The 57,671-nt window shown below is 36.4% G+C and carries 60 protein-coding genes and 1 tRNA gene (1 of these 61 only partly in view); 26 read left to right on the top strand and 35 right to left on the bottom strand.

From position 1 onward, the window contains the following. The 6 genes from hflC to rho form a co-directional block, all read right to left on the bottom strand. Nucleotides 1-629, bottom strand: partial view of a protease modulator HflC gene (hflC, locus tag NSCAC_RS07990; RefSeq protein ID WP_197744281.1) — the 5' portion only. 298 nt of this gene lie to the left of the window's left edge; the window shows 629 of its 927 coding nt (coding positions 1-629); it begins with the start codon at nt 627-629; the stop codon falls past the left edge of the window. A gap of 2 nt (nt 630-631) precedes the next feature. Next, nucleotides 632-1,837, bottom strand: a complete 1,206-nt coding sequence (gene hflK, locus NSCAC_RS07985; RefSeq protein ID WP_197744280.1) for an FtsH protease activity modulator HflK — start codon at nt 1,835-1,837, stop codon at nt 632-634. A gap of 125 nt (nt 1,838-1,962) precedes the next feature. Beyond that, on the bottom strand, nt 1,963-3,114 hold the full coding sequence (gene hflX / locus NSCAC_RS07980) for a GTPase HflX (protein ID WP_197744279.1): 1,152 nt from the start codon (nt 3,112-3,114) through the stop codon (nt 1,963-1,965). 21 nt (nt 3,115-3,135) lie between these two features. After that, complete coding sequence (gene hfq / locus NSCAC_RS07975; RefSeq protein ID WP_197745359.1) at nt 3,136-3,411, bottom strand: RNA chaperone Hfq; 276 nt, start codon at nt 3,409-3,411, stop codon at nt 3,136-3,138. A gap of 194 nt (nt 3,412-3,605) precedes the next feature. Then, nucleotides 3,606-4,502, bottom strand: a complete 897-nt coding sequence (miaA, locus tag NSCAC_RS07970; protein WP_408609574.1) for a tRNA (adenosine(37)-N6)-dimethylallyltransferase MiaA — start codon at nt 4,500-4,502, stop codon at nt 3,606-3,608. Between the two features lie 73 nt (nt 4,503-4,575). Then, nucleotides 4,576-5,832 (bottom strand): transcription termination factor Rho, encoded by a 1,257-nt coding sequence (gene rho / locus NSCAC_RS07965; RefSeq protein WP_197744277.1) that lies wholly within the window; start codon nt 5,830-5,832, stop codon nt 4,576-4,578. A gap of 130 nt (nt 5,833-5,962) precedes the next feature. Here rho and NSCAC_RS07960 point away from each other — a divergent pair. Together NSCAC_RS07960 and NSCAC_RS07955 are read left to right on the top strand one after the other, a co-directional pair. Next, nucleotides 5,963-6,052 (top strand) — tRNA-Ser (locus NSCAC_RS07960). Nucleotides 6,053-6,549: 497 nt separating this feature from the next. Continuing rightward, nucleotides 6,550-7,566, top strand: a complete 1,017-nt coding sequence (locus tag NSCAC_RS07955) for a GNAT family N-acetyltransferase (protein WP_197744276.1) — start codon at nt 6,550-6,552, stop codon at nt 7,564-7,566. On the opposite strand, the gene NSCAC_RS07950 is transcribed toward NSCAC_RS07955, so the two are convergent. Continuing rightward, the gene (locus tag NSCAC_RS07950) at nt 7,553-8,755 is read right to left on the bottom strand and encodes a multifunctional CCA addition/repair protein (RefSeq protein ID WP_197744275.1); all 1,203 of its coding nucleotides are present in this window, start codon (nt 8,753-8,755) and stop codon (nt 7,553-7,555) included. The two genes, NSCAC_RS07955 and NSCAC_RS07950, sit on opposite strands and share 14 nt — an antisense overlap. 14 nt (nt 8,756-8,769) lie before the next feature. Continuing rightward, on the bottom strand, nt 8,770-9,735 hold the full coding sequence (locus NSCAC_RS07945) for a complex I NDUFA9 subunit family protein (RefSeq protein WP_197744274.1): 966 nt from the start codon (nt 9,733-9,735) through the stop codon (nt 8,770-8,772). 151 nt (nt 9,736-9,886) lie between these two features. On the opposite strand from NSCAC_RS07945, the gene prmC reads away from it, so the two are divergent. Genes prmC through NSCAC_RS07930 form a run of 3 tightly spaced genes read left to right on the top strand, consistent with a single transcriptional unit; the run spans nt 9,887 to nt 11,976 of the window. Then, nucleotides 9,887-10,753, top strand: coding sequence for a peptide chain release factor N(5)-glutamine methyltransferase (gene prmC, locus NSCAC_RS07940; protein WP_197744273.1), 867 nt, complete (start codon nt 9,887-9,889; stop codon nt 10,751-10,753). A 51-nt stretch (nt 10,754-10,804) separates the two neighbouring features. Then, nucleotides 10,805-11,548, top strand: a complete 744-nt coding sequence (locus NSCAC_RS07935) for a HesA/MoeB/ThiF family protein (protein WP_197744272.1) — start codon at nt 10,805-10,807, stop codon at nt 11,546-11,548. A gap of 23 nt (nt 11,549-11,571) precedes the next feature. Beyond that, nucleotides 11,572-11,976 (top strand): M67 family metallopeptidase, encoded by a 405-nt coding sequence (locus tag NSCAC_RS07930; RefSeq protein WP_197744271.1) that lies wholly within the window; start codon nt 11,572-11,574, stop codon nt 11,974-11,976. A gap of 27 nt (nt 11,977-12,003) precedes the next feature. Here NSCAC_RS07930 and NSCAC_RS07925 read toward each other — a convergent pair whose 3' ends face one another. Next, nucleotides 12,004-13,305 carry a hemolysin family protein gene (locus NSCAC_RS07925; protein WP_232085921.1) on the bottom strand — a complete coding sequence of 434 codons (1,302 nt, stop codon included), beginning with the start codon at nt 13,303-13,305 and terminating at the stop codon, nt 12,004-12,006. A gap of 18 nt (nt 13,306-13,323) precedes the next feature. Then, nucleotides 13,324-14,640, bottom strand: coding sequence for a hemolysin family protein (locus tag NSCAC_RS07920; protein WP_197744270.1), 1,317 nt, complete (start codon nt 14,638-14,640; stop codon nt 13,324-13,326). Nucleotides 14,641-14,832: 192 nt separating this feature from the next. On the opposite strand from NSCAC_RS07920, the gene NSCAC_RS07915 reads away from it, so the two are divergent. Next, nucleotides 14,833-15,453: a hypothetical protein gene (locus NSCAC_RS07915; RefSeq protein ID WP_197744269.1), complete on the top strand. Its 621-nt coding sequence runs from the start codon at nt 14,833-14,835 to the stop codon at nt 15,451-15,453. A 45-nt stretch (nt 15,454-15,498) separates the two neighbouring features. After that, complete coding sequence (locus NSCAC_RS07910; protein WP_197744268.1) at nt 15,499-15,948, top strand: glycine zipper family protein; 450 nt, start codon at nt 15,499-15,501, stop codon at nt 15,946-15,948. A gap of 7 nt (nt 15,949-15,955) precedes the next feature. Here the strand turns inward: NSCAC_RS07910 and NSCAC_RS07905 are convergent, their stop codons facing one another. Further along, nucleotides 15,956-16,690 carry a hypothetical protein gene (locus NSCAC_RS07905; protein ID WP_197744267.1) on the bottom strand — a complete coding sequence of 245 codons (735 nt, stop codon included), beginning with the start codon at nt 16,688-16,690 and terminating at the stop codon, nt 15,956-15,958. A gap of 111 nt (nt 16,691-16,801) precedes the next feature. Here NSCAC_RS07905 and NSCAC_RS07900 point away from each other — a divergent pair, with 111 nt between their 5' ends. Together NSCAC_RS07900 and NSCAC_RS07895 are read left to right on the top strand one after the other, a co-directional pair. Continuing rightward, on the top strand, nt 16,802-17,281 hold the full coding sequence (locus NSCAC_RS07900; RefSeq protein ID WP_197744266.1) for a DUF3617 domain-containing protein: 480 nt from the start codon (nt 16,802-16,804) through the stop codon (nt 17,279-17,281). 233 nt (nt 17,282-17,514) lie between these two features. Continuing rightward, nucleotides 17,515-18,648, top strand: a complete 1,134-nt coding sequence (locus NSCAC_RS07895) for a DNA adenine methylase (RefSeq protein ID WP_197744265.1) — start codon at nt 17,515-17,517, stop codon at nt 18,646-18,648. A 273-nt stretch (nt 18,649-18,921) separates the two neighbouring features. Here the strand turns inward: NSCAC_RS07895 and NSCAC_RS07890 are convergent, their stop codons facing one another. The 3 genes from NSCAC_RS07890 to NSCAC_RS07880 form a co-directional block, all read right to left on the bottom strand. Next, nucleotides 18,922-19,848, bottom strand: a complete 927-nt coding sequence (locus tag NSCAC_RS07890; protein WP_197744264.1) for a hypothetical protein — start codon at nt 19,846-19,848, stop codon at nt 18,922-18,924. Nucleotides 19,849-19,911: 63 nt separating this feature from the next. Further along, nucleotides 19,912-20,418, bottom strand: coding sequence for a single-stranded DNA-binding protein (gene ssb / locus NSCAC_RS07885; RefSeq protein ID WP_197744263.1), 507 nt, complete (start codon nt 20,416-20,418; stop codon nt 19,912-19,914). Between the two features lie 42 nt (nt 20,419-20,460). Then, entirely contained in the window at nt 20,461-21,855 is a 1,395-nt protein-coding gene (locus NSCAC_RS07880) for an MFS transporter (RefSeq protein ID WP_197744262.1), read from the bottom strand. 80 nt (nt 21,856-21,935) lie between these two features. Between NSCAC_RS07880 and uvrA the strand changes: the two genes are divergently transcribed. After that, nucleotides 21,936-24,410, top strand: coding sequence for an excinuclease ABC subunit UvrA (gene uvrA, locus NSCAC_RS07875; protein ID WP_197744261.1), 2,475 nt, complete (start codon nt 21,936-21,938; stop codon nt 24,408-24,410). A gap of 23 nt (nt 24,411-24,433) precedes the next feature. Here the strand turns inward: uvrA and trkA are convergent, their stop codons facing one another. The 4 genes from trkA to def all read right to left on the bottom strand — a co-directional run bounded on the left by trkA (nt 24,434) and on the right by def (nt 28,678). Next, a complete protein-coding gene (gene trkA / locus NSCAC_RS07870; RefSeq protein ID WP_197744260.1) occupies nt 24,434-25,807 on the bottom strand; it encodes a Trk system potassium transporter TrkA in 1,374 nt (457 codons plus the stop codon). A gap of 5 nt (nt 25,808-25,812) precedes the next feature. Then, nucleotides 25,813-27,129, bottom strand: a complete 1,317-nt coding sequence (gene rsmB / locus NSCAC_RS07865) for a 16S rRNA (cytosine(967)-C(5))-methyltransferase RsmB (protein WP_197744259.1) — start codon at nt 27,127-27,129, stop codon at nt 25,813-25,815. Nucleotides 27,130-27,138: 9 nt separating this feature from the next. Continuing rightward, complete coding sequence (fmt, locus tag NSCAC_RS07860; protein ID WP_197744258.1) at nt 27,139-28,086, bottom strand: methionyl-tRNA formyltransferase; 948 nt, start codon at nt 28,084-28,086, stop codon at nt 27,139-27,141. 88 nt (nt 28,087-28,174) lie between these two features. Beyond that, nucleotides 28,175-28,678: a peptide deformylase gene (def, locus tag NSCAC_RS07855; protein ID WP_197744257.1), complete on the bottom strand. Its 504-nt coding sequence runs from the start codon at nt 28,676-28,678 to the stop codon at nt 28,175-28,177. A gap of 73 nt (nt 28,679-28,751) precedes the next feature. Between def and NSCAC_RS07850 the strand changes: the two genes are divergently transcribed. The 6 genes from NSCAC_RS07850 to hemE are packed head-to-tail and all read left to right on the top strand — an operon-like array spanning nt 28,752 to nt 35,248. Further along, nucleotides 28,752-29,606, top strand: a complete 855-nt coding sequence (locus NSCAC_RS07850; protein ID WP_197744256.1) for a peptidoglycan-binding protein — start codon at nt 28,752-28,754, stop codon at nt 29,604-29,606. A 10-nt stretch (nt 29,607-29,616) separates the two neighbouring features. Then, nucleotides 29,617-30,747: a DNA-processing protein DprA gene (gene dprA / locus NSCAC_RS07845; RefSeq protein ID WP_197744255.1), complete on the top strand. Its 1,131-nt coding sequence runs from the start codon at nt 29,617-29,619 to the stop codon at nt 30,745-30,747. Beyond that, a complete protein-coding gene (locus NSCAC_RS07840) occupies nt 30,744-31,226 on the top strand; it encodes a Smg family protein (RefSeq protein ID WP_197744254.1) in 483 nt (160 codons plus the stop codon). Before dprA ends, NSCAC_RS07840 begins: the two co-directional genes overlap by 4 nt. A gap of 49 nt (nt 31,227-31,275) precedes the next feature. Further along, nucleotides 31,276-33,606 carry a DNA topoisomerase I gene (locus NSCAC_RS07835; protein ID WP_197744253.1) on the top strand — a complete coding sequence of 777 codons (2,331 nt, stop codon included), beginning with the start codon at nt 31,276-31,278 and terminating at the stop codon, nt 33,604-33,606. A gap of 31 nt (nt 33,607-33,637) precedes the next feature. Beyond that, complete coding sequence (gene purE / locus NSCAC_RS07830) at nt 33,638-34,126, top strand: 5-(carboxyamino)imidazole ribonucleotide mutase (RefSeq protein ID WP_197744252.1); 489 nt, start codon at nt 33,638-33,640, stop codon at nt 34,124-34,126. A gap of 54 nt (nt 34,127-34,180) precedes the next feature. Beyond that, a complete protein-coding gene (gene hemE, locus NSCAC_RS07825) occupies nt 34,181-35,248 on the top strand; it encodes a uroporphyrinogen decarboxylase (protein WP_197744251.1) in 1,068 nt (355 codons plus the stop codon). A 38-nt stretch (nt 35,249-35,286) separates the two neighbouring features. Here hemE and NSCAC_RS07820 read toward each other — a convergent pair whose 3' ends face one another. The 17 genes from NSCAC_RS07820 to NSCAC_RS07740 form a co-directional block, all read right to left on the bottom strand. Then, nucleotides 35,287-35,484, bottom strand: a complete 198-nt coding sequence (locus tag NSCAC_RS07820) for a hypothetical protein (RefSeq protein WP_197744250.1) — start codon at nt 35,482-35,484, stop codon at nt 35,287-35,289. Between the two features lie 93 nt (nt 35,485-35,577). Further along, entirely contained in the window at nt 35,578-36,651 is a 1,074-nt protein-coding gene (aroC, locus tag NSCAC_RS07815) for a chorismate synthase (protein ID WP_197744249.1), read from the bottom strand. Between the two features lie 24 nt (nt 36,652-36,675). Then, nucleotides 36,676-37,155, bottom strand: a complete 480-nt coding sequence (locus NSCAC_RS07810) for a CHRD domain-containing protein (RefSeq protein WP_197744248.1) — start codon at nt 37,153-37,155, stop codon at nt 36,676-36,678. A gap of 113 nt (nt 37,156-37,268) precedes the next feature. Next, on the bottom strand, nt 37,269-37,829 hold the full coding sequence (locus tag NSCAC_RS07805; RefSeq protein ID WP_197744247.1) for a hypothetical protein: 561 nt from the start codon (nt 37,827-37,829) through the stop codon (nt 37,269-37,271). 352 nt (nt 37,830-38,181) lie between these two features. Continuing rightward, nucleotides 38,182-39,942 carry a phosphoenolpyruvate--protein phosphotransferase gene (ptsP, locus tag NSCAC_RS07800; RefSeq protein ID WP_197744246.1) on the bottom strand — a complete coding sequence of 587 codons (1,761 nt, stop codon included), beginning with the start codon at nt 39,940-39,942 and terminating at the stop codon, nt 38,182-38,184. 45 nt (nt 39,943-39,987) lie between these two features. After that, complete coding sequence (locus NSCAC_RS07795; RefSeq protein WP_197744245.1) at nt 39,988-40,257, bottom strand: HPr family phosphocarrier protein; 270 nt, start codon at nt 40,255-40,257, stop codon at nt 39,988-39,990. 19 nt (nt 40,258-40,276) lie between these two features. Continuing rightward, a complete protein-coding gene (locus tag NSCAC_RS07790) occupies nt 40,277-40,663 on the bottom strand; it encodes a PTS sugar transporter subunit IIA (RefSeq protein ID WP_197744244.1) in 387 nt (128 codons plus the stop codon). Continuing rightward, complete coding sequence (gene rapZ, locus NSCAC_RS07785) at nt 40,660-41,505, bottom strand: RNase adapter RapZ (RefSeq protein ID WP_197744243.1); 846 nt, start codon at nt 41,503-41,505, stop codon at nt 40,660-40,662. Before rapZ ends, NSCAC_RS07790 begins: the two co-directional genes overlap by 4 nt. Before the next feature lie 43 nt (nt 41,506-41,548). After that, nucleotides 41,549-42,067, bottom strand: a complete 519-nt coding sequence (locus NSCAC_RS07780) for an HPr kinase/phosphorylase (protein WP_197744242.1) — start codon at nt 42,065-42,067, stop codon at nt 41,549-41,551. 32 nt (nt 42,068-42,099) lie between these two features. Next, the gene (locus tag NSCAC_RS07775; protein WP_197744241.1) at nt 42,100-42,573 is read right to left on the bottom strand and encodes a PTS sugar transporter subunit IIA; all 474 of its coding nucleotides are present in this window, start codon (nt 42,571-42,573) and stop codon (nt 42,100-42,102) included. A gap of 39 nt (nt 42,574-42,612) precedes the next feature. After that, the gene (locus NSCAC_RS07770; RefSeq protein ID WP_197744240.1) at nt 42,613-44,064 is read right to left on the bottom strand and encodes an RNA polymerase factor sigma-54; all 1,452 of its coding nucleotides are present in this window, start codon (nt 44,062-44,064) and stop codon (nt 42,613-42,615) included. 26 nt (nt 44,065-44,090) lie between these two features. Next, complete coding sequence (gene lptB, locus NSCAC_RS07765) at nt 44,091-44,843, bottom strand: LPS export ABC transporter ATP-binding protein (RefSeq protein WP_232085920.1); 753 nt, start codon at nt 44,841-44,843, stop codon at nt 44,091-44,093. Nucleotides 44,844-44,852: 9 nt separating this feature from the next. Next, entirely contained in the window at nt 44,853-46,154 is a 1,302-nt protein-coding gene (gene lptA / locus NSCAC_RS07760; RefSeq protein WP_197744239.1) for a lipopolysaccharide transport periplasmic protein LptA, read from the bottom strand. Next, on the bottom strand, nt 46,132-46,671 hold the full coding sequence (lptC, locus tag NSCAC_RS07755; RefSeq protein ID WP_197744238.1) for an LPS export ABC transporter periplasmic protein LptC: 540 nt from the start codon (nt 46,669-46,671) through the stop codon (nt 46,132-46,134). Before lptC ends, lptA begins: the two co-directional genes overlap by 23 nt. A 49-nt stretch (nt 46,672-46,720) precedes the next feature. Next, complete coding sequence (gene kdsC / locus NSCAC_RS07750; protein WP_197744237.1) at nt 46,721-47,242, bottom strand: 3-deoxy-manno-octulosonate-8-phosphatase KdsC; 522 nt, start codon at nt 47,240-47,242, stop codon at nt 46,721-46,723. A 21-nt stretch (nt 47,243-47,263) separates the two neighbouring features. Further along, complete coding sequence (locus NSCAC_RS07745) at nt 47,264-48,235, bottom strand: KpsF/GutQ family sugar-phosphate isomerase (protein ID WP_197744236.1); 972 nt, start codon at nt 48,233-48,235, stop codon at nt 47,264-47,266. 75 nt (nt 48,236-48,310) lie between these two features. Beyond that, on the bottom strand, nt 48,311-49,237 hold the full coding sequence (locus NSCAC_RS07740; protein WP_197744235.1) for an MlaA family lipoprotein: 927 nt from the start codon (nt 49,235-49,237) through the stop codon (nt 48,311-48,313). 299 nt (nt 49,238-49,536) lie between these two features. On the opposite strand from NSCAC_RS07740, the gene NSCAC_RS07735 reads away from it, so the two are divergent. From NSCAC_RS07735 to NSCAC_RS07690, 10 genes are all read left to right on the top strand, one after another. Then, nucleotides 49,537-50,370, top strand: a complete 834-nt coding sequence (locus NSCAC_RS07735; RefSeq protein ID WP_197744234.1) for an ABC transporter ATP-binding protein — start codon at nt 49,537-49,539, stop codon at nt 50,368-50,370. 48 nt (nt 50,371-50,418) lie between these two features. Continuing rightward, nucleotides 50,419-51,198, top strand: coding sequence for a lipid asymmetry maintenance ABC transporter permease subunit MlaE (mlaE, locus tag NSCAC_RS07730; protein ID WP_197745356.1), 780 nt, complete (start codon nt 50,419-50,421; stop codon nt 51,196-51,198). A gap of 10 nt (nt 51,199-51,208) precedes the next feature. Next, nucleotides 51,209-51,685 (top strand): outer membrane lipid asymmetry maintenance protein MlaD, encoded by a 477-nt coding sequence (gene mlaD, locus NSCAC_RS07725; protein ID WP_197744233.1) that lies wholly within the window; start codon nt 51,209-51,211, stop codon nt 51,683-51,685. Between the two features lie 59 nt (nt 51,686-51,744). Then, nucleotides 51,745-52,041, top strand: a complete 297-nt coding sequence (locus tag NSCAC_RS07720; RefSeq protein ID WP_197744232.1) for an STAS domain-containing protein — start codon at nt 51,745-51,747, stop codon at nt 52,039-52,041. Nucleotides 52,042-52,080: 39 nt separating this feature from the next. Further along, nucleotides 52,081-52,311, top strand: a complete 231-nt coding sequence (locus NSCAC_RS07715) for a BolA family protein (protein WP_197744231.1) — start codon at nt 52,081-52,083, stop codon at nt 52,309-52,311. Nucleotides 52,312-52,369: 58 nt separating this feature from the next. Further along, entirely contained in the window at nt 52,370-53,665 is a 1,296-nt protein-coding gene (gene murA, locus NSCAC_RS07710) for a UDP-N-acetylglucosamine 1-carboxyvinyltransferase (protein WP_197744230.1), read from the top strand. Continuing rightward, complete coding sequence (hisG, locus tag NSCAC_RS07705) at nt 53,658-54,299, top strand: ATP phosphoribosyltransferase (protein ID WP_197744229.1); 642 nt, start codon at nt 53,658-53,660, stop codon at nt 54,297-54,299. Before murA ends, hisG begins: the two co-directional genes overlap by 8 nt. Next, nucleotides 54,292-55,587, top strand: a complete 1,296-nt coding sequence (gene hisD, locus NSCAC_RS07700) for a histidinol dehydrogenase (protein ID WP_197744228.1) — start codon at nt 54,292-54,294, stop codon at nt 55,585-55,587. The genes hisG and hisD overlap by 8 nt, the downstream gene beginning before the upstream one ends. Continuing rightward, nucleotides 55,587-56,675: a histidinol-phosphate transaminase gene (gene hisC, locus NSCAC_RS07695; protein ID WP_197744227.1), complete on the top strand. Its 1,089-nt coding sequence runs from the start codon at nt 55,587-55,589 to the stop codon at nt 56,673-56,675. Before hisD ends, hisC begins: the two co-directional genes overlap by 1 nt. 389 nt (nt 56,676-57,064) lie before the next feature. After that, nucleotides 57,065-57,655 (top strand): hypothetical protein, encoded by a 591-nt coding sequence (locus NSCAC_RS07690; RefSeq protein ID WP_197744226.1) that lies wholly within the window; start codon nt 57,065-57,067, stop codon nt 57,653-57,655. Nucleotides 57,656-57,671: the final 16 nt, after the last annotated feature.

Here is a 57,671-nt window from a genome sequence, read left to right as displayed (position 1 = left end):
GCTTCTGATCGAATTCGCTCAGAGGTTTCTACCCCTTGAGATCTTAGTTCAGCCGCTACTCTCTCGCGCTCGGCTTCCATACGAGCATATACGGAACTACTTACATCTTTTGGTAAATCAATTCGTTTAAGACGTACATCTACAATAGTAATACCAAATTCTTTAGCCTGCTCGTTTGCTCGGCGAGCCATAGTTTTCATAATAAGTGTTCGTTCACCTGAAACTACTTCTTGAATAGAACGTCTCCCAAACTCACTACGTAATCCATCTTTAATAATTTGAGATAAACGTAAATCTGCATTAGACTCAGTACCAGCCATCGAGCGATAGTATTGAGCTACATCGCTAATTCGCCACATAATGAAAGAATCGACAATAACATTTTTCTTCTCGATCGTAAGATAGCGCTCAGATTCTACATCAAGGGATAAGGTACGACCATCAAATTTTTTTACTGAGTTGAAAAATGGAATCTTAAAATGGATTCCAGGCTCAAAATCTACCCTTTCAATTCTTCCTAATCTGAGTAAAATAGCTCTCTCTCTTTCATCAACAGTAAAAACGCTTTGAGATCCTATAATAATAAGTAAGGCAATGCTCCCAAATAAGACGCTAAAATTTTTACCCATTACTAACGCGTCCTCCGATTTCGGCTATTATTGTCTTGTAGACTATGATCTTGTTGGTTCATATTTTTACCTCGGATAATAGCAGGTAATTGATCTAAGGAGATTGTACGTCTCGTTTTATTACTCTCCTCACTCTCATTATTTCCAAGAGGTAGATAAAATACATTAGTACTTCCAGGTACATCAACAAGTACTTTACGGCTTCCTTTCATTACTGATTCCATAGCCTCAAGATAAAGACGTTTTTCAGTAATTTCTGGGGCTACTAAGTATTCTTCAAGAATCTGAGAAAATTTTGCAGTCTCACCTTGAGCATGGGCAATCACTTGGCTCTTATAAGCTTCTGCTTCTCTAATCTTACGAAAAGCCGCACCTCGTGCTTTAGGAATAATGTCATTTGCATAGGCTTCAGCTTCGTTACGAAGTCTTTGCTCATCCTCCCTAGCTTTAATAGCATCAGCAAAAGCTTCTTGTACCTGCTCTGGTGGTTGAGCATCTTGCATGTTTACGCTAGTGACAAGCATTCCTGCCTTATACTGATCTAAAACTTCTTGGGCTAGGGTTTGAGTTTGGATCATCGTCTCACTACGTCCTTCTGTAAGCACAAAATCCATAGTATTTTTACCTACTACTTCTCTTAATGCACTTTCAAGTACTTGCCGTAAATTAATATCTGCATGACGTACATTAAACAAATAATGAGCTGCATCTTTAATTCTATACTGAACTGCAATACGTACATCTACTATGTTTTCATCCTGCGTGAGCATTAAGGATTCACTAGGCACAGGAGATCCAGACTGTCCTCTACCCGTAGATCGATAACCAATTTCATAGCTTCTAATTTGTGCTACATCTATTAATTCTACTTTCTCAATAGGATAGGGAATATGCCAATGTGGTCCTGAATCAACCGTAGTTGTATATTTACCAAATCGAAGCACTACTCCTCGCTCTGCAGGTTTAACAATATAAATACCTGAGCCTACCCAGCCAGCTATAGCAATAAGTGCTAATAAAACAAGACCTCTACTACTCGGTCCTTGCTCTAAAAAACTTGGTCCTCCTCCATTTTTATTACCAAAGAATTTATTTAGTTTAGTTTTGAGGTTATGGATAATTTCATCTAGATCTGGTGGCCCTTGTTGATCACCATTTTTATTCCAAGAATCATTATCTTTGTTTCCATTAGGCTCATTCCAAGCCATCAGTCTAGGTACTCCAATGTCGATTCGATTACAAAATATGCGTTTATAACATGCATTACTAGCATACTATAAACCAGCCCATTTAAATTTAATGCTACTTAATTAAAACTTACTACTCTACCATTTTACAAGGATATAGTTCTAACTGGCAAATCCACATTACCATTTTCTATACTTTTACCCACTTTAAAAAACTCTATTAGTACCTGTTTTAGTAAAGCTAAACTCTTATATTGAAGGGCAGAAAGCCATACTTTATTAATATTTCCTGCTTCATTTCTTTCTATTTTTGGTTTTATATCAGCAATTTGATCAATCTTGTTATAGACTTCAATACGAGGTATATCGTCTGCACCAATTTCAGAGAGTACTTTATTGACTTGATCCACTAAATCCTTTCTATCTTCAGAAGAGTAATCGATAATATGAAGTAGCAGTGCAGATTCTTTAATTTCCTCTAGAGTTGCATAGAAAGCATCAATAAGGCTATGGGGTAAATCACGGATAAATCCAACAGTATCTGCTAATACTAAAGAAGTATTAGCCTCTAGTTGAAATTTTCTTAAAGTAGGATCTAGAGTTGCGAATAATTTATTATCCGCAAAAACTTGTGACTTAGTTAAGCAATTAAATAAAGTGGATTTACCCGCATTTGTATATCCTACTAGAGAAACAGTAACAACTCTTGCTTTATGCCGTGCATATCGACTTTGACTACGTTGTTTGCGCACTCGCTCTAAGCATTTACGTAATTGCTTAATTCGATTACCAATTAAGCGGCGATCTGTCTCTAATTGGGTTTCTCCAGGTCCTCGTAACCCAATACCACCCTTCTGTCGCTCTAAGTGCGTCCATCCTCGTACTAATCGGGTAGATAAATGTTGTAACTGAGCAAGCTCTACTTGCAATTTTCCTTCATAAGATCGTGCTCTTTGAGCAAAAATATGTAGAATAAGCTCAGTTCGATCCAAAACCTCACATTGTAGAAATTTTGCTAAGTTACGCTCTTGGCTTGGCGTTAAATTTTGATTAAAGATAACTAAGTTAGCTTCTTGGGTGCGGGTTTTATGATAGATTTCATCTAATTTTCCGCTACCAATAAAATACTTTGGATGAGGTGTTGCTCTCTTACTGACTAGCACCTCTAATACTTGTATATCTGCAGAGCGGACAAGTGATATAAGTTCTATTTGCTTTTGATCGCCTGTTGTTCTATAAAAAACAACCTCTACTAAAATAGCCCTATAAAAATAGGGCTGATTATTAGTGTACTCCACACTATTACATTAATTGACTATTTATTCATCATCATTAGGTAGTGATTTTTCAGTGTTTTGATCAATATTACCTAGCTCATTAGCAGGTAATTTAACATTACGTGCAGGAACAATCGTTGATATAGCATGCTTATATACCATTTGGCTTACTGTATTTTTTAATAAAATAACAAACTGATCAAAAGATTCAACTTGTCCCTGTAGCTTAATACCATTGACTAAATAAATAGATACAGAAACTCTCTCCTTACGTAAAATATTAAGAAAAGGATCTTGTAGTGATTGCCAGCGCGACATGAGTCTTTCTTTCTCCCCCATAAATTTTTTGTTTTTAACGATAGGTAGAGATTAAGACCTATTAATAGCCTTCTAGTTCTTTGTAAAGAACTATACTTTTACCAACTCGTTAATTATATTAATACCTCTATTACAGTGCCTAAAATATAGGTCTGTAGCCTTATATACTATACCTAAATTATAGTATATGTGTATTACAAATACTTATTTATTTTTTGGTGTAGTTCTTTTGCACAAGTTTCTTCAGATAAAATCTGTAAGCTATCTCTTTCTCGTCTAAGCCAAGTTAGTTGACGCTTTGCCATTTGCCGAGTAGCAATAATTGCCTGATCGGTCATTTCAGAAAGCGAGAGTTTATTTTGCATATAAAACCAAGCTTGACGGTAGCCTACCGCACGTATAGATGCTAGTTTTATATTTAAATCAGCACGTTGAAATAAATTTTTTACTTCCTCTAAGAATCCTTTCTTTAGCATAGCTAAAAATCGCTGTTTAATACGATGATGAAGTAGAGATCTCTCTTTTGGTAAAACTGAAACTCTAATTACATTGTATGGTAGGCTAGGATAGATAGAGTTAATTAATGAACTTAAAGGTTTGCCTGTTAGTCGATAAACTTCTAAAGCTCTTTGGATTCTCTGTGGATCGTTAGGATTAATATGATTAGCAGAGAGGGGATCGATAATTGCTAATCGATCGTGTAAAGCTTTCCATCCTATTATTTCTGCTTCTCTTTCAATTTCAGTCCTAATAGCCAAATCTCTAGCAGGTAGAGAAGAAATTCCGTATTTTAAAGTATGGAAATACAACATAGTTCCCCCCACCAATAAAGGAATACGATTACGTTTAGTGATTGCATTCATTAAATAAAGTGCATCTTCATAAAATTGCCCTGCTGAATAAGATTGGGCGGGATCGAGAATATCAATGAGATGATGAGGGTAAGTTTGACGTATATCTATATTGGGTTTTGCAGTACCAATATCCATTCCTCGGTAAACCTGTGCTGAATCAACACTAATAATCTCACAGGGTAAATACTCACAAAGTGCTAAAGCAAGATCTGTTTTTCCTGATGCTGTAGGCCCCATAAGAAATATAGCAGGGGGGAGATAGGGCACAATGGATTAAACTTTTGAGATTGTAGAAACTGAAACGTCAACTTTAACGCTTCATGGAATCAAAGAATGATGCATTTGTCTTAGTTTCTTTTAATTTATTTAGTAAGAATTCCATGGCTTCAGCCTCATCCATAGGGGCAAGTAATTTATGCAAAATCCATGTTTTTTGTAGGTTATCTGGTGCGGTAAGCAATTCTTCTCGGCGAGTACCCGATCGGCTAATATTGATTGCAGGATAAATCCTTTTTTCTGCTAACTTTCTTTCAAGATGAATTTCCATATTGCCTGTACCTTTGAATTCTTCATAAATCACATCATCCATACGTGATCCAGTATCAATAAGTGCAGTTGCAATAATAGTTAAACTTCCTCCTTCTTCTAAATTACGTGCAGCCCCGAAAAAGCGTTTAGGTCTTTGCAAAGCATTTGCATCTACTCCACCTGTAAGCACTTTTCCAGAGGATGGAGCCACCGTGTTGTAAGCACGAGCTAATCGAGTAATTGAATCTAAGAGGATTACTACATCTCGCTTATGCTCTACAAGGCGTTTTGCTTTTTCAATTACCATTTCAGAGACTTGCACATGACGGCTTGCAGGTTCGTCGAAAGTACTGGAAATTACTTCACCTTTTACAGAACGCATCACTTCAGTAACTTCTTCTGGACGCTCATCAATAAGTAAGACAATGATATAACACTCTGGGTGATTTGCTGCAATGGACTGAGCAATGTTTTGCAGCATGACTGTTTTACCAGATTTAGGTGCAGAAACAATTAATCCCCGTTGTCCCTTACCAATAGGTGCAATTAAATCGATTACTCTAGGGGTAAGATCTTCTGTACTACCGTTACCTCTTTCTAGTATTAATCGCTCATTAGCGAAGAGAGGAGTTAGATTCTCAAATAAAATTTTATCTTGAGATTGCTCTGGTGGAGCAAAATCAATGTCATTGATTTTCAGTAGGGCAAAATAACGTTCTCCCTCTTTTGGAGGTCGTATCTTTCCCTCAATAGTGTGACCAGTGCGAAGCCCAAATCGCCTAATTTGGCTTGGGGAAACATAAATATCATCAGGCCCTGCAAGATAGGAAGAACTTGATGAACGTAAAAATCCAAACCCATCTTGAAGAAGCTCTAACACACCACTGCCGTAAATATCATCTCCATTTTTAGCATGGGCTTTAAGCAAAGCGAAAATAAGATCTTGGCGGCGTAACCTAGACATACCCTCTAACCCCATAGATTGGGCAATTCCTAATATTTCAGGGGTACTTTTTGTTTTAAGCTCAGTTAGATTCATGGGAATTATTTAGATTTTTAAAAATTGTTTAAGAAAATATGAATAAATAGGTAACAAATATATAAGTAATAAATTGCACCATTGGCAATTCTAGGTTATGCTTTTAGGTTTAAGTGCGATCATCATATTGGGAGAGGTGGCCGAGCGGTCGAAGGCGCACGCCTGGAAAGTGTGTATACGCTAACACGTATCGAGGGTTCGAACCCCTCCCTCTCCGCCATACAGGTTACTAAGGTTTGTTAGCACCATCTCTAATCCTCAATTTAATTATAGTTTATTATTAAATAATAAAAATGTAAAAATAATATATCTTTTAATTGGTAGATGCCTTAATTCTAATAAAGATATATTATCGATCTGTATAAGATCCTAAGGAAATCTATTATTTTTAGCTAGGTATAGGTAGGATATTTATAGGAATTTACTTAAATCACGTAGCTATGCTGACTAGCAGATTAAAGCAAATTTCAGCTGTAACTTATCTATGTGGTACCTTAAACAGAGATATTGGAGATTCTAATAGTAAAACTTCTACTTAAATATAGAGTTAGCTATTATTTATATATATATGCAATTGCAAATTCTGATAAATCTGTAGAAACCTTTAAATTCTATCCTTTGATAACACTAGCCATTATAGCTATATAGATAGTTTTGTAAATAAGTAATATCTACTATCTATTTTCTTGTTCTAACGTATTATAGAGTAAGCAGAAAATGAATTCTAAGAAAATAAATAGCTCTGATCTGCAGCATTTACCCAGAAGTGAAAAGGAAGTTTTACTTTCATTCCGTTTAGGGGATTTAATCCTTTATCGTAAAAAGCTTTTACTATTGACTTATCACTATCATTCTTCTTGGATTATTTTTCATAAAAATGGGTTTACCCTCAATGAAGTTATTACATTGGTTAAAAGTGATGGTAATCGTCCATCTCTATTACGATCTTTACCTGTTCAGCAAATATCGACTAAGCTAACTAAAATCTCAAACTATCTTATATATACTGCAGATAGCTATCAGCGCTGTTTTGTAGATTTAAAACTCGGTGCAGATAAATACATAAATCATTTCTCAAATAAAACTCGCTCTACTCTTCGGCGTAAAGAGCGGAAATTTGCCGATGCTTGTGGGGGGCAAATAAATTGGCGTGAGTATCGTACTGTAGCAGAATTAACCGAGTTCTATCCTATTGCACGAACTATTTCTAAAAAGACTTATCAAGAAAATTTATTTGATGCCGGACTACCTGAGGATAAACAATTTTATGACACCATGCTAAAAGATGGTGCACAAGGTGCTGCTCTTGGTTATATTATTTTTGATGATAAAAATAATCCACTTGCTTATCTTTATTGCCCTATTATTGATGGGGTAGTTCTATATCAATATCTAGGATATATTAATAATCACCCACTTAACTCTTTCTCTCCAGGCACTGTATTATTATGGCTTGTACTGTTACACCTTCAAGAACAGAGTCATTATCAGTGGTTTGATTTTACAGAAGGAGGAGGGGATAAATCAACAGGGCAAAAAGCTAGATTTGCAACCCATCAAATAAACTGCGCTAACCTTTGGGTTATGGAAAAAACACTTGCGAATCAATTACTATTTTTTACCCATCGATTGATTGATAATCTATCTAAACTCATCGGAGATACGCTAGAGAAAATAGGAGTAAAACAGAAAATAAAACAATGGATTCGGCAAAAATCTATCAAATCTGATTAGTAATATCTTGTAATTTTAGTTGATCAATAGCATTAATACGCCGGCAATATAATTGCTCCCCAATTGCTTTTCCTTTAAATCCATCCGCTATAATTTGTTGTATATTTACTTTTACCGCTGCCTGATAAGCAGGTTTTAATATTTGTGTATTACAGCAATAATTATTTTTTTGCTTTTCATATATAGTTTTACAAACTAATAGAAATTTCTCAAACCGATCTGAACGGCGAAAGGCGTCTAAATTCTGTAGCAAGATAAGTAGCTCTTTAGCAGATAAACGCTGGGATTGGTTAAGCTGAGGGTAATAACGAGCGACTAAAACCGCAAACTCTTGATAGATGTTCGGAATTCGCAACCGATTACAAAAGGTAGAAATAAGTAGCTCCTCTCGATTAGCAGCTGATTTAGCATACAAATTACTTTTACCAAAAGCGTGCACTAAAAGCCCAAATTGGATTTGGGTATCTAAAGCTAAAATAGCAGCAGCTTTTAAAAGAGATAGAGTGTATTCTCCCATATTATCTTCTGTACTTGTATTCCTCTCAATAGGGATATGAAATAGAGACTCAATTTCTGGAAATATTTTCGCCAAAGCATCGCACGCCCTTAAAGTTTTAAAAAAGTTTTGAGGGTATTTTTCTTGAAGAGCTCGTTCAAGTTCTTTCCAAACTCGTTCAGGGGTCAGGTGATCTACTTCTCTATTGGTTACCATTTGCCTCATAAGATCTAAAGTTTCAGAAGCAATAGAAAAATTAAATCGAGCAGCAAATCGTGCAATACGCAAAATCCGTACCGGATCTTCAACAAACGCTAAAGATATATGACGTAATATTTTATTTTTTAAATCTCTTTGTCCACCGAAAGGATCAATTAATGTGCCATTTTCATCTTGAGCAATAGCATTAATGGTTAAATCACGGCGTTGTAAATCTTCTTCTAAAGTAATTTCAGGAGAAGCATAAACTTGAAACCCTTTATAGCCAGGCTTTGTTTTACGCTCAGTACGAGCTAGAGCATATTCTTCTTTAGTCTCTGGGTGGAGAAATACAGGAAAATCCTTTCCTACAGAGGTAAATCCTTGAGCTATAAGCTCTTCAGAAGTAGTACCAACTATTACGTAATCACGCTCCTTTATAGGATACCCAAGTAGCTTATCCCGTATTGCACCACCTACTAGATAAATTTTCAAAAATTTATTTATGATTAACCACGTTGTGCTCGCTGACGAAATCTAAAGTAATTCTCTCTTTGATCGTTGCGTATCAAATATTTAGGAACTATTGCCTCAACTAGAGTAGGGGTAATTTCTAATTCAGCTAGCCTATTTTGATGGCAAACGCTAGGTACCTGCAGAGTAGCATAATTATCCTTAGAAAAGAGTTTTTTAGGGAATCGCTCTAAAATTGCTGCTTGCTTTAAACTCCACGCATCGGAAAGAGGAATAATTTTTCTTTTTATACCCATAACTTGAGCAGTATACTCTACAAGTTGCTGTAAGGTATAAGTGTTAGGACCACATAATTCGTAGGGTGATTCTAGAGCTGGTTTTTCTGTAAGTACAAAATAAATGGCTTGTATTACATCTCCAACATAGATAGGAGAAAAAGTGGCATTAGGGCAAGCTAGAGGAAAAACGAAGGGAATATAAGTCAATAGGGAGGCAAATTGGTTAAAAAAATAATCACCAGGGCCAAAGATCACTGAGGGGCGAAAAATAGCTACTTGTAATCCTTGTCTGGCTAAATGTTGAAGTTGAGCTTCCCCTTCACCTTTACTCCGCAAGTAATAACTTGCTCCTTTATTGCTATCTGCATTCAGGGCACTCATATGGAATAAGCGTTTAATCCCAGAGTCAAGGCACGCTTGGCCAATCTTTTCTGGCAAAGTGACATGTACATGATTATATCCGTAACCTGACTGCAAACCATCGTTTAAAATACCTGCAAGGTTAATCACAGTGTGACAATCATAAAATTGATTACTTAGAGCCGAAATATCATATACATCTATTTCTCTAAGTTGTACGCCAGGTAGTAGAAGCATATTTCGGTGACGTTGCCAATGTCGAGTTAAAATACGAACTTTATAGCCCTGCTCTACCAAGTAGGAAGTGAGATGATAACCGACAAACCCTGTACCTCCTACAATACAGATAGTATTATTATTCATTTAAGTTATTACTCTCCAAACTATTTTACGGATGTTTCTCAATATAAGTAGTAAGACACTATTTTAAGGAACTTTTTGAAATTTTCACTAAGTATAACGAATCCTAAGTTTGTTATTAACTTAACTGTAGCATCTAGGAAAATAAAAGATATTGGATCAAAAAAATTTATTAACTGCATCTCATCTTTCTATCTCTGCTGCAATTGCTGAAACTAAAAAATATTTTACCCATTTAGAGTGCGGCTATTGGGAAGCTGAAAGATTAGTTAGCTGGGTATTACAGACGAATCATAGTTATCTCCACACTTGGCCCAATCAGTTACTTACTTCAACACAACAAAAGCTTCTATTGCAGGCGATACAGCGACGCTTATCCCATGAACCTCTAGCTTATATCCTAGAAGAGCAAGGGTTCTGGGCTTTCACTTTGAAAGTAAACCGAGCTACCCTCATCCCACGTCCAGAAACAGAGCTTTTAGTAAGCCTTGCACTGGAAAAAGTATCTAACAGATTGTTAAAAATTGCTGATTTAGGCACAGGAAGTGGGGCAATTGCCTTAGCAATTGCTAGCGAATGCCCGCAAACACAAATTATTGCTACAGACATTTCGGTGTCAGCGCTAAAAATAGCGCAAATAAATAAAGAAAATTTGAAATTAAGCAATATTACTTTTAGACAAGGAGATTGGTTCAACCCTCTTCAGGGAGAAATATTTGAAGTGATTGTTAGCAATCCTCCTTATATTGATAAAGAAGATCCACATCTGATTCAAGATGGATTGTGGTATGAGCCCTATCAAGCTTTAGTAGCAGATAATAAAGGACTAGAAATAATTTACCATATTGCAGATAAGGCAAGAGAATATCTCGCTTCAGAAGGATGGTTACTTATTGAACATGGTTACAATCAAGGTATAGAGTTAGTAAAACTTTTTATAGAATTAGGTTACCGGCAAGTAGTAGATTTTCTGGACTTAGCAGGACAACCTAGAGTCATTGTCGGACAGTGGCATCCATGAACCATCAGAGGATGACTATCCTATGAAGACATAGGATAAATTTAGAAAAATATGAATGATCAGCAGTTACTTCGCTATAGTCGGCATATTCTACTGCCTCAAATTGATATTGAAGGCCAAGAAAGGCTGTTAAAATCAAAAGTCTTATTGGTGGGTGTAGGTGGTTTAGGATCGCCCATTGCTTTATATCTTGCTGGATCTGGTATTGGGAAAATTATTTTAGTTGATCCGGATCAAGTAGAGCTCTCTAATTTACAGCGGCAAATTATTCATAACACCCAAACTATTGGAACAAATAAAGTAGATTCAGCAAAAAATCGTATGCTAGCACTTAACCCTGAGATACAGATAGAAGCAATTCCAGCTTATTTTACAGATAAAGAGCATAAAAGAATTGTTGATCAGGTGGATATTGTTATTGATGGAAGCGATAATTTTGCAACCCGATTTGATTTAAATGCTTCTTGTGCACATTTAGGTAAACCATTTATATCCGGATCAGCCATTCGTACTCAAGGGCAAGTGGCTATTTTTGACAATCGCCAGCAAGATAGTGCTTGCTATCACTGTTTATATAACGAGATCGCTCAAGAGGAAGAAGAAACCTGTACTCAAAGTGGTGTATTTAGCCCTTTATTAGGTATTATTGGTAGTATTCAAGCAGCAGAAGCACTTAGGCTATTACTTAATTTAGGAAGAAAACAATATAATCGGCTACTTCTTGTTGATGCTGTGAATATGGGCTGGCAAGAAATGACTATTGCTAAAGATCCAAAATGTCCGATCTGTAGTTAAGACTGTTTTATCATTTATACTTTATGGAAAGGATTATAATTCCTAGAACTATTGCTAACCAGCTACTAGCTCAAGCACAAGCCAGTTCTCAACAAGAGATTTGTGGATTAATTAGTGCTTTAGATGGTATACCTACTCGATGCCATCCAGTTGAGAATATTGCTTCTTATCCTGATACCCAATTTTTGCTAAATCCAGAAACTCAGATTAGAGTTATGAATCAGATTCGGGAGCAAGGAGAGTCTTTATTTGGTATTTATCACTCTCATCCTCACTCTCCACCGATTCCATCTAAAAGCGATACTATTCAAGCAGCTTATCCTGAAGCATTTTATTTTATTATTTCCTTGAATATCAAAGGTGTACTTGAAATGCGATGTTTTAAATTTCAACAAGGAGCTTATAGAGAATTGGAGTTAGAGCTATGAGAAAAATTCTTTATCTAAAAGGATAGCTTAACTCTCATCATCTTGTTTTGGGGTAAGTACACACCATTTTACTCCATGACCCTCTAATGCACTTACTTTAATATGAATACCCCTATAAATTACGGTATCATTGATGATAGGTTCACGACCCAATAAATGAAGTACAAGCCCACCTAAGGTGTCCACCTCTTCATGATCAAGAGCTTCATCATCTAACCCTAAAGCTTCACTTACCTTATCAAGTCGCCAAATGCCAGGAATAAGCAAACTATCTTGAGAATAAGGAATAGCCTCGTCTTCTTCTTTCTCAATATCTCCTACAATTTCTTCACAAAGATCCTCAATAGTAACAAGCCCTGAAGTGCCCCCGTATTCATCAATAATCACTACCATATGGGTATGAGCACGACGCATAGCAGCTAAAATACTATCTACAGTAGCTGTCTCTGGGATAAAGGATAAAGGATGAATATTTTGCCGTTCAATAACAGTATTAGTACATAGTAAATGAAGTACATCTTTAATATGAATAAAACCAAGAATTTGATCTAAGGCTTCCTCATATACTGGATAACGAGTATGTTGAGATTGATGAACAATAGCTGCTAATTCCTCTACAGTAGCATCAAGAGGGATTCCAGTAATATGTACCCTAGGAGTCATTACTTCTTGGGCAGTAAATTCACCAAGCTCAAGTAGTTCATGCACTATCTGTCCTGCTTCTTCGTTTATAGTGCCACTTTTCTGACTCTCCTCTACAATAAGTTGAATTTCCTCAGGTGTATAGTAGTGACTATTTGCAAGATGACGATTAACACCTATCCTCTTTAAAATTAGACTACCTAGCCTATTGAGTATAACCACAAGGGGATAGAAGATAAATTGAGCTGTTCTCATTGGTCGAATAATCCAAAGTGCAATTGCCTCTGAATTAATCAGGGTAAGTGTTTTAGGGATAATTTCCCCTAAAACGATATGGAAATAAGTAAGAATAGCAATTGCTAGAGCACTTGCAACGGTATGGGGTGTTATCCAGTAAAAGACATCAAAGTGCTCAAACCATATAATAAGACCATGAGCAATTTTATGCTCGCCATACATACCTAACCCTAAACTTGCTAAGGTTATTCCTAATTGGGCAGTCGCAAAATAATAATCTTGTTGAATAGGGTCTTTGAGTATATTTTGTATTTGTAAGGCATGGGGGTTATTTGCTGCAGACTGATTCTCTATTGCTGCTCGTGGCACACTAATAATTGCAAATTCAGCAGCTACAAAAAGCCCATTTAGGAGAATAAGAAATAGGATACTAAGAATTGAAATAAACAAATGAATTTAATTATAAAATTATGTTTTTTTCTTTTCTGATAGGGGTAACACTTTAACTAAAATAGATTGAATGACAGGTCCTTCTAGCGCTTCAATTTCAACTTCAACCCCTTCAACTATAATACGTTCATTAGGCTTAGGAATTCTCTCTAGAATAGAAATGATATGACCAGCGACTGTATTGGCTTGGCTGCTACTCCAAGAGATACCTACCCAAAGCATCATCTCTTCTATACCCAGTGTACCAGGTAGGCGTATCCATCCATTTGGAAGATATTCTGGTTGCGTGTATTTCTCTTTAGATTTTCTCCTCGTTCCTTTAGTTAAGGTAATCAAGATATCATCCAGGGTGACTAACCCTTGCATAACCCCATATTCGTCTATCACAATAAGTTTACGCACACTTTGCTGACGCATAATCGTTAGTAGTCGATCGCCAGTAATTTTATCAAGCACATTGACAGCTGGTCTCATTACCCTATGCACTGTAGGTAATTCTTGATGAGCTATGTAGTGGGCAGCAATATCTTTAATATAGATAAGGCCGATCACATTATCTGATTCGCTGCTATGGACAGGTAAACTAGAAAATGGAGATTGCGTAACAAGCTGACACAGCTGATCTGGAGGGGTTTGCTCATCTATGGTAGCCACGAAACGCCGGTGAATCATTAATTGTTTTGCAGTCTTCTGGCTTAAAGAAAGAGCTTGATGTAACCTTTGTTGTTCATGGAGTTTAAATAGACCAGCCTCTCTACTTTCTGTAATCAGTAGATCAATCTCTTTAGAAGAATGAATATGCTGCTGCCGTAAATACTTAAGCCCCAAAAATCTAAGTAGTATCACCCCGCTATTATTGAGTAGTGTGATAAAAGCCCCATAAGTCTTTAATGACCAGCGCATAGGTATGTAAGTGTAAAGTGCAAGCTGCACAGGATACTGTAATGCAAGGGATTTGGGTAATAACTCTCCAACTACTACCTGTAACCCAGTTAAAAGAATGAGAATGGTAATTGCCGATACCGATTGGGCAACTAATGGATCAATACTAAATTTTATAAGTAAATCAGTAAAATCCCTGCCTACGGTTGCTTGACTATAAGCACCTAGAATAAGGCTGGATAAGGTAATACCTACTTGGCTAGCAGCAATATAACGATCGAGATATTCAGGATTATTAACAACAGGCAATAGCTCTTTTGCCAGCTGCGTTCCTTTTTCTGCAAGGTGTATAATTTGACTACGACGAACCCCTACGATAGCAAATTCGGCTGCAACATAAAGTGCATTAATAGTAATAAGCAAGAAAAAAATGACAAAAACAGTCAAATTCATCTAGTAATCTATTTATTACCCCTACGATATATAGGTATAAAACCTTACCATAAATTATTAATGTGCTATATATAGTTTTATACGCTTTTTATCACAAAATAAGCAACTAGATTAATTTAGAATATAAAACTCATTTATTTATAAAAAGATATTTCTCTACAAAAATATTTATTTTTCTGGAAAAAAACATACATGGTGCTCTCTTTTCTTTTTCAAAGTATAAAAAAAACTTTTTTTATCTTTATTTTTAGTTTTTGTATATTCATTACTATTGTTTATGGTGAGGATTATCCTAATCCCCCATCACCTACTTTAGATCAGCTCAACACACTTAACACTGAGCAAATGAAAGAGTATCAAAAACTACAATTAAAAATATATGCGGTTGAAATGCAGCTTGATAAGATTCGAGAAAATGCAATTACGATAAATCCCCAACTAAAAAAAGAAATGGATCAATACCAAGCACTTGTGTTAGAAACCATGGCTAAACAAGGTCACGATCCTCAGCCTATTCTCGCAAGAATCAGAGCGATTCAAGACGCTTTACAAGATCCAGAATTGGAAGAAGAAAAACGAATTGATCTCACTCGTGAATATGAAAAGAAAAATATTGAGCTTCAAAAAATAAGTCAAGAAGCGATGAAAGATGAACAAGTAAGAAAAGATGCTGATAACCTTTCTACAGAAACAATTACTGCCATGCGTAAGCAAGACCCTATAACTGAAGAACTATTACAACAAATGAAACAGGCAAGCGAATCATTAAGCTCATTTATGGCGAAGGTAAAATTAAACAACCAGAAAAAATAATATTAATACTCAATACCTATTACAATATAAAATCACACAAAGGTAATGATTATCAGTTTCTCAAAAACAATTTATATTTTTCTTTTACTAAGTAGTATTTTAATTATTACTAGCTGTGCAAGACCAAGACCCGTCTTATATCCCAATGATCATTTTAATGAGGTAGGAGCAAAACAGTCTCTACAAGATATTCAAAAATGTCGTGAAATGGCAGAAACTGCAGGTGCAAATTCTAGCACTAAAAGTAATGCTGTTAGGACGGTAGAAAATTCAGTAGCTAATGCAGGAATGGGAGCAGTTTCAGGCGTAGTCGGAGGAGCGATTATAGGAGATGCACTAAAAGGTGCTACGGTAGGTGCAGCCAGTGGAGCAGCCTATGGATTAATGCGAGAATTTATTAATGGTACGGGAAGACAAGTAACCAATTCCACTTATATTAACTTTGTCAATCGCTGCTTAAAAGAAGCAGGCTACGATGTAGAAGGGTGGGAATAATTTTTATTTATTCCCATTTTCTTTGCCACGAAATTTTAATTTGATTAAAGACATTAAGTATTTTTGGGGCAATTCCTAATGCTACCGCATCCACCAAACAATACCAAGCAGCAACACCACTTGGTGGATTTCCCTGAGAAAGTTGAAAAATTGGCTCACTGGCTACCCAACGCCAAGTGCCATAGGATACACCGATTAGTTCTAGCCAAGTCGTTACAAAAAACGCACCTAGATACACTTTAGGAGATCGGCCAGAGTAAACCGAAAATATAAAAATAGCGAATAGCATAGCGCCTAGCGCATCTCTTTGAGATGCTCCAGTAAAACCCCAAATAGACCAAGCGATTCCTGCAGTAAATACAAAAATTTTAACTTTATTAAAATGCTGATCAAAAAACTTTGAGCGAGCAAAAGCAACTGCGGTTAAATAAACAAACCCATGGCCTGGAGGTACATAAGCAGGTACATTATGAAATCGGTAAATATACCCTTGCATATACACAGAAGCAAAATGCTCTCCTACAGTTGCAAAGGCTACCGCTACTAATACCTGAGTGCGAACCAGCGGGCTTTCCCAATATAAAGCAACTAATAAGCAAGTCCAAGCAAACATCCCAATCCGATTTTGTAGCTCTAAAGTAGAATCAGAGTCTAAATATAAAGTTGCAGCGATGGAAATGAATGTAAATGCTGCAATAATGTAATTATGAAGATCCTTTTTAGTTTCAGTATTATTTTTCATAACGTACAAAGGTAAGTCATATTGCTATGGTGGGTATTATACAGACCATACTAAAAACCTAAATGCCGTTTGGCTTAATAATTTTTTGCTTCAAAGTAGATAAATCAGTTTATGTATCTAAAGAAATTTTTTCTACTCTATTTAAGTAGTATTATTCCCTTAGTGACAGTAGCTACACAAGATTCACCAATATCTGATAATGGTAACTTAATTGACTGGACAGTAAGTGTAAAACAAAAAACCAGTACAATATCCGCATTTAAACCACAAACCTTACACTTTCAAACCTGCCAGCTTCCAGGGGCTTTTGAGCCAGAGACGTTTATCCAGCAAGTATTGCCCCCTGAAGCAAAGCAGCAATGTAAAATTACTGATCGAAGTAAGCCTAAAAAAACAGTGACTTTTAAATTTGCCTGCGAAGGAGTGATTCCCAAAGGAGCCATTACTGGCAGCGGAAAATTTAAATCCGTAAATGGAAAAGAGTATACGGGAACAATACAAGCTGAAGTGAAAATCAATAAATATTTTTCATTACATGTAGATGCAGATCATGCAGGTAAGCAAGTGGATACTTGCTATTATGCACCTTGAAGGCCAAAAATTTATGATAAATGCTATTGCTATAAAAAAGTCGATAGAATGGGGAGAAAACACCCAGTTTACAATTTTTTAGAACTACATATGTGAAGTAAGGTGCGAGAATGTAGCAGCTAATGCTTTAAGCTATTTTCTTATATGCTTATATTCCGAAGCTCAGGCCAAGAAGCCGCCCTTAGAAAAAATCAAGGAGAATATAGCCAATCTAAAATAAGAAAAAAAGATTGATGTATAACCCAACCTTATCACTCTTTAGAAATAGCTTAAATATACCCAATACCCAAGGCATTAAATACGCTGGTTCAAAGCTAAAGCTTATTTCCTATCTCCTGCCCTTAATTAATCAATTAAGCATTAAAACCGTATTTGATGGATTTTCTGGAACTACTCGTGTTTCCCAAGCCTTTGCGAAAACTGGGTTTAAAGTAATTAGTAATGATATTTCAGAGTGGTCTTATATTTTTGGTACGTGTTATTTAAAAAATAAAAAAAAGCTATCTGAATACCAAGAACTGATTGATTATTTAAACCCTATAAAAGGGTATGATGGCTGGTTTACTCAACATTATGGGGGTTATGATTTTACAGGAAAGGCGATACAGCCAGATGGTAGCAAAAAACCTTGGCAGATACATAACACAAGAAAGCTCGATGGGATTAGAGATGAAATAGATAGATTGAGCCTATCTGAAGTAGATAGAGCAGTGGTATTAACTAGTCTTATCCTTGCTATGGATGAAGTAGATAATACCCTAGGGCATTTCTCTTCTTATTTGAAAGAGTGGTCTCCTCGATCCTATAAAACAATGAACTTAAAAGTACCAAAGATATTTGAAAATACTCAAGATCACACTGTTTTAAAAGGAGATATTTTTGAAGCGATCAAAAACATTAAAGTAGACTTTGCTTATTTAGATCCCCCTTATGGTTCTAACAATGAGAAAATGCCTCCTTCAAGAGTACGTTATGCTGCTTATTATCATATTTGGTCTACTATTTGTAAAAATGATAAGCCTGAGCTATTTGGTAAAGCGTTAAGAAGAAAAGATAGTTCAGATACTACCGCAGGTTCTATTTTTGAAGAGTTTCGTAAAGATAAACAGGGCAATTTTATTGCGGTAAAAGCCATTGAAGATTTGATACAAGGTATTGATGCCAAATATATTGCCTTATCTTATAGCTCTGGAGGAAAAGCAACGGCTGAAGAGTTAAATTCCATCTTAAATCGCCATGGCAGTTTAATAAAAATACTGAAAATAGACTATAAAAAGAATGTGATGGCAAATATGCGATGGTCAAACAAATGGATACCAGAAGCAGAAAAACCTAATCAAGAATTTATTTTTTTAATTGAAAAATGAAGTTGAATCTAATCTAGAGAGTTTACTTAAATTCTCCATTACCACTTCTCTCGGAGTAATTGCAAGTTGCATTAAAGTGAGTATTTATAGTTTAGATTCAAGGCTTAGGCTTTGATATTCCATTAATAGCAATTATTACCTATTAACAAATCTGGACTACCCTGAAAGATCTTTAATTACTCGTCAAAGAATTTCAGCTTAATTAACTCAACCAAAAAATTACTACAGTAGTTCCATGTTACTCAACTTAATGAAACTAAAATTCAAGTTTCATTACCATTCAAGTTTGCCTGTTTTCTTGTCTATTTTAGCTACTGCTGTAGTATTGGGTTCATAAAATTCATAGCCAAAGTGTTTCTCAATCAATACGTCACAAACAAATTGGTGCTCTAATTTATAGTCCACAGCTTTTGGAGTTAAAGCAACTACTGGCTCACCTTTAGCTTGAACTGATGAATACAACAATCCATCAGTCTTATCCTTATCTCCTATGAAGATGGAACTAAGATGCGATGTGACCTGATACAACGCATCACTTCCTTCACGAGACAAAATATCGTTAAAGAATCGATCAGTTAGCTCATAGGCTAATAACAGTTTAGGATCAAATTTTTGAGCCATATACTTTTTAGCTTCTTTGCAATAATTAAAGCTATTTTCGCTCAAGTAATATGGTTTTTCATCCTGCCTAACTAGATCCCATATTCCAATAATCCGTAAGTTTAAGTCACTTCCAGTTTTTTGATGAGAGCGAAGTACATTAAGGCGATCGAGCTCTTTAGCAGCAACTTCAGATAACACAACCCTCAATGCAGTATCATCTTTTTTAACAATTAAGGATGCGTAGAACAACGCTTGACCTGCTTTGTTTAATCTGCCAGCTTTAGGAAAAGAGTCAGTCGGTTGATTGATATACGACAAATCATTAACCCTATAAAATTTTTGCTCTCTATCAATTTGCCCTTCACAAAGGCGAGCTCTTAAAAACTTTAACTCCTGCATTGGATAATTGAGGGTAATCGTTAAACAGCCAGCTAAATAACCAATTTTTGTTTTAATTTCATGAGCAGTAAGCTTACAAGTGCCATTTATATGTTCATTTAATTGTCGAATATATACAGAAGAGTAGCGTAAACTAGTAATACCACACTCTGCTGCCGCTTTATCATCAATAAGTTTAACGAGATCTGGTGCTAACACCTTATGTTACTCAGCAACTACCAGCACAACACTATTAGAAATACTCTCTAATATTTATCAGGGCTAAAAAGGAATATCATCATCTGGATCTTCCATGGAATGAGGGAATGGATTTGTTTTATGTTTTTCTGAAGAAGGCCCTGAGGGATCGCTCCAAGGTCCGTTATGATGAAAATTATCTGTTGGACTAGATTGGCTATAATTATCTCCATAAGAAGATTCGCTACTACTGCCCACTCGATCCAGCATCTGTAAATCTCCTGCGATAATTTCAGTGGTGTAACGATCTTGTCCATCTTGACCTTGCCATTTTCGAGTTTGGAGTCGTCCTTCAATATAGACTTTCATTCCTTTTTTTAAATATTGACCGGCAATTTCTCCTAGACGATTAAAGCAGACCACCCGATGCCATTCCGTACGCTCTTGTGTTTCTCCGGTATTTTTATCTTTCCAGCCTTCTGAAGTTGCAAGAGTAAGGTTGGCTATCGCTGCCCCATTTGGGGTATAGCGTACTTCTGGATCTCGACCTAAATTACCAATTAAGATGACTTTGTTAATTCCTCTTGCCATATTGATATACTCTCTATTTTTTTTAAATTAAAGTTATGCAGATTATGAGATAACAGGATGAATACTATCTAGTGCCGCCTGATCTAAATGCTCATCGTCGATTTTCAGATAAGCTACTCCTTCATCAGGAACTACAACTGCATCATCTACCCCGGCAATTTCTGAAAGACGTTTTGCTAAGGCATCGGCTTCATTCGGATTGAGATTACCTACAGATAGAATATGGCTTCTCAAGTGTTTAGGTGGAATCATGGTAAAGGCAAAATAAAGCCAAAGTAGTACAACAATAGCACCAAAAATAAAAGCACCTGTAAAACTAAACTGACCGTATACAGTACCGCCACTCCAACCCCCAATAAAAGCACCTAAAAATTGACAGGTAGAGTATACCCCCATGGCAGTACCTTTACTTCCTGCCGGGCTTCTTTTAGAGACCAATGAAGGAAGGGTAGCTTCAAGTAAGTTAAAAGCGCTGAAAAATAGCCAAAGAGCCACTATTGTTAAGGCTAAAGAAGTATGGAAAAACACCCAAATCAGCTCTGCAATCCCAAGGGTGATGACTGCCCCTACAAATACTTCTTTCATTCGGCGTTTTTTTTCTGCCAAAATGATAAAAGGTACCATGGTTAAGATAGAAAGAATGAGAATTGGTAAGTAAACATAACCATGACTTGCTGAAGCCAGTCCACTTTCATCTCGCAGACTAATAGGCAGTACCACAAAGGTAGCCGTGAGTAGCACATGGAGCATAAAAATGCCCAAAGCTAGACGCATGATTTGCCCATCTTTTAAAATTCGTAAAAACTGCTTAGGAGCAGGCTCCACATCTGAGTGATGGCGAGGGGCAGTGACTTTAGGTACGCCAAAATTAAGTACACCAATTGCAAGAATTGCTAAAATTGCTGTCATCCAAAATAAGCCTGGCACCCCAATCCAACGGTTGAGCACAGGCCCAACCCCAAGGGCAAAGGCAAATGCCACGCCGATAGATAGGCCAATCATAGCCATAGCTTTAGTGCGTTGTTCTTCCCGAGTTAAATCAGCGACTAATGCCATAATGGCAGCAGCAATAGCACCGCTTCCTTGTAAAGCACGACCAATAATTACCCCGGTAATAGTCGTTGCCATAGCTGCTACTGCGCTACCAATTGCAAATAGAATTAATCCACCAGTAATCACTGGTTTTCGACCAATTCTGTCGGATAATAAGCCAAAGGGGATTTGTAATATAGCTTGGGTAATACCATAGGCACCTAGTGCTAGCCCGATCAAAGAAGGAGTAGCACCTTCGAGATCATGAGCATAGAGGGAGAATACAGGTAGGATAAGGAATAACCCTAACATCCGCAGGGCATAAATTCCGATTAAAGAGAATAGGCCACGACGCTCAACAGGGGTCATTCCAAGGGTGAAGTGTTTTTCTTTATTTTGACTCATATTTCCTCAGGGTAATTGTGATTAACTGATGTGCAAGAAAGATATATTTTATCAAGATGTTTTAAGTATAAATTAAAAAAATGACGGATTATATTTCAATTCGAGGCGTTCGCACTCATAACTTAAAGGGAATTAATTTAGATTTACCTCGCAATAAATTAATTGTAATTACTGGACCTTCTGGATCTGGAAAATCATCTCTAGCATTTAATACTCTTCATGCTGAAGGGCAACGTCGATATATGGAATCTTTATCTGCCTATGCGCGCCAATTTTTGCCCATGATGATACCTCCAGAAGTAGATCATATCGAAGGACTCTCTCCTACCATTGCGATTGGTCAAAGAGGATCTAGTTATAATCCTCGATCTACTGTAGGCACCATCACTGAAATTTATGATTATTTACGGCTTCTCTATGCCAGAGTAGGAACGCCACATTGTCCAGATCATGGTGTTATTCCGCAGGCTAAAACTATTTCTCAGATAACTGAGGAAATACTCAAACTTTCTATAGGGGCAACTTATATGATTCTTGCCCCTATTACGAGTAAGGTAAAAAATGGAGGTAGAAGAATACTGGAATATTTAGCTCAGCAAGGATTTCTTCGAATTCGAATAGATGGACAGGTACATGAATTAGAGCAACAATTAGATTTTGATTGCGCTCAAACAAAAACTATAGAAGTAGTGGTGGATCGATTTAAAATCCGCCCAGAAATTAGATTACGATTGGCTGAATCTTTAGAAAGTGCTTTAAAGCTATCTGGAGGAATGATAAGTGTAGCGGCAATGAATAATTCCTTAGAAGAGATAAAAATATTTTCTACTCGATTTTCCTGCTTAATCTGCGATTATTCCCTAACAGAACTAACACCTCATTTATTTTCTTTTAACCATCCTAAAGGAATCTGTCTCCAATGCAGCGGATTAGGATTAATAAAAGAAAGTGAGATATGTCCTCAATGTTTAGGGGAATGTTTAAACCAACAGGGAAGAAATGTATTTATTAATGAGTATAGTTTACCTATGCTTACTGCCGTGCCCCTAGTAGAGCTAAATAAATTCTTTTCTCAACTTAAATTTACGGGGCAAAAAAAATTAATTAGCGATAAGGTAATTAGAGAAATTCAAGCTCGCCTTAATTTTTTGATTAATATGAGATTAGGCTATCTAAGCTTAAATCGAAGAGCAGATACCCTATCTGGGGGAGAATTTCAAAGAACCCACCTAGCTAACCAATTAGGAGCTGGGTTATCTGGAGTGATTTACATTCTTGATGAACCTTCCATTGGGTTACACCAACGAGATAATGAACGATTACTTACTGATCTAAGCTATATTCGGGATTTAGGAAATACCGTAGTAGTCATTGAACATGATAAAGATACAATGGCATCGGCTGATTATATTGTGGATATAGGACCGGGTGCTGGTATTCATGGAGGAGAAATTATTGCTCAAGGCACCGTAGCTGAGATTATAGCCAATCCCAACTCTTTAACAGGAAGGTATCTAGCAGGGATCTTAAATATTCCTATCCCTTCTCAGAGAGTAAAACCAAATCCAAACCAAATTCTTTCTTTATATGGTGCTAGGGGAAATAATTTGCAAAATATTAATGTAGATTTTCCCTTAGGGCTAATGATTTGTGTGACAGGAGTTTCTGGTTCCGGTAAATCAACTCTGGTTAACGATACCTTATTTCCTATCATAGCTCAAAAATTACACCGTGCCACAATAAAACCTGCTCCTTATGAGAGTATTAAGGGAATATCCCATATAGATAAAGTCATTAATATAGATCAATCACTAATTGGGCGTACCCCACGATCTAATCCGGCGAGTTATACCGATATATTCTCAACCATTCGACAATTATTTGCTGGAACCCATGAAGCCAGATCTCGAGGCTATAATTCAAATCGTTTCAGCTTTAATGTGAAAGGAGGGCGATGTGAACCATGTCAAGGAAATGGTTTAATTAAAGTGGAAATGAATTTCTTGCCGGATATATATGTACCCTGTGATGTCTGCCAAGGAAAGCAATATAATGCTGAAACTTTAGAGATCCTCTACAAAGGGAAAACTATCTATGAAATATTAGAAATGACAGTTGAAGAAGCACACGATTTTTTTCATGCTATTCCAGCGCTTACTCGAAAATTACAAACATTGATAGAGGTAGGACTTAGCTATATTAAGCTTGGACAAAATGGAGTTACCCTTTCTGGAGGTGAGGCACAACGAATAAAATTAGCTAAAGAATTAGCAAAGCGTGATACAGGTCGGACTTTATATATACTTGATGAACCTACTACTGGGCTACACTTCCATGATGTTGCTCAATTGCTGAAAATTTTGTTAGAGATTCGAGATAGGGGTAATACACTGATAATTATAGAGCATCATCTGGATGTAATTAAAACAGCTGATTGGCTCATTGATTTAGGGCCAGAAGAAGGAAAAATTATTAGCGTAGGTACTCCTGAAGAGATTGCAAAGAATAAAAATTCTTATACAGGTCATTATTTAGCTCAAGCACTTTTAAATTGAAAACAAGATATTCTTGAAGTAAGTTATAAGAATCCAAAGCCTACTTGAAATAGTCGCTCTACTTCAGAAATTCTTCTTTTATCTGTTAAAAATAGAATCACATGATCCCCAGATTTAATTACCGTATTATGATGAGCGATTAACACTTCATCACCACGTACCACAGCACCAATAGTAGTGCCTGAAGGAAGCTTAATTTCTTCAATACCCCTACCGACTACTTTAGAGGAGGATTTATCACCGTGGGCAACCGCTTCAAAAGCCTCTACCGCTCCGTGACGTAGAGAGTGGGCGGCTACCACATCTCCCCTGCGAATTCGGGCTAATAAAATACCGATGGTTGCCTGATGGGGAGAAATAGCAATATCTACTGTACCACTTTCTACTAAATCTGCATAAACACCTCGGTTAATCAAGGACATTACTTTTTTAGCACCTAATCGTTTGGCAAGCATAGCAGCTAGAATATTGACTGCATCATCATTAGTTAAAGCACAAAAAACATCGATATCCTCGATTCCTTCATCTACAAGAAGCTCTTCATTAATGATATCTCCTACTAGGATAAGACTCTTGTTTAAGGATTCAGAGAGATATTTTGCCCGAGATGGGTTAGCTTCAATGACTTTAACTTGATAACTTTTCTCTAGTACTCTGGCTAAGCGGTGCCCAACACTTCCACCACCACCTAACATAATCCGCTTATAAGGCTTATCTAGACTACGCAACTGGCGCATCATTTTAGAAATATCTTCTTGAGGGGCAGTAAAAAACACTTCATCGTCTACTTCAATGACTGTATCCCCTTGAGGAAAAATAGGTTTATTTTTCCGAAAAATAGCCGCTACCCGAGTTTTTACTCCAGGAATACGTTGAGGTAACTCTCTTAATTGATGACCTACTAACAAACCATCATGGTAGGCTTTCACTGCTACTAGTTGTACTTTTCCTTCAGCAAAATCCAAAACCTGTAAAGATCCAGGATTTTCAATAAGCCGCTTAATTGAATTAGTCACTAACTCTTCTGGGCTAATTAACATATCAATGGGGAAAAGCTTGTCAGAAAAAAGCTGAGGATGGGAAATGTAAGCCGATGATCTAATCCTAGCCACCTTAGTAGGAGTATTAAACAGGCTATAAGCTACTTGGCAAGCCACAATATTCACTTCATCGCTTCTAGTTACTGCAATAAGCATATCTGCTTCTTCAGCACCTGCCCGGGCAAGTACGTTCGGATGCGCTCCTGATCCTTCAATGGTACGGATATCTAATCGATCTCCAATATCCTTAAGCTGTTTTCCATCCACATCTACTAAAGTAATATCATTAGATTCACCAGCTAAATTTGTAGCAACAGAGCGACCGACTTGACCCGCGCCAAGAATAATAATTTTCATAATTTTTATTTACACTTTTCTAAACGGGCATAATAAAACCCATCAAAGTTTTCAGTTCCTGTCAGCAATTGTTGCCCAATTTTTTGAGGAATACCCCAAGGTACTGTAAACGAGCTTATTTTGGCATCAGAATGGGATATAAGAAATTTAAGGATCTGCTCATCATTTTCTGGGGGAAAAATAGAGCAAGTACAATACAGGAGTAATCCACCAGGTGCTAGTAATGACCATAGAGCATTTAATATACGCTCTTGTAGTACTGCCAATCGATGAATATCTTCTTTTTGCCGCAATACTTTAATATCAGGATGACGGCGAATCACACCACTGCTAGTACAAGGAGCATCAAGCAAAATACGATCAAATAGGATCCCATCCCACCAAGTATGGGGATCTGTAGCATCTCCTAAGATGAGATTTGCCTTAAGTTGTAGTCGAGTTAAATTTTCTTGAATTCGGCTAAGACGGATTTGATCAATATCTAATGCAACTAAGTTAGCAGTTGGATTTAGCTCTAAAATATGACAAGTTTTTCCTCCAGGAGCAGCACAAGCATCAAGAATTCTTTGATTTGACTGCACATCCAATAAGATTGCAGCCTGTTGTCCTGCACCATCTTGTACAGAAACTTTACCTTGATGAAATCCAGGCAGGGCGGCTACTGAGTAAGGTTTAGTTAAAGTAATACCTTGATGTGTGTAGGGTAATATTTGTGCTTCAATGCAGTAAGATTCTAGTTCTCTTAAATAATGCTCTTTTGTTCCTTCTAAGCTATTTACCCGTAGACTTAGAGGTGGATGGGTATTATTGGCAGTAATAATTTGTTGCCAATGATTAGGCCAATATTGTTGGATAGTCTGTAGAAGCCACTTGGGATGAGCTGTATAGGCTTCTTGATGATAAGTTATTTGTTTTTTTAGAGAATCTTCATTTCGTAGATAATTACGCAATACACCGTTAATTAACCCTTTTGCCCATGATTTTTTTAATGCTTGAGCCGCAGAAACTGTCTCAGAAAGTGCAGCATGAACTGGGGTGGCCAGATCTATAAGTTGGCATAAACCTAATAATAATAAACAATAAATATCCTTATCTTGAGTGCGCAATGGTCTAGTTAGCAATAACTGAATAAGGTAGCTTAATTTTGGAAACCAACGCAGGGTGGTATAGCATAGGGTTTGTACGAACGCACTATCCTGATCGGACAGTGGAGCAACAGCTTGGGGTAATACTGCAGTCAGTGAGCGTTTTTGGTTAATAACTTTTACCAATAAAGTAGCTGCAGTTGCCCGGGTATTAAATAAATTAGGCTTTTTACCCATAAAAAATTTTTATGCTGTTACAGCTAAAAGTTGCGTACCTACTGTTAAAGGGTGTGCATTAATGTAGTCTTGCGCAGCCATAACTCGTTTACCGGCAGGTTGTATTTTTAATAGCCTCAAAATTCCTTCTCCAGTAGCGATATCAATGCCTAACTTATCTGCCCTTAAAATGGTACCTGGTGGTGTTAATCGACTATTTTCCAATACCGTAGCTTCCCATACTTTTAGTACTTGATCTTGAATTTGGATCTTTGCAACAGGCCAAGGATTAAAAGCACGTACTTTTCGATCTAATAATACAGCGGATTGATTCCAGTTAAGAAAGGCTTCTTCTTTGGTAATTTTAGGAGCATAACATGCTTGAGCTTCATTTTGTGGCGTGTAAGAACATTTATTCTCTACCTGCATAGGCAAGCATGCTAGTAAAGATTCTGCTCCTAATTCAGCAAGATGATCGTGGATAGTTGCTGCCGTATCTGTTTTTTGAATAGCATAGGTATTCATCCTGATGACTGAACCCGTATCTAAACCTACGTCCATTTTCATAATACTTACTCCTGTTTCTTTATCCCCAGCAAGTAAAGCTCTTTGAATAGGGGCAGCTCCTCGCCAACGAGGAAGTAATGAAGCATGGACATTAATGCACCCAAGAAGAGGTGTATTTAGTATTGAAAGTGGAAGAATAAGACCATAGGCAGCTACGATTAAAATATCCGGAGTAAGTGCTTTAAATTGATCTTGTATAGATTTATCCTTTAAAGTCTTTGGCTGATATATAGGAATATTATGAGTTATTCCTACTTTTTTTACAGGGCTAGGTGTTAATCGTTGGCCGCGACCACTAGGTCGATCTGGCTGAGTATATATACCATAAACTCTATAATCACTCTCAATGATCCTTTGCAAAATAATTGCTGCAAATTCTGGTGTTCCTGCAAAGAAAATTTTTAATGCCATAAAACCCTAAAATATAGGAGATACTCTAGTTGAACTTAACCAGTTGAATCATGTTAAAGAGAAAAATAAAAATAGCTAATCTATTTACTTATATAGCTCGGCTATGTTGTTTTTCTATTTTCTTTCGAATGCGGCTAACTTTTAGTTTAGAGAGGTAATCAATAAATAATTTGCCACTTAAGTGATCTATTTCGTGTTGAATACAAGTGGCTAGTAAATTTTTTGCGTGGAGTTCTTGGGATTTCCCATATTGGTTTAAATAGCGTACCGTAATTTCTTCAGCACGTGTCACAGTTTCAAAAATATTAGGGATAGATAAACACCCCTCTTCATTTTCAGCAGATCCCTGGCGATCAATAATTTCTGGATTAATAAATATTAATGGATTGGATTTATCTTCAGTAATATCAATAACGATAATTTGTTTAGTTACATTTACTTGAGGTGCAGCAAGTCCAACACCTGGTGCTTCGTACATAGTATCTAACATGTCTTCTGCTAATTTTTGGATAGACTTATCTATAGTGGCAACAGGTTCAGCAATACGCCGTAGTCTTGAATCAGGGTAGTGTAGTATATTAAGCATTGCCATAAGTATTAATATAAAATGATATTAGCTAATAAATATTAAAGTACTACTAGTGCTTTATTAAATACAATAAATAATGAGAAAAAAATTACTTGTTACCTTGCTGTATATGTACGCCCTGGTATTTACAGTATGGAGAAATCCTACCTTAGCCGAAGAAACAACCTCAGAGCATCCACCCCTTCCAATACATAAAATTTCCCCGCAAAGCCGATCCCTTGAACTATATAGTAGTATTTCCACTGAATCACTGAAATCGCTTCGACAATCTTTATTACATCATAAAATAGTAAGTAAAAGCACCATTATTCATGCACCCTATATTATCTCTGGCAGTAGAGAACACTTAATATCAAGTACTGGCGATGAAATCTATGCTCAAAATGTACAAAGCACCAATATTAGAAATTACGGTATCTACCGAAAAGGAGAAATTTATTTAAATCCAGATGATCCTGATGAAATATTAGGCTATCAAGCAATATACATTGCAAGTGCACGAATAAAACAATTTGGTGATACTGCTATTCTCAGTGTTCTTAATACTAGGGAAGAGATTTTGGTAGGAGATTACCTGTTACCCATAAGCAATGAATTTAATGACTTATCTCCCCATCAACTATCAATTCCCTTGGAGGGAAAAATTATTGCAATTGTAGGGGGGATTTCTCAAGTTGATGAACATCAAGTGCTTGTACTTAATTTAGGGTTAAAAGACGGTATAGATCCTGGGACAGTACTTTCTGTATATCAAAGAGGAGATATAGTATATGATATCTACCATTCTCCACCTGAACAAAATAGAATTAAACTACCTAATAAATATGCAGGAGAAATGATAGTTTTTCGCACTTTTAATCATATTAGTTACGGATTAATACTTCGAACAGAGTTACCTATTAATATTTACGATATCGTGCGTACTTTATAATTTAACAATTTTGGCAGTTGATTTAACTCAAGAATTAGCTTATTGGCTAGCACTATACCGCACTCCAGGGATTGGTAATAAAAATTTCTCATATATATTAGAGAAATATAGTACGCCTGCTACAGTTTTTTCAAATTTAGATAAACTCTCTGACCTGAGTGCTAAAATACTACACTCCTTACATAAACCGGATTGGGAAGGAGTGACTAGAGACTTAGAATGGGTAGAGCAACAGCCTAATCGTTATATATTGACCCTAGCTGATAAAGATTATCCTCCTTTATTAAAGGAAATTGCTGATCCACCCCCTGTGTTATTTATTGAGGGCAATCCAGAATTACTTTCACTACCACAATTGGGAATTGTAGGTAGTCGTAACCCTTCACCAAATGGTAAAGAAACAGCACATCAGTTTGCCTATTCTTTATCAAGGTCGGGGTTGTTGATTAGTAGTGGATTAGCAGTTGGTATAGATACGGCAGCACACCAAGGCTCTCTTGCTAGTAACCTACCTACTATTGCTATAGTTGGTACTGGTTTAGATAGAGTATATCCTGCTCGTAATCGAGATTTAGCTCAAAAGATTAGAGAGAATGGAGCACTTATATCAGAGTTTTCTATTGGCACTCCACCCCTCGCTCAAAATTTTCCACGACGTAATCGAATTATTAGTGGATTAAGTTTAGGAATTTTAGTAATTGAAGCTGCCACCCAGAGCGGATCACTGATTACCGCCCGGCTTGCTGCTGAACAGGGCAGAGAAGTGTTTGCTATTCCTGGTTCTATTCATAATCCTTTATCTAAAGGATGTCATCAGCTAATTCGAGAAGGTGCTAAATTAGTAGAAACTGCTCAAGATATTATAGATGAAGTAAAATCCTTAGTAGGTTTTATTGCAGCTAATAATCAGTCATATTTAGATTCTTCTAATAATGAGAATCTACAAAATATAGAGTCAGAATATAGAAACGTCTTAAATAATTTAGGGTATGATCCTTTACCTATAGATGTTCTAGTTGAGCGATGCCAGTTAACTGTAGAGGAACTTTCCTCCATACTATTAATGCTAGAGTTACAGGGCTTTATTACTGCATTACCTGGAGGGTGTTATATTCGCTGCGATCGAGGAGATCAGTTATGAAAGAGAGTATATTTAATATCCTTGTGTATTTATTTCAACAACATATAGATAATGAAGCTGGACAGCAGCTTAATAAGGAATCCCTTTCTATAGAATTAGCTCAAGCTGGTTTTCACCATACTGAAATCGATAAGGCATTTAATTGGCTAGAGAGATTAGTAGTACCCCAGTACAATGAAGAATCTAAGCAACTTTTAGTAGAAAGTATTTCGATTCGGATTTTCACTCCAGAAGAGCAAAAAAAACTTAATTCTGAATGCCAAGGATTTTTATTACTACTTGAACAAGTGGGTATTTTAGATCCTATGACTCGAGAATTAGTTATTGATCGAGTGATGGAATTAGGATCAGAGGAATTTTCTTTAGATCAATTAAAGTGGGTTATTCTTATGGTACTTTCCCATCAGCCTAAAGGAGAATCTATCAATCCATGGATCGAAGATTTTATTTTTGATGGTATTGATTATCCACTGCATTAAACACTGAGTATAGTTATAAAAAAGTATTTTTGATTATAGTAGTTACATTTTGAGTAAGAATTTAATCATTGTAGAGTCGCCTGCTAAAGCTAAGACAATAAAAAAGTATCTAGGAAAAGATTTTGAAGTTATGGCTTCTTATGGTCATGTACGAGATCTTATTCCTAAGAAAGGTGCAGTAGATCCAGAGAATGGATTTATGATGAAATACCAAGAAATTGAAAAAAATAGCCGCTATGTCAATGCGATTGGTAAAGCCTTAGAAACTGCAGATACCCTTTTTCTTGCAACTGACCCGGATCGAGAGGGAGAAGCTATTTCTTGGCATTTACTTGAGCTGCTTAAAAATAAAAAATTACTGGCTAATAAAACGACTAAAAGGGTAGTATTTTATGAAATTACTAAAAACGCAGTCAAGGAAGCCATTGCTCATCCTCGGGATATTTCTATTGACTTAGTTAATGCGCAGCAAGCTCGCCGCGCTTTGGATTATTTAGTAGGATTTAATCTTTCTCCTTTACTTTGGAAAAAAATTCACCGGGGGCTATCTGCAGGGCGAGTACAGAGTCCTGCACTGAGGCTAGTTTGCGAACGAGAGCAAGAAATAGAAAATTTCAAGATTCGAGAGTACTGGACTCTTGAAGCAGACGTAGAATCAAATAAGGAAAAATTTATTGCTAAATTAGCTTATCTTAGTGGAAAGCGACTGAAGCAATTTGATATAGAAAATGATACTCAAGCTCAAGAAATAGTAAATCATCTTACTCAAATAGCTCAAGGAAAACTCTATGTAACAAAGGTTGAGAAAAAACAGCGTCGTCGCAACCCTACTGCTCCCTTTATTACCTCTACTTTACAGCAAGAATCCTCTCGTCAACTAGGATTTTCTGCAAAATATACTATGAGTATTGCCCAGCAACTTTACGAAGGAATTAACATCGAGGAAGGTGCTGTAGGGTTAATTACTTATATGCGTACAGATTCAGTGAATTTAGCCCAAGAAGCTATAGAAGAATTACGTAGTTTTATTACGCAACATTTCGGTAAAAATGATTTACCAAACCAACCAAGAGTATTTAAGACTCAAGCTAAAAATGCTCAAGAAGCCCATGAGGCTATCCGTCCTACTTCAGCATATCGAACCCCAGAATCTGTAAAAACTTATTTAAAGCCTGAACAATTTAAGCTCTATGAGCTTATTTGGAGGCGAACTATTGCCTGTCAGATGAATCCTGCTCTAATCGATATGGTAGCTATAAATCTTAGTACACAAACCATATCTAAAGACGGTGAAAACGAAAATATATTTCGTGCAACTGGTACTACGATTGCTTATCTTGGTTATATGATAGTTTATCAAGAAAAAAAAGATGATTTAAAAGAAGAAGGACAAAAAATTCTTCCTCCTTTAAAAGAGGGAGATAAAGTTAATTTAATACAAATTAGACCTGAACAGCATTTTACTGAACCGCCACCTCGATATTCTGAAGCAAGTTTAGTAAAAACCCTAGAAGAATACGGTATTGGAAGACCTTCTACTTATGCTACCATTATTTCTACGCTACAACAGCGAGAGTACACAATTCTAGAAAATAAACGCTTTCATCCTACTGATGTAGGAAAGGTAGTCAATCACTTCCTTACCGAGCATTTTAATCCTTATGTTGATTATGATTTTACTGCTCGTCTAGAGGATGACTTAGATGCGATTTCTCGAGCTGAAAAAGATTGGATTCCTATTTTAGAGAAATTTTGGGAACCATTTTATAACCAAATTCAGCAAAAAGAACAGAGTGTCAGCCGAGAGGAAGCTATCCAAGCCCGAGAATTAGGGATTGACCCAAAAAGCGGGAATCCAGTATCTGCTCGAATGGGACGCTATGGTCCTTATGTACAGATTGGATCTAAGGAAAGTGAGGAGAAACCAAAATTTGCAGGATTACGACCTAATCAAAAAATTGAAACGATTACTTTAGAGGAAGCTATAGAATTATTTAAATTACCTAGAGAGTTAGGTATGACCCCTGATGGAGATACAGTGATTGCTAGTATCGGTCGTTTTGGTCCTTATGTTAAATATGATTCAAAATATATCTCTATTGGTAGAGAGGATCCCTATACCATCACTTTAGATCAGGCTTTGGATTTGATAGAAGAGAAAAAATTGGCTGACGCTAAGAAAGTCATTAAATCTTTTCCAGAAGCAAGTATTCAAATTCTTAATGGGCGTTATGGTCCTTATGCTACTGACGGAAAGAATAATGCCAGAATTCCTAAAGATCAGAGTGCTGAAGAGCTTACCTTAGCTGCAATACAAGATCTCCTTGCACAAGCACTTGAAAAGCCAAAAACCAGCCGCTCTAAAAAAGCGAAAAAATAATCTACTATCATGTTCAAAGGAGAATAATTAAATGTCCCTTCCTTTTGTTGCTGTACTGATGGGGGCAGATTCTGATCTACCTGTTATGGAATCTACCTTAGATATACTAAAAACTTTAACTGTCCCTTTTGAGGTACGGATCACTTCTGCTCATCGGACTCCAGAAGCTACTGCTTCCTATGTAAAAGAAGCAGATAAGCGAGGATGTGGAGTGTTTATTGCGGCGGCAGGATTAGCAGCCCATCTTGCTGGTGCAGTAGCTGCAAATACCCTAAAACCTGTTATTGGTGTACCTATGGCGGGAGGCCCTCTCAATGGTATGGATGCCTTATTATCTACAGTGCAGATGCCCGGAGGTGTTCCTGTTGCTTGTGTTGCCATTGATAAAGCTGGAGCAAAAAATGCAGCTTATTTAGCGGCACAAATTTTAAGCCTTAATGATACAGATCTTGCTAAACGGTTAGCTACTGATCGGCAAGCAATGGCTCAATCTATATTAGATAAAGCAAATAGTTTATAACCCAATATATAGTTAGAAAACTATAGAATATTAATTTAGGAAAAAATTCTACCAATGACTGTGTTAAAAAATGATCGCTTACTACGTGCCTTACTGAGGCAACCTGTTGATAAAACTCCTATATGGATTATGAGACAAGCAGGGCGTTACCTTCCCGAGTATCGTGAAGTTAGAGCAAAAGCAGGCAATTTTTTAACTATGTGTACTACCCCAGAACTTGCTTGTGAAGTAACAGTACAACCTATTCGCCGCTTTAATTTAGATGGTGCAATTATTTTTTCTGATATTTTAACAATTCCAAATGCTATGGGATTGGGTTTATATTTTACTGAAGGTAAAGGTCCTTGTTTTGAACGACCTGTAAGAACAGAAAGTCAAATTCATGCTTTAAGTGTACCCGATCCAGAAACAGAACTTCGTTATGTAATGGATGCCATTAGACTTACTCGCCAAGAATTAGACGGTAAAGTACCGCTGATTGGTTTTTCTGGAAGTCCGTGGACTTTAGCGTGTTATATGGTAGAAGGAGAATCGAGCAGGGAGTTTACCTTAATTAAAAGTCTATTATTTGATCAATCTAAATTGCTCCATCATTTACTACATACCCTTGCTCAATCTGTTACTTCTTATCTTAATGCTCAAATAGCAGCAGGTGCTCAGGCTGTCATGATTTTTGATACTTGGGGGGGAACTTTAAGTAATAGAGATTATTTAGAATTCTCTTTATCTTATATGTCCCGAATTATTCAAGGACTAACCCGAGAGAATGAAGGGTGTAGGATACCGATTATTTTATTTACTAAAGGGGGTGGCTTGTGGATAGATCAAATGATAAATTCTGACTGTGACGCTTTAGGCCTAGATTGGACTATATCTTTAGCTAAAACAAGAGCTCAAGTAGGACAAAAAATAGCCTTGCAAGGCAATATGGATCCCTGTGTGCTATATGCTTCAAAGGAGCGAATTCATCAAGAAGTAGCAAGTATTTTAAAGGATTACGGATCTGGTAATGGTCATGTGTTTAACTTAGGCCATGGCATTCATCCTACTATTGATCCAGAAAAAGTTGCCTATCTTGTCGATACAGTTCATGAATTAAGTCAACCTTATCACTCGTTTTAGCTACCCCTCTCTTACGAGAGGGGATAATGTTTTATAAATTAAGCCCAAAATTTATTCTTAGCTAATTTTCTATAGGCTTCAGCAATATTCTTTGAAAATAGCTGGAAAAGTAGTGCAAGCGGACCAAAAAAAAGTCCTAAACCTGCCCAAAATATAGGATCTTGTCCTTTTCTCTTAGCTATGAAATACATAAGTACAGCAAAAAACAAATAAAAAAGTAAAAAATAGTACAGCATGATGGGTAATCTCCTAGAATTGAACTCTTAATAGAGAATCCTTAGTGGTGAAATATGTTAGTTGGAATTAAAGATGATGGTGGTGATGGATAGCTACCCTAATACCTTAGTGCTATTTTGCCCACGATGCCTTAACAGATGATCCATTAAAATAATGGCTACCATAGCTTCAGCAATTGGAGTGGCACGAATACCAACACAGGGATCATGGCGCCCTGTAGTAGCTACTTCTACTGGTTCATTATGGGTATTAATGCTTTGTTCAGGTAATCTAAGGCTAGAAGTAGGTTTTAAAGCAATACTAGCAATAATATCTTGGCCTGTAGAAATTCCACCTAAAATTCCTCCTGCATGGTTACTTAAAAAACCATTAGGTGTAATAGGATCCCGATGTTCCGTTCCTTTTTGAGTAACTACATCAAAGCCAGATCCAATTTCTACCCCTTTTACTGCATTAATACTCATTAATCCATGGGCAAGGTCTGCATCTAGCCGATCAAAGATAGGTTCCCCAAGACCTGAAGGAACACCCGTAGCTACAATATTTATTCGAGCACCAATGGAATTACCTTCTTTACGTAAGGAATCCATGTATGCTTCTAATTGAGAAATTTTCTCTGAATCTGGAAAAAAAAAGGAATTTTGTTCGATAACTTCCCAACTAATTTTCTCTGCCTTAATTGGACCTAATTGAGCTAAATAACCTCGAATTTGTATATTATGCTGGTTAGCCAAATACTTTTTAGCAATTGCTCCTGCAGCTACACGCATGACTGTTTCACGAGCTGAAGATCGCCCACCACCTCGATAATCTCGAATTCCATATTTATGCCAATAAGTGTAATCCGCATGCCCAGGGCGAATGAGATCTTTGATTTTTTCGTAATCCCTAGAGCGTTGATCGGTATTTTCTACCATAAGACCAATTGGAGTGCCAGTCGTTTTTCCTTCAAATACTCCTGAAAGAATTTTAACTTCGTCTAATTCACGACGCTGGGTAGTATGGCGAGATGTGCCAGGACGGCGACGATCCAGATCTATTTGTATATCTACTTCGCATAGATCAAGCTTGGGAGGGCAACCATCAACAATACACCCTAAAGCAAGACCATGACTTTCGCCAAAAGTAGTTACGGTAAAAAGCTTACCTATCGTATTGCCAGCCATTAATATCTAAGCACTACCAGTTTATTAGTTTTTAATCTGACCTCTAATTTCCCCATTTGGAAACTTTATTGAGTGTACATTAATATAAAGATTACCTGAAAGTAACTCATTGGTTATATTTTGAGTTAGGGTAAATGTTTGTTCTATAGGATTTTCAGCAGTCTCAAATGGCATTACTATAATGCTTCTATCTGTCTCCGGGGGAGATTTATGTATGTGAGCAACGGTTGGACTTGTAACATTATGATTACAGGTGACTGTAAAGGTAATTTGATTTTTCTTTAAAAGTGCTGTGCAATAAGCTACTTGACTATTATTTGTAGGTACTTCTTGATCGCTGCTCAAAAAGAATTTAAAAATTTTATCTCCTGGACTAGGGGTAAGATCTTTTTTAGTCGCTGACTGTGCTTGTGAAACTAAAGTTAAATTTATGCTCAGTATTAATAAAAATCCAATGAATGCAATATTAAAGATAGGTCCCAATAATACACATAACCCTTTCATATTATCTCCTATTATATTTTTTATATATTACGCAATATAATTTTTAATAAAAACTGTATAAGTGCATAATTGACAAAAAATATAATATAGATTAGCTAATAATATAAGCTGATCTACCATGCAGAATGGCTAGCTTTTTCAATCTCATCTTTAATAATTTGATTTATTTTATCTCTTAGATCTTGAATCTGGCTAAAAGCCAGCGCTACTAGCAATACTACTTTAACTAGTTCTATTATGATGTACATAATATGATGAGCGGGTAAAGTGATCATTCGAATAATTTGTCCCGCAATAACCATGTGCACAATATGATAAGGACTTGTCATGGCTTCTATGCCATGTACCATAGCCAAAGTTTTTGGATCTAACAAAAAAAACAAAAAAGCAGTTTGAATAGTTAGCAAAATAGCGATACTTATTGTTAGAGAAGTCGTTTTTTTAGATCCCTCTCCGCAATAAGCAGCTCCGATTACTACTGCTGCAAATATAATTTCAACTAAATTCAGTGCATGGAATAGAACATATTCAATCTGAATAGCAGCTGGTACAGTAAGCAGTAGAGCATAGAATTTTAATGGGGTTTCAAAAAAACTAATAGCTAGAATAAAGCCTATCCATAGGATAGTGATTATAAAAGCCCAGCTAAAAATAGGTAGAATACTGATTTTCATTGTTAGGCTAGATCTACTCTTATATTTCACCAAAGAATAAATCGGAGATTATATAATACTTACCACCTACACACACCAAAAATGGAAAGATCTTAAAATTAAAGCAATCAAAAGATAGCCTATTCATAGATTAAATTAAGCACCACACTTTTGGTAAACAGTAAATCGAGCAGTTGTAAGTTTTTTATTTAAAAAATATTTCATATAGATAGAATTAAAGACTAGGACTAGTAGAATTACAAATTTAAATTTTTACTTAAACAAATATTTTTTGCCTAAAAGGTATTATATAAAGTTTGATCTCTGTATAACTAAATGAATTATTCACATTTTTTTATAATTGCTAATTTATTTATGAAATAAGTGATTGAGCAATTAAATCTTTATTAAGATGTTCCAATAGCATTTGTATTTCAGAGTACTCATGGCAATTCAGGATTTGCTGAGTAACTTTTGACAGTTCCTGTTGGTTACTCTTTGCTATAATTTGTTTTACTTCCAGCAGAGAGGAAGGGTGCATACTAAAAGTTCTTAACCCCAGAGCAAGAAGTAGACGAGTATAATGCATATCACCTGCCATCTCTCCACACATAGAAACATTTATATTTCTCTTCTTCCCCGCAGAAATTGTACGATAAATAAGCTGTAGTACCGCTGGGTGTAAAGGCGTGTAGAGATAATTTACCTCATTGTCAATTCGATCAATTGCCAGTGTGTATTGAATAAGATCATTGGTACCAATAGAGAGAAAATCCAGATGCTCAGCAAAGATATCTGCACAAATAGCAGCAGAAGGAATCTCGATCATTGCGCCAATAGGTAAATTAGGATCATACTTTAATCCTTGCCGTTTTAGCTCTTGTTTGCATTCTCTAAGTAATGCTATGGTTTGCTTTACTTCTTGTAAAGTACATACCATAGGTAATAATAACTGTACGGGACCATAAGCTGAAGCTCGGAGAATAGCCCTAAGTTGAGGACGGAAAATACTGGGCTCTCGTAGACAAAGGCGAATAGCACGTAACCCTAAAGAACTAGTGGATATCGGAGCGGAAATAGCATGCTCATCTACTGTTTTATCTGCACCTAAATCAATGGTACGAATAGTAACTGGCGATCCATTTAAAGCATGAATGACCCGAGTATAAGCTTCTAATTGTTCTTCTTCATCGGGAAGTGAAGTACGGTTAATATATAAGAATTCTGTGCGATAAAGCCCTATACCTTCCGCTCCTGCTTGAGTCACTAAGGGTAGCTCTTCAGGTAGTTCAATGTTTGCCTGTAAATTAATGGTCGTCCCTTCTAGGGTGATAGCTCGCTGATTTCTAAGCTTATTAAGTGCAATAAGCCGCTTTTGGCAAGCAATTTTCCTTTCTTGAGATTTTTGAATAAGCAGATCTTGTGCACCTGCCAGTAATATACCTTGCTCACCATCAATGATAATTAATTCATTATCTTGTATATAATCCTGTGCACCTTGTAAACCAACAATAGCGGGAATACCTAAGCTACGGGCAAGAATACTTAAATGGGAGTTGTGGCCACCGTGCTCAGTGACAAACCCTGCAATTTCTTGCTGCTGCATCAAAATAACTTCAGATAGAGTTAAGTCATTAGCAAGTACAATACAATCTTTAAGTTGCCGGGTAAGATAATCATAACCATAATTATCTGGATTGATGAGAATATGCAAAATGCGGTTAATAATATGATTGATATCGCTTTTGCGATCTCTGAGATAAGCATCTTCCATCTCATTGAAGGCGTTCGTTAAAATATCACCCTGTAATTTTAATGCCCACTCGGCATTACAGTGCTCTGTTTGTATAATTTGAATTGGAGCAGTTGTAAACGCTTTATCCTCAAGCATAAGTAACCGCATGTGAATAAAGGCAGTAATATCAGTAGAGATACTCTCAGGGATTTTTTCTAAAATACTATGTAGTTGATTTTTAGCCGCAGCTAACGCAGTTTGATATCTTTGTACCTCTTGATCGAGAAGTGGAGGAGCAAGTGTGTATTTACTAACTTTAGGTTTATCTTGTACTAAAAGATAGGATTTTCCTATACTAATTCCTCGGGAAGCACCAATACCATGTAATTCAAGTGCCATAGTACTTGCCTAGATATAATCTATTTAGGTTAAATTTTTTATTTTTCATTCGCCCTCATCAAAGCGATTATTAATAAGATCTTTAATTTGGGTAAGGGCCTGTTCTTCATCAGTACCAGAGATACTAATTTGTAAGCAAACTCCTTGAGATGCAGCTAGCATCATAATCCCCATAATACTTTTACCATTTGCCTCTTTTTCATTGTATTTAATAGTGACTTTACTTTTAAATCGGGAAGCTAAAGTAACTAATTTAGCTGCAGCTCGTGCATGTAATCCTCTCTTATTAATAATAGTTATGTTATCCTTTAGCATTTTTATTTTTCCTGATTAGCTACATACGCAAAATTCCTTGCGCTCCACCACTGACTGCTTTATCTGTTAGCTCATCTAAGCTTAATTCAGGATAGTTAAGTACTCGAATGAGCATGGGTAGATTTAACCCAGATACGACTTGTATATGATTCTTTTTTACCAAACGGCAAGCAATATTACTAGGTGTAGATCCATACATGTCGGTTAAAATAAGTACTCCATCTCCCCTATTTAGTAAACTGTTTACTAAGGATTGAGCTTGTGCTTGTAATGTATCTAAATTGGATGCACGAGTAACACGTAACAACTCCAGTTGTTGTGGACGATGCTCTAATACATCACTCACGCTATCAAGTAAAGCTAAACCAATATTATCATGAGTGATTAGTAATATACTTACCATCATATTAAATCCCGATGATAGCAAATTACATGGCTATGAATGGGTTGAAAATGTATTTTAAGCTGTTCTACTAAGTAAACCGATCGATGCTGCCCTCCAGTACAACCAATACTTACTGTTAGATAGCTACGATTTGTTTTTTTAAATTCTACTAACCATTGTTGTAAAAAATAGATTAAGTGTTCTTTCATCTGAAGTACTGTTTTATGATTCTCAAGATAAGAAATCACACTTTTATCTTGTCCCGTTAAAGAGCGTAAATGTGGCTCCCAGTATGGGTTAGGTAGACAACGCACATCAAACATAAAATCTGCATCCAGCGGAACACCATGTTTATATCCAAAGGATTGAAATAATAGTGACATTTCCGTTGTTCGATCATTTGCTATATATATATTAATGAGGTGTTGAAGCTGGTATATATTTGTATTAGTCGTATCAATCTTAATATCTGCCCTTTGCGTAATTACTGTAAGTAAATTTCGCTCATGCTGAATAGCTTTGGTTAAAGGAATATCACTTAAGGGATGTTTACGACGAGTTTCGCTAAAACGCTTTAGTAAGGTCGCATCATCTGCATCAAGAAAGATAATGGAGTACTTTACTCCCATTTTTTTAATTTGTTCTAAAATATGAGGAAGATGTGCCAGTTCATGAGAAAAATTACGCACATCAATGCTAACAGCTCCATGAATGTGAGGATTATTCCAATCCATGTTTTCTACAAAGTGAGGGAGTAGATCAACCGGCAGATTATCTACGCAATAATAACCCTGATCCTCTAAGAAATGGAGAACAATACTTTTTCCTGATCCAGATACCCCGCTAATAATTTGTAATTTCATAAAAGCCTATACTTATTAGCGATGCTTAGTTTTTCAAAGTATGCTATATACACTGACGCTGCTCTAGTTCTAAAAGTGAATCATAGCCATTTTGACATAATTGATAATCTTGAACAGCAATTTCTATTATTGAAGCTAATGGTAATCGCTCTGTAATAGGTAGCGTAAGTTGGGTAACTGAAATACCAAGTTGCTCCCATTTTCCTAAATTACGGCTAAGGGGTTCTATCTCTTCGTCCATATCTAAATGGATTACAAAATCAAGAACGTGTTCAAAAATAATAGCTTGCTCCCCGTATATTTTTCTAATATTAACAACACCCAAACCTGGTATTTCAAGAAAATCTTGTAAAATGGGGGAACAGCTACCTATTAATTTTTGGTTATCGCTGTCTTTATGAAAAATAGGTACATCATCAGCAATTAAGTGATGACCTCGTTGAATTAATTCTAAGGCAACACTACTTTTACCTACTCGACTCTCTCCTGTAAGGAGTACTCCTAGGTTAAACATAACAAGCAACACGCCATGAGTCATAATACTATTAGTAGTTAGATTCATGAACCTAAATAATTTAGTACTATAGCACCGAATTATTTAGATACGCTTGATGTACTATCCCATTCTATTAGAGCCTGTAATAATTCTTGAGGATCTTTAACTTCTCGTAAGTATTGGCGTAGTTTAGAGTTGCGAAATAGTGTTGCTAACTGAGCAAGTAAATTTAAATGCTCATCCGTAGATTTTTCAGGTACTAATAGAGCAAAAAATAAACTTACGGGTTTATTATCAATCGCATTAAAATCGATTCCTTCCTTTAAACGGATAAATGCTGCAATAGTATATGGACTACCTTCTATTCGGGCATGGGGAATAGCAACGCCATTGCCAATACTAGTACTTCCAAGTCGTTCCCTGCTTAGTAAATGACTTAAGATATCTGTTACCTCCAACCCATAAGTACCATGGGAAAGTAATTTAGCAAGTTGCTCTAGTACTTGTTTACTACTGCTTGCTGAAAAATCAATAATAACTTGCTCTAGAGTGAGAATTTCAGTGATTTTCATAGTGATTTATATAGTGTTAATAACTATATTTATAAAAGTTTATGAAGATTTTTTTCGTTCGCTAGATGTGGGAATATTCAAAAACTCTCGATACTTTGTTACTGTACGGCGAGATATTTTGATACCTTGTTTTTCTAATACTAGTGCAATAGCATTATCGCTTAGAGGTTTATTTGCTGGTTCTTGTGCAATTAATTTTTTAACTGCAGCACGGATAGCAGTTGAGGAATAACCTTCTCCATTTTCTGTTTTTATACTACTAGAGAAAAAATATTTTAATTCAAAAATCCCCCAAGGGGTGTTCATATATTTATTCGTAGTAATACGAGATACCGTTGATTTATTCATAGCAATAGATTCTGCAACATCGTGTAATACTAATGGACATATATCTATTTCATTTCCATGCTCTAAAAATTTCTGTTGATATTTAACAATACAGGTAGCAGTTTTTAGTAAAGTTTCATTACGAACATGTATTCCCTTAATAAACCAACGAGCATCCTGAAGTTGATTTTTCAAATAACTCTGTGTAGCAGGTGCATTATTATTTTTGCGGGTTAAATCTTTATAGTAGCTATTAATTCTAAGCTGAGGAATAACCTCTAGGTTTAATTCAGTTTTCCAGCGACCATTAGACTTAGTGACATAAACATCGGGAATAATATACTCTATTTTATTAGATTGTACTTGATAGCCTGGATAGGGATTAAGAGAGCGGATCATTTTTAATATTGAATCTAATTTTTCTCTACTTAGCTCTTCCCATATTGGCAATAAGTTAATTTCCCTAATTATTTTTTCATAGTTATGTTCTGCTAAATCAGGCAAATAGCGTAGAACAAGCCACTTAGTAAGGTCTAATAATGGAGTATCAGTTGGATAGCGATTGAGCTGTAATAAAAGACACTCTTTTAAATCCCTTGCACCAATTCCTGGAGGATCAAAATTGTGTACCTTAGACAAAACTGCCTGAACTTCCTCGGATTCAACTACAATATCTGTTTCTATAGTTTCTATTATTTCTTTAAGCGAACTATCTAAATAGCCTTGTTCATTAATTGCATCAATAATTTTACTAGTAATAAAAAATTCTCTTTCACTCGTAGTGTTTAAATAAGCTTGCCAGAGTAGGCATTCTTGTAGCGTCTCTTGAGTGTTTTTAATACTATCTATATCAAAGGGAGACTCATCTTTAGATGGCTTTGGAGATAAAGAGTAATCATAAATATCGCTCCAATTTGCATCTATGGAAAGATCTTCAGGTATATTCTCTTCTAGTAAAGTAGATGTTGAATCTTTAGATTCTTCGTTTTTTACAATATGCTCTTCTTCATGTCCAACTTGTTCTAATAGTGGATTAGATTCCAGCATCTGTTGAACCTCATTTTGGAGATCAATAGAAGAAAGCTGCAATAGACGGATTGATTGTTGTAATTGAGGGGTTAATGCAAGCTGTTGTTTTAATCGTAATTGGAGTCCGGTTTTCATTTTTATTATGATTTTTTAAGTACTAATTATAGATTAAAGTTATGACCTAGATAGACCTCTTTGACTTGCTCGTTATTAAGAATTTCTTGAGGCTCGCCACTAGCAATTACCTCTCCTGCATTCACAATATAGGCATGTTGACAAATGCCTAAAGTTTCTCGAACATTATGATCAGTAATAAGCACGCCAATTCCTCTATTAGTAAGATGGCGAATAATGTCTTGAATGTCTAGCACTGAAATAGGATCCACACCCGCAAATGGTTCGTCTAACAATATAAATTGCGGCTCTACTGCTAATGCTCTTGCAATCTCTACTCGTCTTCGCTCTCCTCCAGAAAGGCTCATTCCTAGCGTGTTCCTTACATGGGTAATATGCAATTCATTCAGTAAACTATCCACTAAGTGGTCACGCTGTGCTTTAGTTAGATTATTTCGTGTTTCAACAATTGCAGTAATATTTTCAGCTGCAGTAAGTTTACGAAATACAGAAGCTTCTTGAGGGAGATAGCTTATACCCAACTTGGCACGACGATGAATTGGATAGTGAGTAATATTATGATGGTTTAAAGAAATTTGTCCCTTATTTGGAGGAACTAACCCTACTATCATATAGAAACAAGTAGTTTTTCCAGCACCATTAGGACCTAATAAACCTACTACCTCGCCGCTTAAAAGCTCGACTGAAACGTCTTTTACTACCCAGCGAGATTGGTAGCATTTTGCAAGGTGATGAGCAGCTAGTTTGCTTATAGATGATCTATCTACTACATGATCCATAAAAATACTTTAGGATGATTCTTCCAGATCATCCTCTTCTTTAAGCCGAATATCACTCTCTTTAACCCAACCCTTTACTGCTTTTCCATTCACAAGGGTAGCAATATGTGCCCAAGGTCCCTGGTGACCGTAAATAACCACTTGAGTTCGTGGTGGAATAAGAGCGGTTTCTTTACCCTTACGATGAGGGCGATCAAGTAATTTTAACCATGTTTTAGTACGCCCATCGGAGAGAGCACCTTCAAGTGCCGGAGGATCTTTTATTTCATATTTCTTTATTTCAGATGGTTTTAATTCATCTTCTGGTATTATCTCTAGGGTACCTTTATTTTTTGTTGTAACTATTGCTTTATTCTCAGGCAGTTTTACATCTTCTTTAGTATTAATATCATCTTTCTCAGGTTTTATTTTAGTCTGAGGTTCTGATAAATTTAAGCCCTCTAATTTTCGATGTTTAGCTTCAATATTAATAAAACGTGAGGCTACCCAACCTTTTAAGGTTTTTCCGCTAATAGTAGCTGTAATTTGGAACCACTCGCCATTCGTCTTAAGAATAGTGATAGGTGTACGCTCTGGTAGTAGAGCTAATATTTTGGCTTTTGTGCTAGCCTCTGATCGAAGATTTAATTTTGTCTTTGTATAGCCATAGCTTTTTATTTGCTCAGAGTATTCTTCATTATTATTAGTATGATTCTCTAAGTTTGTGTTAGTTGGTAAGGAATTTTTAGTTACTTTTTTTTCTTTCTTAGATGTATTTGCTACAGAATCTAGTTTATCTTTTTGGGCAATATTACTTTCCTCATTAGGATAAATCGTTACATGGATACGCCCTGTGCTCGTTCCTTTTTCTCCTCCTTGCCCTTTAACAATGCGGTGCTCAGTATCATACTCTATGTAATCTCCTGTAAAATCATCGTCTCCCTGCCATACATGAGCTTCTTTAAAAAGATAAATCATTGATTTATCAGCTTCATATTCCATGCGTAATGCTTTGGCTTTCGTTTCTTTAGAACCATCACTGGGTAATTGGTGAAACCATGCAGGTTTTCCTACCGCAATCATTTTTTCAATTTTTTTGTTCTCATCATAGAAGATGGTTAAAGTATCAGAATCAATTTTCATATCATCTTGAGTTAGATGAACATCGCCGTAATAGATAGCTGTTTGTTTACGATCATCTAGCTCTCCACGATTGGCATCAATATGAATAGGTTTTTCTTCAGTACTGCTAGAAGCAAGTACGATTTTCCAATTTAAATTTAGAATAATAAGCCCAAAAATAATAAAACTAAGGCTTACCTGTTGATACATAATCCCCTTTAACCTGCGATATTAACTCTACTCGATCTTCATTAAAGTAGAGCCGAGCACCTACCGAATCTGTTCTTCCTGAAGGGCTAAGCATAGTAGTCGGCTGGCTAGTTTCAGCATATTTTTTCTCTAATTCTATCCTTACATTTCTAGTGAAAATTGTCATATCATCCATTTCAATACCATTTTCATCTAACTGGTGAATAACTACCTTTCCTATAAGGAAAATTCTATCACTGTTGCCTTTGGTCAGCCCTCTCTCGGAAATAGCACTCCATTTTGGAGAAATATCTTTCTGATAAAAAACGATATATGGGGTAGTTACATCGATCACATCATTCTCAGAGTAATGAACCATTCTAGGACCACTTAAAGTATGATGTGGTAATCCTTGCTCATCTATTTCAGTGGATATAAAGTTATCCATGAAGTAGTCAATATTATATCTTTTGTTATGTGGATTATAATCAGCTTTTGGGGGTACCGGTTTTTTTATTAAAGCTGTCCAATTTATCAAGAAGATAATAGAAAGGACTGTAACAATACTTCTAAATTGGAATCGGCGACTAATAGTACTGCTCCAATTGGGGTTGTAAGGTACTTTGTGCCTTCATGATGAGTTCACAAACATCACGAGCTGCCCCTTTTCCTCCTATATTGGGGGTTATCCAATGGGCTTGTTCTTTTACTAAAGGGTGAGCATCCTGAACGGCAATTGATAAGCCTACTTGTTTCATAACACCTAAATCTACTATATCATCTCCTACATAAGCAGTTTCATAAGGTTTAAATTTAAGCTTATTAATCAATTTTTTATAGGCAGCTAGTTTTACTTTTTGTCCCTGATATACATAAGCAATACCTAAATCTTTTGCTCTTCGACTGACAACATCAGAAGTACGTCCTGTAATAATCCCAATTTTTATTCCTGTGTTTTGTAGCATTTTCATTCCATGGCCATCTCTAGAATGGAAAACTTTACTTTCTTGTCCATTAGAATTAAAGAAAAGCCCTCCATCAGTTAAAACACCATCTACATCAAAAATAACTAGTTTAATTTTCGCAGCTTTAATAAAAACATCGTCCATAAAATTCAGTTATTATAATTTTCATAAAACACCTGCACGGAGCAAATCATGTGTATTTAAAGCACCCACTAATTTTTGAGTTGAGTATTCTACGACAGGTAAGGCATTGACTCGATAACGTTCCATAATACTTAATGCCTCTACGGCAAGTTGGTCAGGACCTAGAGATTTATAATTCACTGTCATTACTTGTGCGATCAAAGTATGATGAATGTCTATCCCTTGATCTAGAGATCGGCGCAAATCTCCATCAGTAAATATTCCGATGAGCTCTCCTGTATTATTTATAACAGTTGTCATACCTAATCCCTTAGAGGTCATCTCTAGCAAAGCTTGACTCAAAAGATCATGATCTCTAACTATTGGAATATCTGTGCCCTGGTGCATGATGTCTCTAATGTGAAGTAAAAGACGTCGACCCAATTGTCCTCCAGGGTGAGATCGTGCAAAATCTTCTTTAGTAAACCCCCTAGACTCTAATAAAGCAATGGCTAATGCATCCCCCATTGCAAGCGATGCCGTTGTACTTGCTGTAGGCGCTAACCCCAAAGGGCAAGCTTCTTGTGCAACACTAATATCAATATGCACATCCGATATTTTTCCTAAAGTTGACTGGGATCGGCTAGTCAATGCAATTAAAGGAATACCTAAGCGTTTAATTAGAGGAAGCAGCATGCAGATCTCTTCAGTTTCTCCAGAGTTGGAAAGGGCAAGTACTACATCTTTATCAGTAATCATCCCTAAATCACCATGGCTTGCTTCTCCAGGATGTACAAAAAAAGCAGGTGTTCCAGTACTTGCTAGAGTTGCCGCAATCTTACCGCCAATATGACCTGATTTGCCCATGCCCAAAACAATAACTCGCCCAGTACAAGAGAGCATATATTTGCATGCAGCAACAAAGCTACTGTCAATTCTAGTTTTAAGCTCAGCTATTGCTTTAGCTTCAGTTTCAAGAACAGCAATACCTAACTGAATTACTTTAGTATCCATACTTAAAAAGTAAGGATATTGAGGATATTTAAGAAATCAATTTATAGAAAATTCCATGCAGAGGAGAGGTAAAGATCAATTATTAGAAACTAATTTATTACTAGGAATCGCTTCCTCATTAAGATCTGGTTTCTTTTTTAATGGACGTGCAGGAGCAAAGTGCTCTGGAAAAACAGGATCAGTAGGTTTAGAGACTAAAGAATAATACTGTTTAAATAGAAGATTTCTACTTGCAGAATCCTCATCGTCATCACTATCGTCAAAATCAAAATTATCATAAGAATCTTTCGCGGGTACTTTACCATCATGAATTTCAAATTCCCGACGTTGAAAATATGCTTCTCTCATATAAACATAAGGATCTAAGGAGGATTCATCAAGTATATCCTTAGCAGCTAGTAAATTTGCCCTCATGTCTATTGTTCGCACTGCACTGAGACCAAGGCGAATGCCTAGGCTAGGAAAATAAGTGACAGGCCAAGCAGCACCATACATTCCATATCCGATAGCATCTCGAACAGTAGAAGGACCACTCATTGGCATAATTAGATAAGGGCCAGATTTCACCCCCCAAACAGCGAGAGTTTGACCAAAGTCTTCATTATGTTTTTTCATTCCCCCTAAAGATGCCATATCAACAAATCCAACTAAACCTACAGTACTATTTGTAAGCACTCGTGCCATATCAGTGATTCCTCGCTGGAATTTTCCTTGAAGAAAATCATTCACTAGAACAATAACATCATCGATATTATTAAAGAAGTTATGAATCCCCTTTTTAATGGGACCAGGAACAGCCTTTTGGTATCCTTTAGCAACAGGCTTCATAAGAAGGCGATCTGTAACTTCATTCATTTTATAGGCAGTACGATTAAATCGCTCAAAAGGATCTCTAGGATCAGGAGCTGCTATTTTTGTAGTACTACTACAGCCAGCTAATATAGTTATAAGTAGTAATAACCCGCACTTGGTGTGCCATCCTGCTACCGATGTTCTGTTCATAGTTTTATTAAAACCGCCTCAAAAAAGTAACTCTTATACATCTTATCAGACCTAGTTTAAGACATCTAAATATTCTAAAGAACTTTATACAGCATTTCCTGTCTTAACTGTTTTAGTATTATATTAGAACTCTACTTCTAAAAAGTCATTGTTAAAAATTTCTTAAACAACAGATTTTGTACCAGTGTAGATCATATATTGAAGATATAAAATGAACTTCATAAATTTATGCATCTAGAGTACGCAATTAAATGAAAACAAATAAATTTCTAATATAGTACTTATTTAGATTATACCCTATGAAATCTAACAATCCGCTAGTTACAATGCAGAATATGCATTTTTCCAGAGGGGCACGATCCATTTTTAATGGCGTTGATATTAATATTGAAAGAGGAAAAATAACAACAATTATGGGCCCTAGCGGCACTGGAAAAACCACTTTACTTCGCCTCATTGGAAAACAATTATCTCCTACCCAAGGCACCATCGATATAGATGGTCAAAACCTCGCAAATTTATCGAATAAAGCACTATACACATTACGCAAGCGTATAGGTATGCTGTTTCAAAGTAGTGCTTTACTTACTGGACTTTCTGTATTCGACAATGTTGCTTTTCCTTTACGAGAACATACTAACCTATCTAAATCGATGATCAGAGATCTAGTGCTTATCAAACTTCAGGCAGTAGGATTACGCAACGCCCGCCATTTGATGCCCAGTGAGCTTTCAGGTGGGATGGCACGTCGTGTGGCCTTAGCTAGGGCAATTGCATTAGATCCTATGATGATTATGTATGATGAGCCTTTTACTGGGCAGGATCCTATTTCTATGGGGGCTTTACTGCATCTTATCCGCTCTATTAATGATACTCTCGGACTTACAAGTATTATAGTTTCTCATGACGTTCAGGAGGCAGCATCAATTTCTGACTATATCTATATTCTCTCTAATGGTAAAATTATAGATCAAGGCACTCCTGATCAAATTAAAGAATCTACTCAAGAATCTACTAAACAATTTATACAGGGATTACCTGATGGTCCTGTACCGTTTCATTATCCTGGTGAAGACTATAGAAAAGACTTGTTAGATTTGGATAATATAGATGATTTAGATGATGTAGAATAAGAAATTCAAGCTCGTTAACTAGCAAATTTTTATAACTTGAGGATCTTGGTGGTTAAGTTTATTCGCTCTCTAGGTCTATGGGGACTAAGTACTTTCCAGCGTTTAGGTGGAAGTTGCCTCTTTCTGATGAAGCTATTACTAAGTAGCTCTGTTTTGATTTTACGTCCCTTTTTAGTAGCTACTCAAATGTATTCTGTAGGCGTTTTAACCCTGTCTATTATAATAGTTTCAGGTATTTTTGTTGGTATGGTTTTGGGACTACAAGGTTATACTACACTAACAAAATTTGGAGCTGAACAATCTCTTGGAGCTATGGTTTCCTTGACCTTGGTTAGAGAGCTAGGTCCTGTAATTAGTGCATTACTTTTCGCCGGAAGAGCTGGATCAGCACTCACTGCGGAAATTGGATTAATGAAAGCGACGGAGCAATTATCTGCTTTGGAAATGATGGCAGTTGATCCTATGCGTCAAGTTATTGCTCCTAGATTTTTAGCGGGCTGCTTTTCTATGCCTCTTTTAACTGCTCTATTTATTGCAATAGGAGTTATAGGAGGGTATTTTGTAGGGGTAGGCTTACTCGGTGTAGATCAGGGTGCGTTTTGGACTCATATGCAGGACTCTACTGACTGGAGAGGCGACGTATTAAATGGTGTTGTTAAGAGTATTGTATTTGGATTTGTATTAAGTTGGATTGCAGTTTTTGAGGGTTATGATAGCATCCCTACTTCAGAAGGAGTATCTCAGGCAACTACCCGCACCGTAGTATATTCTGCATTTTCAATATTGGCACTAGATTTTTTACTTACTGCATTAATGTTTGGGATTTAGTAACTAAATTATGAAACAATCCACCAGTTTGGAACTTATTGTAGGTTTATTTGTAGCTGCTGGCTTATTAGCCCTATTCTTATTAGCAGTGAAAGTGAGTAATCTTAGTCTTGTTGCAACAGAGAATACTTATCCTATCATGGCTAAGTTTCAAAATGTTGGTGCTCTTAAAGTAAGATCTCGTGTTACTTTGTCAGGAATGACTATTGGTCGAATTGCATCAATAGAGCTTGATCCTAAAACTTATGACGCTAAAGTAATAATGCAAATTGAATCTAAATACAATTATCTTCCTGAAGATACTGGTGCAAGTATTTATACTGCAGGGCTATTAGGGGAACAATATATTGCCTTAGATCCAGGCGGATCTGAAACTGTTTTAAAAAGCGGGGATGAAATTACTTTAACACAGCCAGCACTAGTATTAGAGAGATTAATAGGTCAGTTTCTCTATAAAAAAACAGCTGAAGGAGATAATAATTCTTAATTCTAAATCAGTAGAAATTTTTAATACTTTTTATATTGATTAATTTAGAAAGAAGTTAAGTGTCTTATAAAATTGAAACAACTTCTACCAAGAATTTTAAAATTATAGGTGTACTCACTTTTGATACTGTAATCAATGCTGGTGAAGAGGGCATAGATTTATTTGAGTTTGTAAATGATATAAGAGTTGATCTACAAGAAGTTACACATATAGATAGTGCTGGTCTTGTCTTACTTATCTCTTGGATGCGCTATGCTAGATTAAGAAACAAATCTCTTCAATTTTTAAACGTATCGGAAAAGATATTAGCACTTGCAAAAGTCAGTGATCTTGATCAAATTATCCCTTTCAGCTAAGAATTAATATTTGCAGCTATAGCTTTGGAATTACTTTAAATGGACGCTAATACAATTAAACATATGATAGAATCCGGGTTACCCGGTGCTAAAGTCGCAATCTATAGTGAGGATAATCACCATTTTGAAGCATTTATAATTCATGCGGGGTTTAATGGAAAAACCTTACTTGAGCGGCACCGTATGGTTTATGGGACTTTAGGAAATAGTTTTCAATCTAATCTACACGCACTGTCACTTCACACTAAAACTCCAGAAGAAGAAGGTTAGTACAGTAGCTTATTTGTTTCCCTATTACCATGACTACTATTATTGTAGGTAATATGGTTTGGATAAACTACTAATTGCAGGTGGTACCCCTATAAACGGGGAAATTAGGATATCGGGTGCTAAAAATGCTACTCTCCCTATGCTTGCTGCTGCCTTGCTTGCAAGCACACCTATAGAAATCTGTAATATTCCGCACTTACAGGATGTGACTACTACTATAGAGTTACTTGGGTTAATGGGGGCTGTTTTTACAGTAAATGATGATCTCAATATCCAAATAGATACTAGCACATTAACTCAATTTAGTGCACCTTATGAGTTAGTGAAAACTATGAGAGCTTCTATTTTAGTGTTAGGACCACTCTTAGCGCGGTATGGTAAAGCAGATGTTTCTTTACCAGGTGGCTGTGCTATAGGTTCTCGACCCATTAATCTTCATATCCACGGGTTACAAGCTATGGGTGCAGATATTACCATTAAAAATGGCTATATTCATGCTAGAACCCACGGACGATTAAGGGGGGCTAAAATATTAATGGATCAAGTATCTGTAACAGGTACTGAGAATTTAATAATGGCAGCTACTCTAGCTAATGGAGTTACGATTATTGAAAATGCTGCTTGTGAACCAGAAGTCACGGATTTAATCCACCTTCTCAATAAGATGGGAGCAGAAATAACAGGAGTAGGAACTACTACTTTGACAGTTGAAGGTGTCTCTACACTTAATGGTACAAAATATACTGTGCTCCCTGATCGTATTGAAACAGGTACCTATTTGACTGCTGGTGCACTTACCGGTGGAAAAGTGAAACTTAAAAATACTGATCCAAAAATTTTGGATGCAGTATTATTAAAACTAGAAGAAGCGGGTGCAGAAATTGATACAGGGGTAGATTGGATTTATTTAGACATGAAAGGAAAACGACCTAAAGCGGTAGATGTATGTACTGCTCCTTATCCAGCTTTTCCTACTGATATGCAAGCTCAATTTACTGCACTTAATGCTGTAGCAGAGGGTAGTGGCGCTATTACAGAGACGATTTTTGAGAATCGCTTTATGCATGTTCAAGAACTCCAACGTATGGGAGCAGAAATTAATTTAAGAGGAAATACTGCAGTCACTAAAGGAGTAAAGAATTTAACAGGAGCACCTGTGATGGCCACCGATCTGAGAGCTTCTGCATGCCTTGTTTTAGCAGGATTAGCTGCACAAGGAACTACTATTGTAGATCGTATTTACCATATTGATCGAGGTTATGAGTGTATTGAAGAGAAACTACAAAATCTAGGTGCAAACATTAAGCGAGTTTCAAACTACACTGTTAGTGATATTTATTCAATTTATGGCTAAATCTCTTAGGCTTGCAATCTCTAAAGGTAGAATTTTTGATGAAACACTACCACTTCTGGCTGCTAGTGGTATCTACCCTATAGATGATCCTAAAACAAGTAGAAAACTTGTTCTAGATACTAATCGAGATGATCTTAAATTAGTTATCATTCGTGCCACTGATGTACCTACTTATGTAGAATATGGTGCTGCTGAGTTAGGGATTACTGGTAAAGATGTATTATTAGAACACTTAGGAAATGGATTGTATGAGCCTTTAGATCTTAAAATAGCTTGCTGTCGGATGATAGTAGCAGGTAAAACAGAAATACCTCCTAAGTTTAGTTATTTACGTATTGCAACAAAATATATCCATAGTACTCGTCGTTTTTATGCTCAACAAGGACAACAGGTAGAACTGGTTAAACTTTATGGATCCATGGAACTTGCCCCTCTAGTTAACCTAGCAGATTGTATAGTAGATTTAGTAGATACGGGTAATACTCTTAAAGCCAATGGATTAGTGCCATGGGAGCATATTGCTCATATTAGCTCTCGATTAATAGTTAATAAAGCAGCTATGAAAATGGCATATCAGCAACTTAAAGAGTTTATTCATCTTATGACAATTGCAGTGGATAAGTATCATGGCTAATATTAGCCGACTTAAGATCGATCAAGCAGATTTTTGGAAAGTTTTAGAACAAAAACTGGCTTGGAATAGTGTAGCTGACGAAAATATAGTGAGCATAGTACAGGATATTGTTAGGGAAGTCCGCTCTAAGAAAGATAAGGCATTACTAGAATATACTTATAAATTCGATCATGTCACTGCCTCTTCCGTAGCAGATCTAGAAGTCCCTATGGATACTATAGAGGCATCTCTATCCGCCCTCCCTATAGATCAGCAAGAAGCATTAAAAACAGCAGCTCAGAGAATTACCCACTATCATCAACACCAAAGGCAGGAATCTTGGATTTATACAGAAGCAGATGGTACGGTACTAGGGCAGCAAATTACTCCTTTAGATCGAGTAGGACTCTATGTTCCAGGAGGAAAAGCTGCATATCCCTCATCAGTACTTATGAACGCTCTTCCAGCGAAAGTAGCAGGGGTGCCTGAACTCATAATGGTAGTTCCTTCGCCTCATGGAGAAATTAATAGATTAGTACTTGCCGCTGCTGCTGTAGCAGGTGTCGATCGAGTATTTACAGTTGGCGGTGCTCAAGCTATTGCTGCCCTTGCTTTTGGTACGGAAACCATCCCTAAGGTAGATAAAATTGTGGGTCCTGGTAATATTTACGTAGCTACTGCTAAAAGCATAGTATTTGGACAGGTAGGGATCGATATGATTGCAGGTCCGTCCGAAATTTTAGTGTTTTGTGATGGAAAAACTGATTCAGAGTGGATTACAACAGACTTATTTTCTCAAGCAGAGCATGATGAAGATGCACAAGCTATATTACTATCTACAGATAAGAATTTTCTTGATCAAATAGAAAGAACGATAGAAAAACTACTACCTACATTTGAACGGCATAAAATTATTGAGACCTCTTTAAAAAATAGAGGAATGCTGATTGAAGTAGAAAACGTAGATCAGGCATTAGAAATTATTAACTTTATTGCCCCTGAACATTTAGAGCTTTCTGTAGAGAATCCTCAAGATATAGCCTCTCATGTTCGTCATGCCGGTGCTATTTTTATGGGTCGATATACTGCTGAAGCTTTGGGGGATTACTGTGCAGGCCCTAACCATGTATTGCCTACTTCTCGTACTGCTCGTTTTGCCTCTCCCTTAGGAGTCTATGATTTTCAAAAACGATCTAGCTTAATTCAGTGTTCGCCTAAAGGTAGCCAAAATTTAGGAAAAATTGCCTCTATTTTAGCAAGAGGGGAGGGATTAACTGCTCATGCTCGCTCAGCAGAACACCGTTTTTAATGACTAATGATTTTATCACTCAATGGGTTCGTCCTGAAATTAAAGCACTTTCTGCTTATCACACGGTAGATCCAGGGGAGCTAATTAAGCTAGATGCGATGGAAAATCCCTACACATGGCCTCCAAGTCTTATTACTGCTTGGTTAGAAAAGCTAAAGACTGCAAATATTAATCGTTATCCGGATCCACAATCGCATCACCTAAAATCAAAAATTCGCTCTTATTTAGACATACCGGATGATATAGATCTTATTCTGGGTAATGGCTCTGATGAGCTGATTCAAATGATACTGTTTGCAATAGCAGGAAACCATACCATAGTTGCCCCCGATCCTACTTTTGTAATGTATCGGCAAATCTCCCTAATGCTAGGATTAGAATATCAAGGCATACCGCTACACCAAGATTTCTCTTTAGATCTTCCCTCGATGTTACAAGCTATCCAAGCAAAAAATCCTGCAGTAATTTTTCTTGCCTACCCGAATAATCCTACAGGCAATCTTTTCGATCCCAAAGAGATAGAAAATATTATTGAAGCAACTTCTGGGTTAGTGATAGTAGACGAAGCCTATACTGCTTTTGCAAAAAAGACACTTATTCCCTTGCTTAATCGGTATAAAGATCAATTGTTAGTCATGAGAACGCTCTCCAAAATTGGACTGGCAGGGCTGAGATTAGGGATTCTCGTAGGTAACCCAGATTGGATTGAAACGCTAGAGAAAATTCGCCTTCCTTATAACATTAATCAACTTACTCAGATTAGTGCTGAATTTGCTTTGACTCAAACGGAAATTTTGGATAAACAAACAAATCTTATTTGCTTACATCGAGCTCAATTATTTAATGAATTATTAAAAATACCAGAGATTCGTGTTTATCCTAGTGATGCAAATTTCATTCTTTTCCGTACTCCGCTTAATCAAGCAGAACATATTTTCTTATCAATTAAGAAGCAAGGAATTTTAATTAAGAACCTTTCAAACTATGGAGGAGTACTTCAAGATTGCTTGAGAGTGACTATAGGCACTGAAAAGGAAAATACTGCATTTTTAAAGGCATTAAAAATTGCTCTTACTAGTATTAGCTAAAAATATAAATACCTCAGATTATTATATCTAGTACTAAACTTTGTAAATCCTATAAACGATAAGATCGGGCTTATACCTATTAAGCTAGAACTATTAGGTTCAGATATAGCAATAACAGATTGAGTAGCCTTTAAACACAAGTTCTGCAAAGTCTGTAAATTTAATTTTGCCTATAAACAATTCATTTCCTAAGTCAGGATTATGTTAATTCACCAATAAATCCGTAACTACATGTGGGATAGCAACCTTGGTGAGTACTACTTTTTGTTAATATACGGTCACTAAGCCAGTCTGGATTTTAGATAACAAAAGACATTGAAATTTAAATATTGATTTATAAAAATGGTTTTGCTAAAGTTCGATAAATCTTACCAATAGAGGAAATAAAAATGTCTAAAATGAAATGGATTGGAGAAAATTTAAGCTTTGGTGGGCTGATACGCAATGCAGGTAGTGGGCTTGGTACACTTACTAAAGTTACTGTAGAAGGCACAGGAATGGTAGCGAGCTTATTCATAGATGATCCAGAAGAAAAACAAAAAATACAAAATACCTGTACAACTATAGGAGAATCAATCGATTCTGATATTAAAGAATGTAGTGCTATAGTAGGTAAGGGAGTTGATTATGGGGTACAAAAAACTAGTGCTGGGGTTGGTTATGTAAGTGGAGAAGCTGTAAGATTAATGGGTGCTGATGAAGAAACTGTCGTACTTGCACAAAAAATTGGTACGCTTGCTAGTGCTGTTACTGTAGGTGTTGTGGTTGGTGGTGGGATTGCCGATGCAGCAATCGCTGCAGGAGCGGCTGCCGGTGCTACAGGAGCAGCTGCAACTACTAGTGGACTAGCAGCACTAGGTGGTGGTTCCATTGCTGCTGGTGGTGGGGGTATGGCAGCAGGACAGGCTGTAGTGAATGGCATTGTCGCAGCAGGCGGTGTATCTGGTGCAGCAACCTTAAAAGATAATGATTCTGCCTAAATTAAAATATAGACTA

The sequence above is a fragment of the Candidatus Nitrosacidococcus tergens genome, from assembly GCF_902810445.1.
Lineage (GTDB): Bacteria > Pseudomonadota > Gammaproteobacteria > Nitrosococcales > Nitrosococcaceae > Nitrosacidococcus > Nitrosacidococcus tergens.
Note: the sequence above shows the minus strand (reverse complement) of the source record. Positions and strands in the feature narration are given on the sequence as shown.

Bases quoted from the DNA above. Each gene is read 5' to 3' on its own strand.
- hflK (WP_197744280.1), bottom strand. From the start codon at position 1,837: ATGGCTTGGAATGAGCCTAATGGAAACAAAGATAATGATTCTTGGAAT.
- hfq (WP_197745359.1), bottom strand. From the start codon at position 3,411: ATGTCGCGCTGGCAATCACTACAAGATCCTTTTCTTAATATTTTACGT.
- miaA (WP_408609574.1), bottom strand. From the start codon at position 4,502: ATGGGGCCTACAGCATCAGGAAAAACAGATCTTGCTTTAGCACTTTGT.
- rho (WP_197744277.1), bottom strand. From the start codon at position 5,832: ATGAATCTAACTGAGCTTAAAACAAAAAGTACCCCTGAAATATTAGGA.
- NSCAC_RS07955 (WP_197744276.1), top strand. From the start codon at position 6,550: ATGAATTCTAAGAAAATAAATAGCTCTGATCTGCAGCATTTACCCAGA.
- NSCAC_RS07945 (WP_197744274.1), bottom strand. From the start codon at position 9,735: ATGAATAATAATACTATCTGTATTGTAGGAGGTACAGGGTTTGTCGGT.
- NSCAC_RS07935 (WP_197744272.1), top strand. From the start codon at position 10,805: ATGAATGATCAGCAGTTACTTCGCTATAGTCGGCATATTCTACTGCCT.
- NSCAC_RS07930 (WP_197744271.1), top strand. From the start codon at position 11,572: ATGGAAAGGATTATAATTCCTAGAACTATTGCTAACCAGCTACTAGCT.
- NSCAC_RS07920 (WP_197744270.1), bottom strand. From the start codon at position 14,640: ATGAATTTGACTGTTTTTGTCATTTTTTTCTTGCTTATTACTATTAAT.
- NSCAC_RS07915 (WP_197744269.1), top strand. From the start codon at position 14,833: ATGGTGCTCTCTTTTCTTTTTCAAAGTATAAAAAAAACTTTTTTTATC.
- NSCAC_RS07910 (WP_197744268.1), top strand. From the start codon at position 15,499: ATGATTATCAGTTTCTCAAAAACAATTTATATTTTTCTTTTACTAAGT.
- NSCAC_RS07905 (WP_197744267.1), bottom strand. From the start codon at position 16,690: ATGAAAAATAATACTGAAACTAAAAAGGATCTTCATAATTACATTATT.
- NSCAC_RS07900 (WP_197744266.1), top strand. From the start codon at position 16,802: ATGTATCTAAAGAAATTTTTTCTACTCTATTTAAGTAGTATTATTCCC.
- NSCAC_RS07895 (WP_197744265.1), top strand. From the start codon at position 17,515: ATGTATAACCCAACCTTATCACTCTTTAGAAATAGCTTAAATATACCC.
- ssb (WP_197744263.1), bottom strand. From the start codon at position 20,418: ATGGCAAGAGGAATTAACAAAGTCATCTTAATTGGTAATTTAGGTCGA.
- NSCAC_RS07880 (WP_197744262.1), bottom strand. From the start codon at position 21,855: ATGAGTCAAAATAAAGAAAAACACTTCACCCTTGGAATGACCCCTGTT.
- uvrA (WP_197744261.1), top strand. From the start codon at position 21,936: ATGACGGATTATATTTCAATTCGAGGCGTTCGCACTCATAACTTAAAG.
- trkA (WP_197744260.1), bottom strand. From the start codon at position 25,807: ATGAAAATTATTATTCTTGGCGCGGGTCAAGTCGGTCGCTCTGTTGCT.
- rsmB (WP_197744259.1), bottom strand. From the start codon at position 27,129: ATGGGTAAAAAGCCTAATTTATTTAATACCCGGGCAACTGCAGCTACT.
- fmt (WP_197744258.1), bottom strand. From the start codon at position 28,086: ATGGCATTAAAAATTTTCTTTGCAGGAACACCAGAATTTGCAGCAATT.
- def (WP_197744257.1), bottom strand. From the start codon at position 28,678: ATGGCAATGCTTAATATACTACACTACCCTGATTCAAGACTACGGCGT.
- NSCAC_RS07850 (WP_197744256.1), top strand. From the start codon at position 28,752: ATGAGAAAAAAATTACTTGTTACCTTGCTGTATATGTACGCCCTGGTA.
- NSCAC_RS07840 (WP_197744254.1), top strand. From the start codon at position 30,744: ATGAAAGAGAGTATATTTAATATCCTTGTGTATTTATTTCAACAACAT.
- purE (WP_197744252.1), top strand. From the start codon at position 33,638: ATGTCCCTTCCTTTTGTTGCTGTACTGATGGGGGCAGATTCTGATCTA.
- hemE (WP_197744251.1), top strand. From the start codon at position 34,181: ATGACTGTGTTAAAAAATGATCGCTTACTACGTGCCTTACTGAGGCAA.
- NSCAC_RS07820 (WP_197744250.1), bottom strand. From the start codon at position 35,484: ATGCTGTACTATTTTTTACTTTTTTATTTGTTTTTTGCTGTACTTATG.
- aroC (WP_197744249.1), bottom strand. From the start codon at position 36,651: ATGGCTGGCAATACGATAGGTAAGCTTTTTACCGTAACTACTTTTGGC.
- NSCAC_RS07810 (WP_197744248.1), bottom strand. From the start codon at position 37,155: ATGAAAGGGTTATGTGTATTATTGGGACCTATCTTTAATATTGCATTC.
- NSCAC_RS07805 (WP_197744247.1), bottom strand. From the start codon at position 37,829: ATGAAAATCAGTATTCTACCTATTTTTAGCTGGGCTTTTATAATCACT.
- ptsP (WP_197744246.1), bottom strand. From the start codon at position 39,942: ATGGCACTTGAATTACATGGTATTGGTGCTTCCCGAGGAATTAGTATA.
- NSCAC_RS07795 (WP_197744245.1), bottom strand. From the start codon at position 40,257: ATGCTAAAGGATAACATAACTATTATTAATAAGAGAGGATTACATGCA.
- NSCAC_RS07790 (WP_197744244.1), bottom strand. From the start codon at position 40,663: ATGATGGTAAGTATATTACTAATCACTCATGATAATATTGGTTTAGCT.
- rapZ (WP_197744243.1), bottom strand. From the start codon at position 41,505: ATGAAATTACAAATTATTAGCGGGGTATCTGGATCAGGAAAAAGTATT.
- NSCAC_RS07780 (WP_197744242.1), bottom strand. From the start codon at position 42,067: ATGAATCTAACTACTAATAGTATTATGACTCATGGCGTGTTGCTTGTT.
- NSCAC_RS07775 (WP_197744241.1), bottom strand. From the start codon at position 42,573: ATGAAAATCACTGAAATTCTCACTCTAGAGCAAGTTATTATTGATTTT.
- NSCAC_RS07770 (WP_197744240.1), bottom strand. From the start codon at position 44,064: ATGAAAACCGGACTCCAATTACGATTAAAACAACAGCTTGCATTAACC.
- lptB (WP_232085920.1), bottom strand. From the start codon at position 44,843: ATGGATCATGTAGTAGATAGATCATCTATAAGCAAACTAGCTGCTCAT.
- lptA (WP_197744239.1), bottom strand. From the start codon at position 46,154: ATGTATCAACAGGTAAGCCTTAGTTTTATTATTTTTGGGCTTATTATT.
- kdsC (WP_197744237.1), bottom strand. From the start codon at position 47,242: ATGGACGATGTTTTTATTAAAGCTGCGAAAATTAAACTAGTTATTTTT.
- NSCAC_RS07745 (WP_197744236.1), bottom strand. From the start codon at position 48,235: ATGGATACTAAAGTAATTCAGTTAGGTATTGCTGTTCTTGAAACTGAA.
- NSCAC_RS07740 (WP_197744235.1), bottom strand. From the start codon at position 49,237: ATGAACAGAACATCGGTAGCAGGATGGCACACCAAGTGCGGGTTATTA.
- NSCAC_RS07735 (WP_197744234.1), top strand. From the start codon at position 49,537: ATGAAATCTAACAATCCGCTAGTTACAATGCAGAATATGCATTTTTCC.
- mlaD (WP_197744233.1), top strand. From the start codon at position 51,209: ATGAAACAATCCACCAGTTTGGAACTTATTGTAGGTTTATTTGTAGCT.
- NSCAC_RS07715 (WP_197744231.1), top strand. From the start codon at position 52,081: ATGGACGCTAATACAATTAAACATATGATAGAATCCGGGTTACCCGGT.
- hisG (WP_197744229.1), top strand. From the start codon at position 53,658: ATGGCTAAATCTCTTAGGCTTGCAATCTCTAAAGGTAGAATTTTTGAT.
- hisD (WP_197744228.1), top strand. From the start codon at position 54,292: ATGGCTAATATTAGCCGACTTAAGATCGATCAAGCAGATTTTTGGAAA.
- hisC (WP_197744227.1), top strand. From the start codon at position 55,587: ATGACTAATGATTTTATCACTCAATGGGTTCGTCCTGAAATTAAAGCA.
- NSCAC_RS07690 (WP_197744226.1), top strand. From the start codon at position 57,065: ATGTCTAAAATGAAATGGATTGGAGAAAATTTAAGCTTTGGTGGGCTG.